41 protein-coding genes and 1 pseudogene are annotated in these 41126 nt (G+C 45.7%); 19 read left to right on the top strand and 23 right to left on the bottom strand.

Going from position 1 to position 41126, the window contains the following annotated elements; translation table 11 throughout:
- Positions 1–126 precede the first annotated feature (126 nt).
- The 3 genes from JGK36_RS13560 to JGK36_RS13550 all read right to left on the bottom strand — a co-directional run bounded on the left by JGK36_RS13560 (position 127) and on the right by JGK36_RS13550 (position 3414).
- A complete protein-coding gene (locus tag JGK36_RS13560) occupies positions 127–528 on the bottom strand; it encodes a hypothetical protein (protein WP_293197135.1) in 402 nt (133 codons plus the stop codon).
- A gap of 178 nt (positions 529–706) precedes the next feature.
- Complete coding sequence (locus JGK36_RS13555) at positions 707–2323, bottom strand: serine hydrolase (protein WP_293197136.1); 1617 nt, start codon at positions 2321–2323, stop codon at positions 707–709.
- Positions 2324–2538: 215 nt separating this feature from the next.
- Positions 2539–3414: an RNA methyltransferase gene (locus JGK36_RS13550; protein WP_293197151.1), complete on the bottom strand. Its 876-nt coding sequence runs from the start codon at positions 3412–3414 to the stop codon at positions 2539–2541.
- A 248-nt stretch (positions 3415–3662) separates the two neighbouring features.
- Between JGK36_RS13550 and JGK36_RS13545 the strand changes: the two genes are divergently transcribed.
- Together JGK36_RS13545 and JGK36_RS13540 are read left to right on the top strand one after the other, a co-directional pair.
- Entirely contained in the window at positions 3663–3818 is a 156-nt protein-coding gene (locus JGK36_RS13545; RefSeq protein WP_265237541.1) for a DUF2256 domain-containing protein, read from the top strand.
- Positions 3819–3882: 64 nt separating this feature from the next.
- Positions 3883–4818, top strand: coding sequence for an isoaspartyl peptidase/L-asparaginase (locus tag JGK36_RS13540; RefSeq protein ID WP_293191278.1), 936 nt, complete (start codon positions 3883–3885; stop codon positions 4816–4818).
- Positions 4819–4971: 153 nt separating this feature from the next.
- On the opposite strand, the gene JGK36_RS13535 is transcribed toward JGK36_RS13540, so the two are convergent.
- From JGK36_RS13535 to JGK36_RS13520, 4 genes are all read right to left on the bottom strand, one after another.
- Positions 4972–5337 (bottom strand): aspartyl protease, encoded by a 366-nt coding sequence (locus JGK36_RS13535; protein ID WP_293191276.1) that lies wholly within the window; start codon positions 5335–5337, stop codon positions 4972–4974.
- Positions 5334–5657, bottom strand: coding sequence for a hypothetical protein (locus tag JGK36_RS13530; protein ID WP_293191274.1), 324 nt, complete (start codon positions 5655–5657; stop codon positions 5334–5336). Before JGK36_RS13530 ends, JGK36_RS13535 begins: the two co-directional genes overlap by 4 nt.
- Positions 5658–5885: 228 nt before the next feature.
- Positions 5886–6098, bottom strand: a complete 213-nt coding sequence (locus JGK36_RS13525; RefSeq protein ID WP_293191272.1) for a type II toxin-antitoxin system ParD family antitoxin — start codon at positions 6096–6098, stop codon at positions 5886–5888.
- A 75-nt stretch (positions 6099–6173) separates the two neighbouring features.
- Positions 6174–7424 carry a WD40 repeat domain-containing protein gene (locus JGK36_RS13520; protein ID WP_293197137.1) on the bottom strand — a complete coding sequence of 417 codons (1251 nt, stop codon included), beginning with the start codon at positions 7422–7424 and terminating at the stop codon, positions 6174–6176.
- 197 nt (positions 7425–7621) lie between these two features.
- Between JGK36_RS13520 and JGK36_RS13515 the strand changes: the two genes are divergently transcribed.
- The 9 genes from JGK36_RS13515 (at position 7622) to JGK36_RS13475 (ending at position 14397) form a co-directional block, all read left to right on the top strand.
- A complete protein-coding gene (locus JGK36_RS13515; protein ID WP_293197138.1) occupies positions 7622–7999 on the top strand; it encodes a hypothetical protein in 378 nt (125 codons plus the stop codon).
- 115 nt (positions 8000–8114) lie between these two features.
- The gene (locus JGK36_RS13510; RefSeq protein ID WP_293197139.1) at positions 8115–8759 is read left to right on the top strand and encodes a tetratricopeptide repeat protein; all 645 of its coding nucleotides are present in this window, start codon (positions 8115–8117) and stop codon (positions 8757–8759) included.
- A gap of 41 nt (positions 8760–8800) precedes the next feature.
- Positions 8801–9559 carry a hypothetical protein gene (locus JGK36_RS13505; RefSeq protein ID WP_293197140.1) on the top strand — a complete coding sequence of 253 codons (759 nt, stop codon included), beginning with the start codon at positions 8801–8803 and terminating at the stop codon, positions 9557–9559.
- 22 nt (positions 9560–9581) lie between these two features.
- Entirely contained in the window at positions 9582–9842 is a 261-nt protein-coding gene (locus tag JGK36_RS13500) for a tetratricopeptide repeat protein (protein WP_293181339.1), read from the top strand.
- A 74-nt stretch (positions 9843–9916) separates the two neighbouring features.
- On the top strand, positions 9917–10420 hold the full coding sequence (locus JGK36_RS13495) for a hypothetical protein (RefSeq protein WP_293191262.1): 504 nt from the start codon (positions 9917–9919) through the stop codon (positions 10418–10420).
- 73 nt (positions 10421–10493) lie between these two features.
- Positions 10494–10994 (top strand): hypothetical protein, encoded by a 501-nt coding sequence (locus JGK36_RS13490; RefSeq protein WP_293181345.1) that lies wholly within the window; start codon positions 10494–10496, stop codon positions 10992–10994.
- A 479-nt stretch (positions 10995–11473) separates the two neighbouring features.
- A complete protein-coding gene (locus JGK36_RS13485; RefSeq protein ID WP_293181348.1) occupies positions 11474–12265 on the top strand; it encodes a hypothetical protein in 792 nt (263 codons plus the stop codon).
- An 83-nt stretch (positions 12266–12348) separates the two neighbouring features.
- Positions 12349–13170, top strand: a complete 822-nt coding sequence (locus tag JGK36_RS13480) for a hypothetical protein (protein ID WP_293181351.1) — start codon at positions 12349–12351, stop codon at positions 13168–13170.
- Between the two features lie 516 nt (positions 13171–13686).
- The gene (locus tag JGK36_RS13475; protein WP_293197141.1) at positions 13687–14397 is read left to right on the top strand and encodes a hypothetical protein; all 711 of its coding nucleotides are present in this window, start codon (positions 13687–13689) and stop codon (positions 14395–14397) included.
- Positions 14398–14491: 94 nt separating this feature from the next.
- On the opposite strand, the gene glmU is transcribed toward JGK36_RS13475, so the two are convergent.
- From glmU to JGK36_RS13460, 3 genes are all read right to left on the bottom strand, one after another.
- A complete protein-coding gene (glmU, locus tag JGK36_RS13470; RefSeq protein WP_293197142.1) occupies positions 14492–15877 on the bottom strand; it encodes a bifunctional UDP-N-acetylglucosamine diphosphorylase/glucosamine-1-phosphate N-acetyltransferase GlmU in 1386 nt (461 codons plus the stop codon).
- Complete coding sequence (locus JGK36_RS13465) at positions 15874–16098, bottom strand: hypothetical protein (protein WP_293181360.1); 225 nt, start codon at positions 16096–16098, stop codon at positions 15874–15876. The genes glmU and JGK36_RS13465 overlap by 4 nt, the downstream gene beginning before the upstream one ends.
- Positions 16099–16225: 127 nt before the next feature.
- A complete protein-coding gene (locus tag JGK36_RS13460; RefSeq protein ID WP_293197143.1) occupies positions 16226–16351 on the bottom strand; it encodes a hypothetical protein in 126 nt (41 codons plus the stop codon).
- 16 nt (positions 16352–16367) lie between these two features.
- Between JGK36_RS13460 and JGK36_RS13455 the strand changes: the two genes are divergently transcribed.
- Both JGK36_RS13455 and JGK36_RS13450 read left to right on the top strand, forming a co-directional pair.
- Positions 16368–17363, top strand: coding sequence for a hypothetical protein (locus JGK36_RS13455; RefSeq protein WP_293197144.1), 996 nt, complete (start codon positions 16368–16370; stop codon positions 17361–17363).
- A gap of 369 nt (positions 17364–17732) precedes the next feature.
- Positions 17733–18557 carry a sulfurtransferase gene (locus JGK36_RS13450; RefSeq protein WP_293181369.1) on the top strand — a complete coding sequence of 275 codons (825 nt, stop codon included), beginning with the start codon at positions 17733–17735 and terminating at the stop codon, positions 18555–18557.
- Positions 18558–18649: 92 nt separating this feature from the next.
- Here JGK36_RS13450 and JGK36_RS13445 read toward each other — a convergent pair whose 3' ends face one another.
- From JGK36_RS13445 to JGK36_RS13430, 4 genes are all read right to left on the bottom strand, one after another.
- Positions 18650–20122 carry an MBOAT family protein gene (locus JGK36_RS13445; protein WP_293191254.1) on the bottom strand — a complete coding sequence of 491 codons (1473 nt, stop codon included), beginning with the start codon at positions 20120–20122 and terminating at the stop codon, positions 18650–18652.
- Between the two features lie 569 nt (positions 20123–20691).
- Entirely contained in the window at positions 20692–22251 is a 1560-nt protein-coding gene (locus tag JGK36_RS13440) for an ATP-binding protein (protein WP_293181375.1), read from the bottom strand.
- Positions 22252–22333: 82 nt separating this feature from the next.
- Positions 22334–23353, bottom strand: a complete 1020-nt coding sequence (locus JGK36_RS13435; protein ID WP_293181378.1) for an ATP-binding SpoIIE family protein phosphatase — start codon at positions 23351–23353, stop codon at positions 22334–22336.
- Positions 23354–23760: 407 nt separating this feature from the next.
- Positions 23761–24159 (bottom strand): anti-sigma regulatory factor, encoded by a 399-nt coding sequence (locus tag JGK36_RS13430; protein ID WP_293191250.1) that lies wholly within the window; start codon positions 24157–24159, stop codon positions 23761–23763.
- Positions 24160–24254: 95 nt separating this feature from the next.
- Here JGK36_RS13430 and JGK36_RS13425 point away from each other — a divergent pair, with 95 nt between their 5' ends.
- Positions 24255–24422, top strand: a complete 168-nt coding sequence (locus tag JGK36_RS13425; protein WP_293197146.1) for a hypothetical protein — start codon at positions 24255–24257, stop codon at positions 24420–24422.
- 194 nt (positions 24423–24616) lie between these two features.
- On the opposite strand, the gene JGK36_RS13420 is transcribed toward JGK36_RS13425, so the two are convergent.
- The 3 genes from JGK36_RS13420 to JGK36_RS13410 form a co-directional block, all read right to left on the bottom strand.
- The gene (locus JGK36_RS13420) at positions 24617–24991 is read right to left on the bottom strand and encodes an STAS domain-containing protein (protein ID WP_293146581.1); all 375 of its coding nucleotides are present in this window, start codon (positions 24989–24991) and stop codon (positions 24617–24619) included.
- 224 nt (positions 24992–25215) lie between these two features.
- On the bottom strand, positions 25216–26085 hold the full coding sequence (locus tag JGK36_RS13415) for an STAS domain-containing protein (protein WP_293181387.1): 870 nt from the start codon (positions 26083–26085) through the stop codon (positions 25216–25218).
- Between the two features lie 116 nt (positions 26086–26201).
- Positions 26202–26696, bottom strand: a complete 495-nt coding sequence (locus JGK36_RS13410; protein ID WP_293181456.1) for an adenylyltransferase/cytidyltransferase family protein — start codon at positions 26694–26696, stop codon at positions 26202–26204.
- Positions 26697–27432: 736 nt separating this feature from the next.
- Here JGK36_RS13410 and JGK36_RS13405 point away from each other — a divergent pair.
- From JGK36_RS13405 to JGK36_RS13395, 3 genes and pseudogenes are all read left to right on the top strand, one after another.
- Positions 27433–28359 (top strand): annotated as a pseudogene (locus JGK36_RS13405) (RNA-guided endonuclease InsQ/TnpB family protein); the annotation flags it as partial.
- A gap of 444 nt (positions 28360–28803) precedes the next feature.
- Positions 28804–29634, top strand: a complete 831-nt coding sequence (locus JGK36_RS13400; RefSeq protein WP_293146585.1) for an HpsJ family protein — start codon at positions 28804–28806, stop codon at positions 29632–29634.
- 410 nt (positions 29635–30044) lie between these two features.
- Positions 30045–30962 carry a glycosyltransferase family 2 protein gene (locus JGK36_RS13395; protein ID WP_293181390.1) on the top strand — a complete coding sequence of 306 codons (918 nt, stop codon included), beginning with the start codon at positions 30045–30047 and terminating at the stop codon, positions 30960–30962.
- Positions 30963–31595: 633 nt separating this feature from the next.
- On the opposite strand, the gene glgB is transcribed toward JGK36_RS13395, so the two are convergent.
- The 3 genes from glgB to JGK36_RS13380 form a co-directional block, all read right to left on the bottom strand.
- Positions 31596–33890 (bottom strand): 1,4-alpha-glucan branching enzyme, encoded by a 2295-nt coding sequence (gene glgB, locus JGK36_RS13390; RefSeq protein WP_293181393.1) that lies wholly within the window; start codon positions 33888–33890, stop codon positions 31596–31598.
- 385 nt (positions 33891–34275) lie between these two features.
- Complete coding sequence (locus JGK36_RS13385) at positions 34276–34947, bottom strand: glutathione S-transferase family protein (protein WP_293181396.1); 672 nt, start codon at positions 34945–34947, stop codon at positions 34276–34278.
- 119 nt (positions 34948–35066) lie between these two features.
- Positions 35067–35330 carry a serine protease gene (locus JGK36_RS13380; protein ID WP_293181399.1) on the bottom strand — a complete coding sequence of 88 codons (264 nt, stop codon included), beginning with the start codon at positions 35328–35330 and terminating at the stop codon, positions 35067–35069.
- Between the two features lie 709 nt (positions 35331–36039).
- Between JGK36_RS13380 and JGK36_RS13375 the strand changes: the two genes are divergently transcribed.
- Positions 36040–36624 carry a hypothetical protein gene (locus tag JGK36_RS13375; RefSeq protein ID WP_293181402.1) on the top strand — a complete coding sequence of 195 codons (585 nt, stop codon included), beginning with the start codon at positions 36040–36042 and terminating at the stop codon, positions 36622–36624.
- A 429-nt stretch (positions 36625–37053) separates the two neighbouring features.
- On the top strand, positions 37054–38961 hold the full coding sequence (locus tag JGK36_RS13370; RefSeq protein ID WP_293197147.1) for a penicillin-binding protein 2: 1908 nt from the start codon (positions 37054–37056) through the stop codon (positions 38959–38961).
- 544 nt (positions 38962–39505) lie between these two features.
- Here JGK36_RS13370 and JGK36_RS13365 read toward each other — a convergent pair.
- From JGK36_RS13365 to JGK36_RS33855, 3 genes are all read right to left on the bottom strand, one after another.
- The gene (locus JGK36_RS13365) at positions 39506–40138 is read right to left on the bottom strand and encodes a type II secretion system protein (protein WP_293200962.1); all 633 of its coding nucleotides are present in this window, start codon (positions 40136–40138) and stop codon (positions 39506–39508) included.
- A 222-nt stretch (positions 40139–40360) separates the two neighbouring features.
- A complete protein-coding gene (locus tag JGK36_RS33860) occupies positions 40361–40555 on the bottom strand; it encodes a hypothetical protein (RefSeq protein ID WP_366035324.1) in 195 nt (64 codons plus the stop codon).
- A gap of 66 nt (positions 40556–40621) precedes the next feature.
- Positions 40622–40999, bottom strand: a complete 378-nt coding sequence (locus JGK36_RS33855; RefSeq protein ID WP_366035323.1) for a hypothetical protein — start codon at positions 40997–40999, stop codon at positions 40622–40624.
- Positions 41000–41126 lie beyond the last annotated feature (127 nt).

The raw sequence follows: 41126 nt of genomic DNA, 5'->3' as shown, positions 1-41126 counted from the left end.
GAGCGCTAAAGCGCAACAACATACCTCAAATCAAAAAGGTACGTTGTTGCGCTTCAGCGCTCTTTCTTATATTAGGATGAAAGAGCGCTAAAGCGCAACTACATACCTAGAAGAGTCCTGGTGTTTCTAAAATCGGCTTGAGCTACGAATGCGTCCGTTGTAATTAACTGTGATTCTGCCATGTTGGGAAACAGTCACAACTGTCTCTACCGTATAGACAGACGAACCGGGTTTGTAACCTTGAAAAGTAAATGTCCAAGTACCATCACCATTGTCAACAAAAGGCGATTCGGCTGATGCGCCGTGCATCGATGCTTCGGCTCGATATTCGCCCAAACCGCCGTTAGCATTCTCTGCTGCTTGACGGGCTAAATTTTTGGCTCGATTCAGTTCAATGTTATTGGAAATAACTGTAATATCCGTGAATTCACTTTGAGAAGAGCGAAGGGGATTGCTGAAGGCGGGGGAGACTCCCACGGCTAAGGTTGAGAGTGCTAGCAAACAAGCAAGTCGGGTGGTTAGTTTCATAATACAAACTCATTTATAGTTTGTAAACTCTACGGGACTTGCGCTAACTGGCCCGGAATAGAGAAGACGGCGAATTCCATTCGCCCGATTTTCTTCAACCCGCGGAGGCGGGTTTTGTTTGTGTAGACGCGAATGACCTTCGCCCGGTTTTCCTTAAACATATTTTAGGGTGAATCAATTAATTTTTAATTTTCACTTTGGACTCGGCGGGTGTTTCCCCGTCGTTTAAATAGCGGTAACTCATCTTAGAAATATCCCGAATCAATGTTTGAGCTGGCTTCTCGGTTTCCGGCGGATGCTTCACCATCACCGCTACTAAATAACGCTTGCCGTTTGGCAAATCTACCATCCCCGCATCGGCTAGCATTGTATTAATGTTGCCGGTTTTGTGAGCAATCACTGCTCCTTCGCCCAAGCCTCTCGGTAGCAAAGAATCGTTTTTAGTTTGCCGCATGATTTGCAAAATACGATCGCGCGATTTGACAGAAACCAAATTTCCGCGATCGACTTGAGCTATAATATTTATCAAATCCTTCGGGCTGCTAGTATTCGTTCCCTCCAAATCTGGCAACTTATTGTGCAGCACCGTCGCCCTCAATCCCCAGTTGGCAAATTGCTGATTTAAAACCTCCGCACCTCCCAGCAACTCAACCATCATATTTGTCGCGGTATTGTCGCTGACAACAATCATCTTTTTCGCAACTTCCAAAGCCGAATATTTTTCACCCGGTGCGTCGTCTTGCATATCCCCAGAACCGCCGACAATGTGTTCCGGTTTCAGCGTCAGCACTTGATCTAACTGGATTTTGCCTTCATCTACTGCTTGGAAAAAAGCTACTAAAATTGGCACTTTTATCGTGCTCGCTGAAGCAAAAGGAGCATCGCCGTTAAAATTTACATAGCTTCCTGTATCTAAATCAACTAGAAATATTCCCGCTGTCAAAGTGGCATTTTCCGTTGCTATCACCTGAACTTCTGTTTTCAAAGCTGCTATTTCTTGATTCAATTGCAATGCTTCTGGGGTGGCTGGTGCAGCAACTGCGCTATCGGCTGGGTTTTTCTGGCCTGCGGGGGTTTCCTGTGTCGTTACGCCCGATCGACTCACAGCATTCACCACTGACAGCAGCGTACCGCAAATCACCGCCATCCCAACTCCCAAAATCAGCAACCGAGTAGCATATACCAACGGTGGCACGTTCCCAGTTGCAGAGCGTTTGCCCGGTCTCTGATTCGCTTGCGGGCGCGGTTTCGGCACGGGGGCTTTTTTGACCTTGGGGGCTGTTACCGGGTCTGGAATGCTCTCTGGTGGTGCGCTGGCTCGACTTTTACGGGCTGGGGGGGGAGTTGTCGTTTCGGGTTCGCTGATGGGATTGCTGGCCCGAGTGCTGACAGGGGAATTTGGTTCGGGAAAAGCGAACATATCGACAGCAGCGAGGCCTTTTTTGCGAGGTTGGCGGCTCTTCGCCTCCCCAATTTTGGTGGTTTTAGCGGTTTTGGGTTTTCTGGGATTAATTGCTGATTGGGGATTGGACAAAAAGTCCTGCGCGCTCAATTCTTCGGAGGTAGGTGCGGGAGAATTGGCTCTACTTCTGCTGCGGCTTGTTTGCGGTGGGAAAGTCGCAGTTTCTGATGTGGGAATTTCCCCATTGCTGTTTTGCGGTTGGGGAGGGCGGCGACGGCTGGATTTGCCAGACTCGGTTGAAGCGCCGGATTGAGGCGGCTGCGGGCCGGAGTTGGCAGAGGCTATCGAGGACATCACTGATAATATCGATCGTTTGGGAAACCGCTCTGCCACGTCTTACTCCTTCTGCACTGTAAATTTCAAGTTTAAGATTTTTTAGCTTAACAGCCAATCGATTTTAGATTTTAGATTTTAGATTTTAGATTTTAGATTTACTCCACACGCACCCCTGCACCCAATTGTCACCCAAGAAACCGGGTTTCTTGACTAAAAACCTACGCTTTAAGGTAATTTCCCGGCAAGAAACCCGGTTTCTAATACCACGACACCTAGCTATCCGTTGGATTTTCCGGCAACGCCCCATCCAGAGTATCAGAAACTGGCGATCGCGGATAACTTTTCAATCCCCATTCTGTTTGACGAATCGCGCCCCGCAGCATGGCGACTTCATCCACTGTCGGATAAGCCCTGTTGTACAAACGCCGAAATTTTTCCATCCGACTTGCTGCTGTGTGCGGCTGCAAATATCCAATTTTCAGCAGCAGCCCTTCTAGTTGCTGGTAGTATCCCTCCAACTGTTCCAACGGAACACTGTTGGGGAGAGGGGGAGATTGGGAAAATATTCCCTCTTCCTTATTCCTTGTATCCGTTACATCCGTTACAGAATCTGTTGCCGAACTTCCCTCTTCCTTCTTCCCTCTTCCTTCTTCCTTCTTCCTTCGGAAATCTTCTTCCCGATACAATTCATAGCAGCAAATAGCTACGGCTTGAGCGAGATTTAAGGAAGTGTAAGCATCGCTGCTGGGAATCCGAATCAAGCGCTGGGCGCGGTTTAATTCGGCGTTAGTCAATCCACAATCTTCTCGACCAAAAATTAGGGCGCTGGGGGCTTCTAGCAACCAAGGTAAAGCATCTGCTGGTGATTCTAGCGGCATTGGGTGCGATCGACCATCATCTCCTGTCGTTGCGATCGCCCTGACACATCCTACCAAAGCAGCCGGCAAACTCTCAACTACTTTAGCCGTTTCCAGTATGTCGGCGGCGCGCACAGCCATCAACCGGGCTTCTTCCCCTAAATAATCGCACTGGGGATTCACCAAAATTAATTGGTGCAAACCCATATTTTTCATCACGCGGGCTACAGATCCCACATTTAAGGGCCCTGCGGGTTCGACTAAGACGATTCGGATGTTGGCATGGGGCATTGGTAATTGGTAATTGGTAATTGGTAATTGGTAATTGGTAATTGGTAATTGGTAATTGGTAATTGGTAATTGGTAATTGGGCATTGGCTATTAGAAAAATCACTAACAAGTAACAAGTAACCAGTAACCATTCCCGATTCCCGATTCCCGATTCCCGATTCCCGATTCCCGATTCCCGATTCCCGATTCCCCATTCCCTCAAATAATTAAGAAAGACTATAGTTAATTTACCTACTGTCAAAATTAGCATGGCAAAGCAACGATTGAAGTCCGATTTACCGACTAAGATGTGTCCGGTGTGCGATCGACCTTTTACTTGGCGCAAAAAATGGGCCGACTGCTGGGATGAGGTGAAATACTGCTCGGATCGCTGTCGCCGCCGCCGTAATAGCACAGAAAATTAAGAATGTCTTGCCATTTGCCAAACTGAGGCTAAGATTGCAAAGGAAAAATTTCACGGTTAGAAGTATGGCATCGCAACAGGTGCAACCAAAGCTAGTTATTCACGGCGGTGCCGGTAGTTGTCTGCAAAGCAAGGGCGGAATTGAAGCGGTGCGGAAGTCGCTTTACGATGTTTTGGAGGCAGTGTATCCGCTGCTGAAAAATGGCGCAAGTGCCGTAGATGCAGTAGTGCAGGGCTGTCGGTTGTTGGAAGATGACCCGCGATTTAATGCGGGTACGGGTTCTGTGGTACAGTCGGACGGGCAAATTCGGATGAGTGCTTCGCTGATGGACGGTTTGGCGCAGCGTTTCAGCGGCACAATTAATGTGGCTCGGGTTCAAAATCCGATCGAACTTGCTCAATTTTTGCAGACTTCGGACGATCGCGTATTATCTGATTACGGTGCGGCGGAATTGCTGCGAGAACTTCACTTACCGATTTACGATCCGATGACGGATTTGCGGTTGCACGAGTGGATGCAGGAACGCCAAGGCAATTTTAACAGAGCAATGGCTAATGTGGTCGCGGAACCTGCGGGTGTTGGCACCATCGGCGTTGTAGCTTTGGATACTCAGGGACGCTTGGCTGCTGGAACTTCGACTGGCGGCAAGGGTTTTGAGCGCATCGGGCGGGTTAGCGACTCCGCAATGCCTGCGGGAAATTATGCGACGGGCAATGCGGCGGTTAGCTGTACGGGTATCGGCGAGCACATCATGGATGAGTGTTTGGCGGCGCGAATTGTGATTCGGGTAACGGATGGTTTGAGTTTGAAAGCTGCTTTTGAGCGTTCTTTTGCGGAAGCTGACGATCGCAAACGGGATTTTGGTGCGATCGGGATTGATGCTAATGGTGCGATCGCGATCGGCAAAACTAGCGAGATCATTCTCGGTGCTTTTCACAACGGTACGGAAATGGGCGATACTTTGGAAACAAACAAGGGAACGTTAGTTTTTGTTGCTTAAATTTGCATAGAAGCGGTGGTTTAGATTCCCGACTTCGCAGGAGTTGTCGGGAATCTCGATCGGCGTTAGTTTAATATCATGTCCGGTAGCCTCGTTCCGATTCGGACTTGATATTAAAACGAACGGTAGCTATCCCGTAACGAGCCAAAAACTTCACCCCAAAGTCAGGATTCCCGCCGCCAAATCTACCACTAACCGTTTAGTTTTCAGCCATTCCATCCCGATGATAATTTCTGGTATCTCATCTCCTGCTACCACAGGAATATTAAATTCTTGACCGTCAATTTGCACAGTGCCGATATAAATATTAAAAGTACCTTCTCCTCGTGCAGTCTTCATGGGGTATTCATCATCTACAAGCAGCCAATTAAAATCTAAATCTTGGCTGTTTATCGCCAACCAACCGCTGAATCCCGTATCTAGAAGCGCATCCGCAAATATGACTTCCCCATCAGCCGCTACCAAACTTATTTCAAAAAATAGTTGATTTGTCTCTTCATCAAACTTTCCTTGAATCATAAAATACTGCCACAAACTCCGGTCTCATTCAAGCGCCGAACAACCATTAGTTTTTGGGGAGAATTTGTTAACAGCTTCCCAAAAGCGACGAGTTGATCTTTCTCAACAAAATATTCGCCACTATCAGGATCGATAACAACGTACCAATTGTAGTGAGTCGCCATGAGTTCGTCGCGGACTCGTTCAAAAATCGGGCGACAGCGCTGCCACCGCACTTGGCTTTCAGCTTTTTGTTTTGCTTTCTCTTCGGGAGAAATCGGAGTTTTTTTGTATTTGTCAGAGATGTGGCGGGGTTTCCATCCGGCAGGTGCTGTTATCATAGTTTTTGTATTAGCTCTGAATCTAGTTTAGCAAAGATCGCCGACTCATTCCGGCTCCAGACTCAGAAATTAAGCGAATTTTTTCCTGCAATCTGGCAAAAACTACTGGGAGCATCTCAGTTTTGCAAGAAGCATTTTTTCTTCACAGTGCTGTCCCCGCACAGCAAAGCGTATAAAAGCACGCGAGCGGGGACAGCACTGTAAATGCAAAACTGAGATGCTCCCAAACTACTTCACCGTCACTTTTCCTTGAGCAATTTGCTCAGTACCGCTAGCAATTTTTTGTCTGAGTGCTGCCAGACGCTGCTGTTTCAATGCGCGATTTCTTTCTTCTAGCAGTGGTAATGCTTCGCTAATTAGTTCTTGAACGCTGTCATAGTTGCCAGCTTGTAATTGCGATCGCACGTAATTTTCTTGTTCGGGTTTTAGGGTAACGTTCATTGTCTGGGCCCCTCTAAAAAACCTTAAATCAATTATACTATAATAATTTAATCATCACCATTCACCTCAACGATCTTAAATTCGCAACTGCCAAACTTTAACTGTACCATTATCGCTACCGCTAACCAGAGTGTCGCCCAACTGCCCGATCGCCACCGCCGACACCGGGCCCGAATGTCCTTCCAAAGCGTGCAGCAATTGGCCGCGCAAATTCCAAAGCCTAACAGTACCGTCAAAACAGCCCACAGCAAAATATTTCCCGTCGGGGCTAATGGCGGCGGCGGAAGTGATGCGAATTCCGGTTTGCACCGAATGCAATAATTCGCCTGTTTCCAAATTCCACAGGGCGATCGTTTTGTTGGAATGACAGACTAGAATTTGGCTGTCTGGAGTAATTGCTACATAATTTTCGCTACCAAATGTTCGCCGCACTTCTCCCCCCGGTAATTCCCACAAAGTGACGGTAGCGCGACAGAAACCGCTGGTTGCATTCAGCCCGCTGGCTATTAACATTTTGCCGTTGGGACTCAGGGCGATCGCACTTATGTCATCTCCTTGATAGCCTTTCAAAACTTGCAGCAGTTGGCCGCTGTTGAGGTGTTGCAGCTTGACAGTGCCACAGGTGGTGCCGATCGCCAAAATTTGCCAGTCGGGACTCACAGCGACAGATTCGTGGCGGTGTACGTCTGCTAAACGCTTCATCTGTTCTCCATTTTGCAGGTTCCACAGTTTGACTGTACCCGCGCGCGATCGCGTCAGCAGCGTTTTGCTAGCGGGGCTGAAAGCAACTAGCAACACGGCGGTTGAATGTCCGCAAATAGTCCGCAGCAGTTCCCCGCTGTGCAAACTCCAAACTTTCACTGTACTGTCGTGAGAACCGGTTGCTAGTAATTGTCCGTCGGGACTGATCGCAGCCGAGAGAATGCTGTCTGAATGGTGGAGAGTGGCTTTTAAGACTGCGCCGGATGAGGTTTTTGGTTGTTTTTTATACCCGGCTATTACCAGCCAGTCGATCGCATCCCTCCAATTTTTGAGCGCATTTCGGGGTCGATTTGTCAATATTTCTATGTATCGGTACAAGGTTTTGGATAAGTCAACCTCTACACCCTTGATTTGTTTGTTAAGAAGTACCGCCATCTCGGCGGGGCTGTAACCGCACAGCAAGCCGCACAAGTGCCTTTTTTCCACGGGTGTCAGCCCTCTTCGGGTGTGGGGGGCGAATTCTAGTTTGGCATTGGCTAAGTCGCTGTAGAGCTTTTCGATGTCCCAGTCGTAAATTGCCCGTACAAACGGTTCTTCGGGTCGATCGAGGTTTGAGGGTGTCATTTGTGGCAGTCGCGATCGAGTTCCTAGTCAAATTCCTAACCAAAATCCTAACATTCGCTGTGCGCGATCGGACTGGATTCACCACTAATCTATTTTTAACACAGCAAACAGCCAAAAGAGTTTCGGGTTGAAAATGCGTTTCAATCCTTACCTTTACAGTTTGCAAAACAACTATACATCAAGCGGAGAAATATAAAATGTCTGGAATTGCGATCGGCTTATTTTTTGCTCTAGGTTTAGTTTTAAGTTTAGTTGGTTCTATCTGGGGATTGGTTCAAGCTTTCCAAGAGGAGGTTGTTTGGGGTGTGCTTTACCTGGTTGTCCCATTTGCTGGATTCGTTTTTTATGCCAAAAAATGGGGTAATCTCAAAATTAGAAAAACTTTTTTAATTCAATGTGCTGGATGGTTCATGATTGTATTGGGAAGCATTACTACAGCAATTTTTGCACCCGCACCCTCACCTAATGTAGATCGGGGTTCTAACGAGCAATCGCCCTCTGCTTTTCCTTCGGATTCCAATACTTCTCCATCACCTAAGCTATCGCCTGCTCCCAAACCCAAACCATCTCCTTAAGTTTCCGCAGCACCTAGCGCCGAGCCTAATTCTGTGCTTGTTGCTGCTCAACCATCTGACTTACTTGAAGCAATCGATTTGGAAAACAACTATACATCAAAAGGAGAAATAGAAAATGTCTGAAATTGCGATCGCCTTATTTTTTAGTCTGGGTTTTATTTTAGCTACTGTTGGCTATATCTGGGGATTAGTTCAAGCTTTCCAAGAAGAAGTAGTTTGGGGATTACTTTACTGGTTTATTCCATTTGCTTCCTTAATTTTTTATATTAAGAAATGGAGCAATAAAAAAATCAGAAAAACACTTTTGATTCAACTAGCTGCATGGCCAATGTTTTTATTAGGAGGCATTATTACTGTGGTAAGTTATGGCGCAGAGTTTACAAAATTGGCTCAGTCGGGAACCATAACCGTAAACCAAGGATCTAGCGAGCAATCGCCCTCTTCTTTTCCTTCAGATTTCAGCACTTCTTCATCGCCAAGTCAAGAGCAATCTCCTGCTTCCGAGAAATCTCCTAGTTCCGAGTCATCCCCTCAACTTTCGCCAGCACCTATTCCTGAGCCTAGCTTTGGTACCGTTGGCGGTCAACAATATGACTTCAAACAATCGATGAAGCTCGGTTATGCCTACTACGGACAGGGAGACTATCAAACAGCTTTAATCAACTTTAACAGAGCTTTGCAGGTACGCCCGGGCAATACTTATGCTGTCAATGCTGTTGACAATACCAAAAACGCGATCGCCCAATCAAATAGCAAATAATCCACATCAACATTCACTTAACATTAACTCAACACAAAATCATGAAACAAACATCAGACAAACTAGAATTCGTAGAAATGTTCGCATTTTGGATGCAGCTATTTGTTGGGGGAAGTTTTTTATTAGTAGGCGTATTTGGAGGTTTGTCTTCTGGCAGTTTTTTCCTTTATTTATTTGCTGTCGTTGGTTTGCTATTGGTGATATTTGTCGAGATAGAAACCATTGCCTTTGATAAAAGTCTCGGTCATCTGACTATCAAGCGGCATAAACCACTGATTGCCAAAACGAAACTTATCAAACACCTGCTTCAAGATATTTCAGGCGTGGAAATACAGGAGATGTCGAGCAGTGAGAGCAATACCTATCGTGTATGTCTGGTGTTGAACTCAGGTAAGAGACGTGTTCCTCTAACTTCTAGTTTCAGCACTGGTTTAGGAAGCAAGCACAAAACAGCCGAAGTCATTGCGACATTCTTGAATATTAGAAATTATGGTCTTGACGGCTTTCCCACAGATAACTCTAACGAACTCAAATGGGACACTATAGAAGAGGAAATTGCCCACTGGAAAACAGCAATTAAAAGTGATCCTAATGATGCTGATGCTCACATGAAATTAGGATTAGCTTTGATGGTTCAAGATGCAACCAACAATAAAGAACAAGCAATGGGCTATCTCAAACAGGCCGAGGCTTTGTTCAAAGCTCAAGGCTATGACGAGGAAGCTATGCAGGCGGCTCAACTTTACGGTGTGGCTTATTGGGGAATGATGGGAAAGCGAGGTTCAGATTATCAAGATTGATGCACTTAGACTCAACAAACCGATGTTTCCCCACCCACCAGCAACTCAAGAATCATCTCCGGGTACTCAGCCATCTCCTCGACTTGATGCAGCATCTGTACCCGGTAACAAAGATGAATTTAAAAAATTAATAAAACTTGGCTATGTCTGCTACGCGCAAAGAGACTATCAAACGGCTTTAATCAATTTTAACAGAGCTTTGCAGGTGCTTCCGGGCGATGCTTATGCTGTCAAGGCTGTTGGCAATACCAAGATGGCGCTCGTCGGCCGCCGGACTAAATAATCCGTGCATAACAAATTGCGTACAGCAGAGAAATCAGTAATTTAGATCGTTCTCAAAAATAACAGGATAAGCTTATGAAAGTTCTCAAGCAAACACCAACTAAACTAATAATTCAAAACTCTAGCATCTGGGACGGTTTAGTCTTAATTTCTCCCTTCATTATAATTGGATTATTGCAGATCATCTTGGCATCCAACTGGATCGGTGGAGGCATATTTCTGTTATTCTCCCTGTGTTTGTTGGATGGCGCGATATCTGAAATTTATATCTTTGATAAAACTTTGGGGAAAATGACCGTTAAACGACGGGGTTTGTCGCTTAATCATGTTACTGAACGCTCAATTCGCGATATTTGTGCGGTGGAATTAGCCGAAATAGAAGATGGCGAGGGAAATTATAGCTACTATGTTGAGTTATTGATGTTGGGGTGCGATCGCATTTGTTTGAGAAGCAATTCAGTAACAGAACAATGCCAAATGGCTGACTTAATCCGCAGCTATGTCTCGACGTGCGATCGCAGTCATAGCACTGAAGCAATATCTTTGCCAAGCAAGTGCACCCGAGGCATTGTCAAATAATTTGTGCATGATAAAATGGACACAATAGAGAAAATACCTATTCAAGCTTTTGTGTCATCAAAAAAATGAACTCATGAAAAAACTCAAGGGAACGCCTTTTAATGAACTAAAAATTACAAGATCTAACATCTGGCTGGACTTGTTATCTAGCTTGCCCTTCATTCTCATTGGATTGTGGCTGGCTTTTAATGCAACAAATACAACTCTAAGTTGCCAACGCATAGAATCTAAACAAGGCAATTGTAAACTCACAGGATGGAGCTTTTTGGGTTCAAATATTCAAGAAATATCTCTGGATAATTTAGTGGGAGGCAAAGTTACCACAGGTAGGAAGCGTAGCACCAGAGTTGAACTGTTAACCAAATCGGGGGAAATTCCGTTTACGGATGGCTACACTGCTTGGGGGGATAAAAATGATATTGCTAATAAAATCAATGATTTTGTTGCAAATCCCGATCGCAAATCGTTGAATGTAAGTCAAGACGATCGTTGGTTTCTATGGACATTAGGGAGCATATGTGTGGTGACGGGGGTATTAGAATATGTTTGGAAGCGCGAAAAATTAAATCTATAGCTTTGATAAAACTTTCGGTAAAATGACTGTTGAACAACGGGGTTGGTGGGTGAATAATTTTACCGGATACTTCTATTGCGAGATTTATGAGTAGAAGTAGGTACTGGAAAATATAAAAATTAACGTATTCGCTACTATAGCCTTTATCAAAAAAGTGAGGTATACCCTGTTTGGCCTGTTTGCCCAATGCCCTATTTGGCCTGTTTGGCCAATGCCCATGAGTACCTCATCTTTCTGAGAAAGGCTATATTTCGTAATTTCGTAGAAAAACCCGTTTCTAGGCTGAATTTTCAAGAATACAATTATGACTTTTATGAAGTTAATCAATGACATTTATGAATTGACCTGAAAAGAAAACTGTTGCATAATTGTAGTTAAGAGCTTTGCTATAGAAATCATATAATAACGAAAGTTCTTAGTCCCTAGTCTGGTAATTTTTGTAACCCCGTCAATCACTTACATTGGAGATTATACCTAACATGAAAGTTATTAAAAAAAACGAACATCTTCTAATGCTTAATAATTTATGGGAAATGATTTATAGTGCGATATCTCCTACCATATGGGTGACGGGATTTTCAGGAATACCTTTATTTATGATGTTCTTGATTATGGCATCTACTGGAGTGGAAAGACTTTCCTGCAAAAAGATTGAGCCAAAAAGCGCAAATTGCGAACTCAGTAGGTCAACTTTTATGGGATTAAATAAAGGCGAAGTAACCTCGATAGATCAAGTTCAGGGAGCTAGATTCGAGACAAGCAAGACCACCGATAGTGATGGCAAACCCATGACTGTGAACCATGTATTTTTGGTAACTAAGGAATGGGAGTTTTTGTTGACAAATCAAAATGCCAAGGATGCAACTTCGTTTAATAAATATATACAAACCTCGACCGGAGTGTTGGTGATAGAAACAGACAATCGGTTATTTAGTTTTGGAATAATGCTTTTTCCCAGTTTGTTTTTAGTTATTGGTTTTAGGGTATTTTCTGGTGTATTGCGTTATTTTATTGTTGAAAGTTACATTTTTGATAAAGATGCAAGTACCTTAACTCTTAAGAAAAGAGGAATATGGGTGAAGGAAGTTGCCGAACGATCGCTCAGCGAAATTTCGGAGGTTAAATTAGAAACAATATACGGCGAAAACAGTATGTTATGGGAGGTTTGTTTGCTAATGAATGAGGGCGATCGCCTATCTTTAGGCAGTAGCTCAAATCAGAAAGAGCAACAAAAAATGGCTGATTCGATTCGCAGCCACCTCAATGGTTGATCCCTCTGAATATATACATAGACTTCAAGAGCAATCTGGAAAATTTTGCAGACTATCAATTAATTAAACGGGAGTGGATACCGATGATGAAAATAATTGAAAAAACCGAACATCTTCTCAAGCTTAAAAATGGATTAAGTTTGTCTGGTTTGCTATTTCCTACTGTATGGGTTACAGGATTTTCAGGAATACCCTTGTTAATGATATTTATCACGATGTCCTCTTCTGGAGTGGAAAGACTTTCGTGCACAAAAATTGAGCCAAAAATCGTAAGTTGCGAAATGAGTACATCAAGTTTTATGGGATTAGTTAAAGGGGAATTAGAGTCCATCCAACAAGTCAAGGAGGCTAGAGTTGACAAAATAGAGACTACTGATAGCGATGGGAATTCAACTTTCAAACAGAATGTATTTCTGGCAACTAACCAAGGAGATGTTTATCTACCGTACCAAACTGTTAAGGATGCAGAGTTGTTCAATAAATATATACAAACCTCTGTCAGTAAATTAGTAATAGAAAAAGATAATCGGCTAGCAAATTTCGGCTCGATACTTTTTCAGGGCAGCTTTGTCGTTATTGGTTTCGCTGCAATATATTTTGTGTTCCATAATTTATTCAGTGTTGAAACTTATATTTTTGATAAAAATGCAAGTATCCTAACTATTAAAAAAAGGGGGATAAGGGTGAATGAAGTGACCGAAAAATCGCTCAGTGAAATTTCTGAAGTCGAATTAAAAACAGTTCACGTACACAAAACAGAACATATGGACAGCTATACCTGGTACGATGTGCATTTGCTAATGAATGTGGGAGATAGCCTATGTTTAAGCGGTGGCTTGAATCGGGAAGAGCAACAAAAAATGGCTGACTTGATTTGCAGCTATTTGGACAAGCGATCGCACTAAATGAATGCACCTGCGACTTTAAGTACGCGCGGCGCAGCTATCCCTCTAGGCTAATCGCCCAAATCAATAATTAACGATACTTAGGTAGGCGCCAATAAACTTTACATTCTGTTACATTATAAAGTTTTCTTCATTTTTGTTTGCCATTACTTCCTGTACGATCGCGCTAGAAAGCTAACGTTTCACTCCCAATGAGATAATTAATATTTTTTAATATTCCTGTCCTTAAATCACGGAAAGGTCTCTCAAACGCAGCCGCAGGTGAACTCGCGACATTTGTTGTCGGTTAGACATTTTAGTGCTAGCCTATTAGCAAGATAAAAAGGGTTATCCTATAGGATCGCTTCCAATAATATATAAGTTAACAATTTGACGTAGCCTGGTCGGGAAGTCGATCTGTAACATCAGTTTTGGATTTAAAAGGTGAAGTAAATGAAAATAATCAAGTACACAGCAACGGAACTAATAATTCAGACTAAAAGCATATTAGATTTTTGGTTCCCTAGTTGTTTATTAATGACATTTGGACTGATCGGGCTGACTTTTGACTATCATGCAGCAACTTTGAGCTGCCAGCGATCGCACGAAAAACAAGGAAATTGTCAGTTGGTGCGATCGCACTTACTGGGATCGAACATCCAAGAAATTCAGCTTGCTGCTTTGCAGGGAGCTAAAGTAGAAAGATTTGGCTCCAAAAGCAGAGTTGTACTTGTGACGAATGTTGGCGATGTTCCTTTTAGTGCTAACTCGACTAACTGGGGGAATAAAGACGCTGCTGCTTCGGACATCAATTTTTATCTTAAAAATGCAAAATCTCGCTTGCTGCGCTTAAGCCAAGACGATCGCTGGTTGGGATGGACAGGAGGCATATTTTTGCTCGCAGGAGTCGGAGTCATCGCCTTGGGAAATAAAGAAACCTACAGCTTCGATGGAACTTCCAACACCTTGACTGTTAAACGGCGGGGTTTGTTGGCCCGTAAAGTAATTAAACGCTCTCTGTTCGAGATTTATGGGGTGGAAGTCGATCGCACAAAAGATCGGGATCATGATGTTTGGTACCAAGTTAGACTGTTAGTTTCTGGAGGAGATCGCATATCCCTTCCCCACACTATGAACCCTTACAAGCAAGTAGAAATCGCCAAAGCGATTAACAACTACCTCCACGCGCGATCGCACGAAAGTATTTGTAGTGATGATTGCAGTCAGAGTGAAAATTCTGCGGACTAAAGTCTTCACTACAAACCTAGTTCTTTTTGCGGACTAAAGTCTTCACTACAAACCTAGTTCTTTTTGCGGACTAAAGTCCTCACTACAAACCTAGTTATTTGTTTCCATCTTTCAATTTCCAACCTGGTTTGACAACTTGGCGGGAACGGGCAATTACTAAACAGTCATTGGGAACATCTTCTGTTACTATAGAACCAGCCGCGACATTAACATCTTCTCCCAAAGTTATCGGTGCCACCAACACACTGTTGGAACCTGTTTTGCTCCGATCGCCTATTTGAGTTTTGTGCTTATTTTTGCCATCGTAATTGGCGGTAATTGTCCCAGCGCCGATGTTGACTTTTTCTCCCAAAGTCGCGTCGCCTAAATAAGACAAGTGAGCGACATTAGTTCGATCGCCAATTTGAGTATTTTTCAATTCTACAAAATTGCCCACGCGACAGTTGGCGCCTATTTGCGCGTGTCCCCGCAGGTGTGCGTAGGGGCCAATTCGCGCATTTTCTGCCACAATACTGTCAGAAATTACTGAATAAAGCACAGTCACGTTTTCCTTAATTTGACTGTTTTCAATCAAACTACCGGGCCCGATGCGACTCCCAGAGGCGATCGAAGTTTTACCCCGCAAGTGAGTTTGCGGTTCAATTACGACATCCGACTGCAACTCTACGGTATCGTCGATCGTGATGCTGTTGGCATCGATCAGCGTCACGCCCGCTTTCATCCACTTATCCTTTACCCGCGCTTGCAAAATATCGGAAGCTGTGGCTAAATGTTTGCGATCGTTAATTCCCAAGATTTCTTGATAATCTTCAACATCCACCGCCATCACGGGAGAGAGAATACTTACCGTATCAGTTAGGTAATATTCTTTTTGGTCATTGTCTGCTTTCAAATCTGGCAAAATTTTCTCTAAATGCGGCCAGTGAAAACAATAAACACCTGCATTGATTCGCTGGTTTTGCTTTTGAGTTGTTGTACAATCGCGGTCTTCGACAATTTGCTGGACTAAGTTTTGACTGTCAGTAAATACTCGCCCATATCCTTGAGGATTCGGCAAATTAGCTGTCAATATAGTAGCAGAGTTTTGGTGCTGTTGGTGAATTGCCATCAATTGTTTGATAGTTTCTGCCCTCAGCAAAGGTACATCCCCATTTAATACCAGCAAATCTCCTGGAAATCCCTTTAAGTGAGGCAGCAATTGCTGGATGGCGTGACCGGTTCCCAATTGTTCGGTTTGTTCGACAAATTCTAGGGGAGGAAATTGAGAATTGTCCGATTTTTCATGAGCTTCCATCAGAGATTGTTTAACGAGTTCACCTCGATAACCGACTATAACAAGTCGCCGGGAAATTTCTATTTCTTGACAACTTTGGAGGACTCGCTCAACTAGCGATCGACCACCCAATTCGTGGAGAACTTTGGGCAAGTCAGATTTCATGCGCGTGCCGCGTCCAGCAGCTAAAATTGCTATTGCTATCATTGTGCGATCGAGCTATTTGCTATAAAAAATTGACTAAATGATGATATCACTCGCTGTCCGTCGATGGCACTGCGATCGCACAATTTTTTAATCTCCAATCTCGAATCCGGGCGCGGCAAGTCTTTTTGCAGCCTGATGTCGGTTTGAGGGGCGATGCTTGCGGTATCTTGGAGTTGCGCGCCCGAGATCGAATTTCTGAGGGCTGAAGTCCGAACGATCAAACCTGAGTTCGTTTCGTAGTAAGGACTTCAGTCCTTCCCCAAGAGATGCGAGGGGGAGCGAGGGTGATAATTTGCATCTTTGAGCTTGAATTTACCGAGATAGATTATACTATTCGTTGAATTTCAGTTATGGTGTTTTTAACTCAAAAAAACTATTAGTTGCTTCTTCCTCCTTCCTTCTTCCTTCTTCCGACTTTCTTCTTCCTTCTTCCTTCTTCCTTCTTCCTTCTTCCTTCTTCCTTCCTTTCTGCATTATCAGGTGTCCAGCTATGACAGAGCTTAATTTTCAGGAACTTGCCAAGCAGGGAAATCCACAGGCGATCGCATCTTGGCTCAACAGCCAGTTGCCATCTGAAGGGATCGCAGCCTCCGCGAATCTCGACGGCGACTGTTTGGATGTAATTCTGGAGGCAGAGCAACTACCGATAGAAGATACATTAGTTGATTTTGTCCGTGAAAAACTGACGGATTTGCAGCCGAATTCGATTCGCAAAGTGAAGGTTGAGGGGCGAGAAAGCGGTGAGATTGGGGCTGCTTGGAGTCAAGAGTTTAATTTGGAGAGCAGCATTTTGGAACCACAAAGCTTTGCGGGAGAATCTGTCCCTAATATTGCGGTTGCTAATGTTGCTAATATGGACGATCGCACAGAAAGAGAGAGTACAGATATGGATGAGGAGAAATCGCCGGAATTGGCTGCATTTGAGAACCGATTGCGATCGACTTTCATTGTCGTCGGGCTGGTAACGGGTTTGTTGGCGATCGCCGTGGTGGCATTTGTCAGTAAGATGTTAAACGAGCCGCCAGCAACTGCTCTGAAGAATCCAGATGAAACTGCCAATGTAGCAAGAGTACCGGATACCTTTCGAGAAGCCGTTAACAGCGCCCTCAAAGCAGCAGAGTTAGGGCGATCGGCAAAAACGAAGGAAGATTGGACGATCGTTGTCGATCGCTGGCAAGAAGCGGTATCGTTGATGAGAAGAGTACCCGTGTCCAGCGCCAACCATGAACTAGCTCAGACAAAAGTAATCGAGTATCAAAAATATCTGCTTTACGCTCAAGAATCAGCAGTAAATCCACCTCCCCTAGAGCCAACTCCCGCAACAGCCGAAAAAGCAACTTCTAAGAAAGCCAATTCCGAAAAAGCCGAACCGGAGAAAGCAACTTCTAAGAAAGCCAATCCCGAAAAAGAAAGCTCCGAAAAACCTAATCCTAAGAAAGCTAATTCCGAAAAAGCCGAACCGGAGAAAGCAAATCCTTCTCGATAAATTAGGTACGTTGTTGCGCTTGGGCGCTCTTTCTTATATATATGTAAGAGCGCTGAAGCGCAACTACATACCTAAGAATTAGCCTAGATCAAGCGCTCTTTCCTCGCTCTTTCCTATATATCTCAAAGAGCGCTGAAGCGCAACTACATACCTAAGAATTAGCCTAGATTAAGCGCTCTTTCCTATATATCTCAAAGAGCGCTAAAGCGCAACTACATACCTAAGAATTAGCCTAGTTCAAGCGCTATTTCCTATATATCTCAAAGAGCGCTAAAGCGCAACTACATACCTAAGAATTAGCCGAGATATTCTGCTTTCTTGGGTATTTATGAATTACCGAGAGATGTCCTAGCACAAATTTGAATAGTTATGAATGACAATAATTTAATCGTTTCCCCTGAATGGTTGGCCGCCAATACCGAAAATCCGCAAGTGGTAATTGTAGACTGTCGGTTTGCTCTCGCCGATCGAAAATTGGGACAAAAACAATATCAAGAAAGTCACATTCCCGGATCTTTCTATTTAGATTTAAACGAAGATCTGGCGAGTGTAGTTGGCACCCACGGCGGCAGACACCCGCTGCCCAATATTGCAGAATTAGCTAATAAATTCAGCGCTATCGGCATTAATTCATCAGAAACTTTAGTCGTGGCTTATGACGATTCGCGACTAGCTTTTGCGTCTCGCTTGTGGTGGCTGATGCGATACATGGGACACAGCAAAGTCGCTTTGTTAGACGGCGGTTTCAGTGCTTGGAAAGCGGCGGGATATCCGGTAACAGATACTTGGACAGAAACCCGCGATGGTAAATTTGTAGTGCAATTGCAGCCGAATATGGCGGTTGATATCGAGGCTGTAAAAGAGCGAAAAGACTTGCCGGAGACAGTTTTGGTTGATTCGCGAGAAAGTGAGAGATACGAGGGCTTGCGGGAGCCGATCGACCCTATTGCAGGCCACATTCCGGGTGCTGTCAACTACCCTTGGCAAGGAGTGACCGAGGAAACTGGAAAAGTGCGATCGATCTCCGAACAAAAACAGCGGTGGACGGAATTAGAAAAAGCGGAAGAAATCATCGTTTACTGCGGTTCCGGCGTGACAGCTTGCGTTAATTTACTGTCCTTAGAAATCGCCGGAATTCCCGATGCTAAACTCTATGTCGGTAGCTGGAGTGACTGGTGTTCCTATCAGCTATAACCCGGCGGTTAAAACCTTGTTTGTACAACATTTTCTTCAACCCACGGAGGTGGGTTTTGTATGTATAGACGCGGTTTCAACCGCCACGTTTCCTAAAAATCGAAATAAATATAAGGTAAACCGCCTTCCGGCGCCAACACCCAAACCGCATACAAACAAAGCGGCACTAATACCAATTTCACCGGCCAATTTAACTCCAACTTCAAACCCCGACTCAAAATATAATTCCCCAGCATAGCAGCAGCCACAGCAGCCAACATCCAAGTTAAATGTATTCTTTCCAAGCCCAAAGCTTCCACATAAACTTTATGCGAAAACTGCACATCAGCAGGATGTCCCCACAAATGCGAAATCGCCCATCCCGAATTCTTTAAATCGGGAAGCCGGAAAAATATCCAACTACCAAAAACCATTGTTTGAGTTAACAGCCAACCCATTGCCATTCCGATCGGATTTTCCCACAAAAAGTCGATCCGCAACTTCTTAAAAGTCACATCCGTCACCCGGTGCACCGCCAAAGCCAAACCGTGCAAACCCCCCCACACTATAAATCCCCAAGCTGCACCGTGCCAAATTCCCGCAATTAACATGACAAGAGACAAATTGAAACAAGTGCGCCACAAACCAACGCGCGAACCTCCCAAGGGAAAATACAAATAATTCCGCAGCCAATCCCCCAAAGTCATGTGCCAGCGCCGCCAAAAATCAGCGATGCTCGTACTAAAATAAGGAAAATCAAAATTTGGTGGCAAATACCAACCCAACAGCAAAGCAGTACCGCGCGCCATGTCAACGTAGCCGCTAAAATCGAGATAAAGTTGCAGCCCGTAAGCAAAAATCGCCAGCCACAAATCCTCGCTACCCGCGCGCTGCAAGTTGGTAAAACTTAAATCGACATAAATTCCCAAGTTGTCGGCGAAAAGACCTTTTTTTACTGCACCAAAGGCGATCGTCCAAAGGGCCTCAGAAATGCGATCGGGCGTCGGAAATTTCTGGGATTTCAGTTGATATATCAAGTTATGATAGCGAGTAATCGGCCCGGAAATCAGTTTCGCAAAAAACAACTTGTAAGCAGCAAAGTGCAGCAGCGAAGTAGCAGCCGGCGCGCCTCGGTACACATCAATCAAATAAGCAATGCACTCAAAGCAAAAGAAACTCAATCCCAGGGGTGCGATGACGTGAGTTTTCACCCAGTTAGCGCTGTCTAAAGCAACAGGCCAATTTAACAAAGTGCCGATCGAATTCAAGAAAAAAGGTACATACTTAAAACCCAGCAGCAGCAAAACATTCAGCCCTATTCCCAGCCACAGTACCAACAAGCGCCGGCGATTCCAAGATTCATTAGCAATCCGCCAATCCAAAGGTTCCCCGATCGCCATCGCCAAGCAGTAATTAAACACAACACCGATTAACAGCAGAGGAATATACCAAATTTGCAGCGAAGCATAAAAAATCAGACTTCCCGCCAGCATGACAAACAGCCGCCACCACCGCAGGGGAACCAACCAGTAAGCCACGAACAAAACTAATAGAAACAGGGCATATTGAAGGGAAATGAAAGTCATGCGATTTTAGATTTTGGATTTGGGATTTTAGAATTGGGAAGGGCTGATTATGTGTGGGTTGGGAGCGCGGGGCTACTGTTTCATTGTTTTTTAAATCGAGACTAAAGCTAATACTAACTATTAAAAATCATGCCAAAGTATTCGTAGGGTGCGTCGCCACCGACAAGCCCTTGCATCAAGAGCGACAATCTCACAGCGACGCACCTTATATTATTTCAAAAAAGTTTGGCTACAATATAATTATTGGGTTTGTTTACACTCGGCGAGGGATGGCACTGGTGCGTCGCTATGAAATTGTCGATTTTTTTTAGGGATTGTGAATGGCGACGCACCCTACGGTTACTACTGAGAACGCATACATTTTACAGCACAAGGGTTAAATGCTGTTGCAAATTAAAGAAACTTCGTTTTTGTAAACGCGGTTTCCTATCGTGTCGGCTCGATTAACCGCACTACAAACGGTTCGCAGTAAGGACTTCAGTCCGCTCTCCTGCTGCGGAATGGGAGGCGCACTACAAACCATTTTGGTTATGGTAATCGATCGAACACGATATCCATACCTCGGAACTTCACCATCGTTGGCGGCGCACGTCGCAGTACAATGGATTTCTGCCCGCAAGTCTTTCACCAAATAGCGAAAAACTCTTTTGCTCTTTCACGATCGCAACTTTTGGTGCCCGATCGCGCGCAGCCGATCGCAAATTCTCGATCGCCCGCCCTGTTTCCTCTGGTTGAGATTCCGAGATTTCCGCAGATACTTCTGAATCTCCAGCATAGGCGATCGGCAAATTCACCAAAAAAGTCGAACCCACCCCGGGCGAACTTTCTATTTTAATACTCCCCCCCAGAAATTCAGCCATTTTTCTACACAGAGACAATCCCAATCCTGTGCCTTTCACCCCCTTCTGCAAGTGATTTTCCACTTGAACAAATTCTTCAAAAATCCGCGTTTGGTCGGCGGTTGGAATTCCAATACCCGTATCAGCCACTGAAAAAGTAACCATTCCCCCCTTTCCCATTTCGGCCGCAACTCTGACTTCTCCCGCTTCGGTAAATTTCAGCGCATTAGAAATCAGATTACGCAAAATCTGAGAAACTTTTCCCTCATCAGTGGTAAGAGTTGGTAGTTCCAAAGGCACTTCAAAAATTAGACTGACGGGCGAGTTTTGTGGTAGCAGGGGGCGCATCATTCCGCGCAGCGCGCTGAACAAATCTTCGACTTCAAAATCAGCCACGCGAACCGTTACTTTTCCGGCTTCCACCTTGGCTAAATCTAAGGAATCGTTAACAAGTTCTGCGAGAGATTCGGCAGATTTGCGAATAAAATTTAACTGCTTGTCTTGTTCGGGCGAAAGTTCTCCGTCGATGCGATTTAACAAGATTTCGGAAATACTGAGAATTGTCGTTAGCGGAGTGCGAAACTCGTGGCTCATGTTGGAGAGAAAGCTGGTTTTGAGTTCGCCCTCTCGCTGGAGAGATTCGGCTTTATCGTTCAATTCGGCATAAAGTGCGACGACTCCGCGATTCGTATCTTCTAGTTCTTGATTTAATTGTACGAGTTCTTCTTGACGCTGGCGGAGTTCGTCTAAAGTACGCAGCAATTCTTGATTTTGCTGCTGAATTTCCGCATAGGGATCTTCAGGAATTTGGCGCGCTAGTTTATCAAGTAATTTGTTTAGATCGATCGCACTTAGCGCAGGCATCTGCTTAGAAAACTGCTTGATTAATTGTACAGCCGTCCCGCGATCGCGCGCCGAATCGATTTGCACCTCATCCATCAACCGCTTTGCTGCTGCTAAACCGAGGCCCGCACCAGTTTGCGATCGAAAATTGGGGCCTAAAACCTGCGCTAAATCAGCAATTCCCGGCCCGCTATCAGAAATCCGAGTCCGAAAAACCTGTGGCGATTCCCCTTCCACAAAAAATTCTACTTTACCACCACCTGCATATTTAAAAGCATTGCGAGCAATTTCGGAAACGGCTGTCGCGATGCGCGTTTGTGTTTGGGAATCGAATCCCAACAATGCGCCTATTTGGCGAGCTCTTTGGCGTACTTGTACGATGTCTTGTTCAAAGCGGACTTCCGTTGTCAGAATTGGGTAAATCATGCCATTTTCGCATTGAAGCATTGGGGATTGTCGATCGGGAAATCACTCATGACGATCGTGATTTATAGTTCGCCTACAGTTTCATGCTTGTTAGGAAATATTCTCAAGCTGCTTGTCTTACCTTGGCTACTACAACTGTCATGTCATCGCGAGTGCGTTTAAAGTCTCGGTAGAGTACGGCTGCAATTAAAGCCGGATGTCTCGCAGCCAAACCCGGGTAGCGGTTTAAATCCCACTGTGCCGCCAAACCATCGGAGTGCATAATTAACAAGGAATGGGACGACCAAGGATAGACAAATTCTGCTACTTTTCGCATCATATGTCCAACAGTGCCGTTGTGGGAAACCATGCTGCGGGTTTGGTTATCTGTGAACACTACACCAGTAATGTTGCCAACTCCGGCAAAACAGATGGTTTTTTGAGTACGATCGATCAGGGCGATCGCAGCAGCCGCTCCTCTGGTATTTTTTAAAGCAGCGTGAGCCTTCTCTAAAATAGCTTTCGGCCCGAGTTTAGCATTTTCCCCAAAAACTCGCACAGCTTCCTGCGACGCTTCCTGGGCCAAAACCCCGTAGCCAAGCCCATCAGCGACTAAAATCAGATTTTTGTTCAGATGATTTTGCGTCGCCCAGGAATCGCCACAAATCTGCTCTCCTACTTTCGGCAAGCGAACAACCCCAAATTCCAAGTAATTGCCGTTTTCCGAGGCTTCCACGCGATTCTGGGTAGGGGAGAGTCGCATTAACAAAGCAGTCCCCAGTTTCGGCACAGAATGAATATCAAAAAAACTAGAAAGGCGTTGAATCGCGCCGAGTCCGGTTCCCAGAGTTCCCGCAGTCGAAAAACCATCCCGCAAACACTGACCGACATTTGCCATACCCGGCCCCCGGTCTAGCGCTACTATTTGAATGCTATATCCTGCCGCTGTTTGTACGGTTTGCAGCAAAATTTCTCCTTCGCGGGCGTGTTTGACAACGTTTTTTGCTGCTTCGGCGATCGCAATTGCAACTTTACCGCGATCGGTCTCATTAAATCCAACTTCCGCCGCGAGGGCGACTGCAATTCGTCGCGCTTCTCCGACTTGACTTTCTTCTGTTACGGGTAAGGCTATGACATTTATCATTATTTGTGTAGTTCTAATCTTAAGCTGTCGCGCCAAAAAGTCAGTTGACAGTGGACAGTTGACAGTGGACAGTTGACAGTTATCATGAGTGATCTCAGAAACCGGGTTTCTTAGAAAATTTATCGCCACTCAATGCAAAATTCGTATAAACCCGGTTTCTCGCCCTCATCAGTCAGCAGTAATCAGTGATTAGTGACACCTCAGAAACCTGGTTTCTTAGAAGATTTATCGCCACTCAATACAAAACTCGTAGAAACCCGGTTTCTCGCCCCTCATCAATCGTTTTATAAACCGAATTTCTTCCTATATTTCTAGTTACCAAACACAAAACTCCTAGAAACCCGCTTTGTCCCCCCATCTCCCCATCTTCCCCTCTCCCCATCTCCCCCTCTCCCCATCTCCCCTTCTCATTTCCAACGGACGATCGCAATTTTAGTACCCTTACCCACCTTAGAAACAATCTCAAATTCGTGCATCAACCGCTTAGAACCGCTGAGCCCCAAACCCAAACCACGATCGGAAGTATAACCATCAGTCATCGCCAATTCAATATCTGGAATTCCCGGGCCCTTGTCTTCAAATATCAGCCGCAGCCCTTTGCGAGTACCTAATTGGAGCGTTTCTAGAGTTACAGTTCCCCCCTTGCCGTAGTCTACAGTATTGCGGGCAAGTTCGCTGGCTGCGGTAACAATTTTCGTTTGGTCTACCAAGCCGAATCCCATTGCTACAGCCAAGTTTCGCACTTGCTGCCGGACGTGGACTATATCGGAGGACGATCGAATTTCTAGTGTCTCACGTTTTGACATGGCGGCTACTCTAGTAAAATAGAACTTCTCCACAAAACATAGAAGTTGCACTCCTCACCCTAGTTCCTTTTCAGTTGACAGTTGACAGTTGACAATTGACAGTTGTTACGAAGGAAGAAGGAAGAAGAAGGAAGAAGGAAGAAGGAAGAGTTGACAGTTTACAGTTGACAATCAAAAATCTTAAATCCCCAATCCCCAATCCAAAATCCAAAATCCAAAATCCAAAATCCAAAATCCAAAATCCAAAATCGTTTGACAGTTGACCGCACGAGTAGCACTTGACAATCATAAGGAAGAGGATTGGAGTCATGAATAGTCTTCTTTTAATTTCTCGCAATCGGGGATCCGGCTTTCAACCCATTCTTTCTGGCAATAAATCTTCACTGTCTCAAAAACGTATTTACAAACAAACCTGTTTTTTAATTCTCTCTCTCTTACCGGACAATTCATCGATTATTTACACCTCTGAATCAGACAAGCCCAAGGATTTTCGCAATAAATTCATCCCCTTCTCAACGCTTAAAGCTGTCCGAACTCCTGTCAAAGAAAGCCCCAATTCAACCAGCGTAATCGCCACCGCCGGCTGCATCCCGACCACAACTGTTTCAGCATCTAAAAATCGCGACATGGTAGCGATATTGTTGAGAATGCGGCCGATAAAAGAATCTACGATTTCCAGGGAAGAGATTTCTATTAAAACTCCTTTGACTCCAGTTTTTACTATGCGGTTTGTCAGGTCGTCTTGCAACGTCATTGCCAAGCGATCGTGCATATCTACTTGGATTGTTACTAGCAGAAATTCTCCCATTTGCAGGATAGGAATCCGTTCCATAAATTCACCTCTATTTGAGTTTTGAATTAAATGAATTTTTAGCAGCAATAAACACAACAGAGCGGTTTTCAATGTAAATAACAGAGGAATTACCAATTACCAATTACAATTACCAATTACCAATTACCAATTACCAATTACCAATTACCAATTACCAATTACCAATTACCAATTACCAATTACCCATTACCAATTACCAATTACCAATTACCCATTACTATATTTTATCTTTCCTCTTTAATATTTTTGATAGTTAAACCTTGGCGTTGCAAAGCTACTTTAAAAGCATCTGCCAAAGTCGCTTTAGTCAGAATATCCTGCAAGTCAACTCCCAAATGAACGATGGTTTGAGCGATTTGCGGGCGAATGCCGCTAATGATGCACTCAGTACCCATCAAACGGGCGGCGGCTACAGTTTTCAATAAATGTTGAGCGACTAAAGTATCAACAGTAGGCACCCCTGTAATATCTAAAATCGCAAATTCTGATCCTGTTTCCATGATTTCCTGCAACAGAGTTTCCATGACTATTTGAGTGCGGGCGCTGTCAAGAGTTCCAATCATTGGTAAAGCGAGAATACCTTGCCAAAGTTTGACTACAGGTGTTGACAATTCGAGCATTTCTTGCTGCTGGCGTTCGATGACTTCTTCGCGAGCTTTGAGAAAGATTTCTGTCACCCAAAGACCGAGCTGGTCTAATAAGCTGGTGGAAAGCCAAAGTTGTTCGACAAGTGCGTCGCGGTTTTGTGTCAATTCGCGACAAAGCCGATCGAACAATGGCTTTTTGAAGCATAATATAAAACTGGCTATCTCTGATGGGGTAAAGCCCCTCTGAACGCGCGATCGCGAAACTTCGGCCAGCAGCAGCCGCATATTTTCCCACTCTGGTGTCTGGATGTCGCTCAAGTTACCGTGTCCCACAGCTATTTGGAGCAATTGCAGGAACTCTTGACACTCCGATCGCAATTCTTTGGCTCTCATCAAGTCGTCCCGCCGCAGCCCGGTGTTTTGCAGTTCTTTGAGCCAGTCTGCTAGTAACTCAGCTTTGTTTTTTTCGAGGATTTCCGCGATCGTGTTATTGCTTGTGAGTTCCATTAAAATTATCTCCTGCTTAGCAATTTGGATAAAATTGTACGAGCGATCGCACTCTTGGTATTTTGGATGGGGTAACTTCTGAGTTTAGCTCACTGTTTGCTGTTTGCGATCGGGGGTTAAACGCCTAACTGCAAAATGCGTTTGACGATCGCACTGGTAGAACTCGGAACTTCTATTTCGATCAAGGAAATCTTGCCACCTCCGGCGATAACTGCCGGTGCTTCCGGCAAACTTTCGAGTTGATAGTCACCTCCTTTAACGTATATCTCAGGCTTCAGGATACTTATCAGTTTAGTAGCTGTAATTTCGGAAAAAATTACTACGCCGTCCACTGGTTTGAGAGCAGCCAGCACTTCCGCTCGCTGAATTTCCGGTACGATCGGGCGGGGTGGCAATCCCGGCTGCTGCGGTTTGATAGTTTGCACGCTAACATCGCTATTCAAGCCCACCACGAGCGATCGCCCCAAAGCTTTTGCCGCCTGCAAATAGCGGACGTGCCCCGCGTGCAGGATATCGAAGCAGCCATTAGTAAACACCATCGGACGCCACTTTTGAGGATCGGAGGCGATCGATCTTTCAAGTTCTCCCAACGTGTAAACACCCGAAATCATTACAGTCATAACTAAAAAAATGCACGGCGATGAATCATCCTAGCAAAAAATGTGAGATAAGAGCGCGTTTGCCATTGAACGAGCCAGCGATCGAGCTGCCAATAATTAGTAATTGGTAATTAGTAATTGGTAATTAGTAATTGATCGCTCTTAAGGAGAAAGCAACAAACAAGAATGCCCTTCTGCTGCGCTTTCCGGCAAACAGAACGAAAAAGGGGAAAATAGCTACTCCTGTATCTCTCCTCCCACCAAAAAAACCGATACTTGCTTTCCCACAGCCGCCAGCAGCCCCAAATTTGAGACTAAGAGTTCAAACTCCCAGATTCATCTATCGAGTAATAAAAATTTCGATTTTCAAGAGCGCGGTAGGCGATGAGGAATGACTTATTCTGTATGGGTTCGATCGCGATCCGAAAGTTGCATTGTTTTTGTCAATAGGTACAAATCCTACAATCGAAAACGGAAAATCTCAAATCGATCGAGTGACTGCCGTGTTGTGCAGTTGGTAATTGGAGGTTCAAAAGATTGGGAAACAATTATTTGTTTCAGATCTCTGTGAGATCAATTACTATAAGACAGGGGATGAAAGTGCCACGCCATCTGGCAAGCGAGAAATATAGCGGTGAAACACACCTAAATCTTACCAAAAATTTGGGTCTAAAGCCCCATCCTTTTAGGACAGCTTTAATTCTGCCAGAACTGTGTTAGAGTTTTTATATCCGGTTCGGTAACGTAAATGTTAGTATTTGAAGCCAAGCTAGAAGGAAAAAGCGAGCAGTACGAACGGCTAGACGAAGCCATTCGTACTGCTCGCTTCATTCGTAATAGCTGCATCAGATACTGGATGGATACGAAAGGGGTGGGTCGCTACGACTTAAGCGCTTATTGCGTAGTTCTTGCCAAGGAATTTCCTTGGGCCACCAAGCTTAATTCAATGGCTAGGCAGGCTTCCGCAGAAAGAGCTTGGTCATCAATTGCGCGGTTCTTCGACAACTGCAAAAAGGCAAAACCAGGAAAGAAAGGTTTTCCGCGCTTCAAAAAGCACTCGTCGCACGGTTCTGTAGAATACAAGACTTGTGGGTGGAAACTTTCTGAAGACAGAAGAAGCATCAACTTCAGTGATGGCTTCAAAGCAGGTTGTTTCAAGTTATGGGGAAGTCGCGACTTGCACGAATATCAGCTAAATCAAATTAAACGGGTGCGCGTAGTTTGTCGGGCAGACGGCTACTATGTGCAATTTTGTATTGACGCTGAACGCAACGAAAAGCGTGAACCGACCAGGAAAACTATCGGTTTGGATGTAGGGCTAACTCATTTCTACACGGACTCTGACGGTAATACCGTCGAGAACCCGCGTCATCTAAGAAAATCAGAGAAGTCGCTAAAACGACTTAATCGGAGACTCTCCAGAACCAAAAAGGGTTCCAAAAACAGAGATAAGGCGAGAAATCGCTTGAACAAAAAACACCTTAAGGTAAGTAGGCGACGTAAAGACTTTGCTGTGAAATTGGCAAGGTGCGTAGTCCAGTCTAACGACTTGGTAGCCTATGAAGACTTGCAGGTGAAGAACATGGTCAAAAACAAAAAGCTATCCAAGTCGATATCTGATGCGGCTTGGACAACTTTTAGAAATTGGATTGAATATTTTGGCAAAGTGTTTGGGGTAAGCTGTTCGACATTCAAACTGCACTATTTGTGTGCCAGACCCCATACTGTAAGGGGTTGAGGCAATAAATTTAAATGACTAACAGCTTAGCAACTGGTGGGAGGAAATTTGAGGCGATTACCCGATCGAGCTATTTTGGTGGAAAATAATCTGAAGTACCAACCTGTGCAAGCATCTTGTTGGGACTTCCCAAATCATCAAATGGGGGACGGTTTGATTCGTCTTTCGCGTGCGGACTTTCCCGTCTCAGCAGCCCTTTTCAGATTCAGGACTCCTGTTTGCACAGATTCGGGACTTAACCTCTGCGATGGTGTGGCACCGGCCGCGCGATCTCCCCAAACGAAGCAATCAGTGAGGAAGAGCAATTGAACCCTCTCATCAGTCAACTCATTAAACAAAATTTCGTTTAATCTAACAGTGTAGAATTATCTAACAGCAATTATGAAAGCAACTAACAGCCGTCAATTTTCTTCAGTAGCTGCTCGCACTCTCAAAGTAGTCGGGATTATCTTGATTCTCTCTGCCTTGCTTAACAGCATTGTTCTATCGCTGCCGGGAGAAATCTCGGACATGAGCAATCGAGGCTGGCAGTTGGCCGCAGCAACTCAGATAGTTGACCGGGGCATTATTCCTTTGATGGGTATCGCCCTGCTGATGACGGGCTTTTGGGTGGACAGCAGCAGTGGAGTCTCTATTGACCGGCGCAATGTTTGGGTTGATTTGCGATTTTGGGCACTATTGATTTCCAGCTTGTTAGGGCTAATTTACCTATTGCTGGTTCCCGTTCATCTCAACAATACTCGCCTGGAACTCAAAGATGCTCTGGTTCTACTCGATAAGGAAGCCGGACAAGCAGAAGCTAAACTAGATGCCCAAATTAAAAGCGAGCAGTATAAATCTGAGTTAGAACAGCGTAAAAGCCTTCTCCGGAACCAGATAGGCGCGCTACTGCAAGACGACGGGAAGCTGCAACAAGAACTCAAGAATCCAAATCTTCCCAAGGAATTGAAAGCCGTGCTTCAGGAGTCGAAAAATGACCCGAAAGCCCTCGATAAGTTCTTGGAACAGCAAGCCCAAGAACTGCCAAATCAAGCTCGCAAAGAGATTGGTACCCAGAAGCAACAAAAAGAGAAAGAGTTGAGAACTCGATCGAGAAATTCGAGTTTGCAGACTGGAATCAACAGTTTGCTGTTGGCGATCGGCTACATTACTGTTGGTTGGAGTGGACTCAGAAGTATGGGAATTCTGCGGTTCGGTCACCGCAAAAATTGATCGGCCCGACTGCTCGGAACGCGCAAGTCGAGATATCCCTAAGAAATACTTGATCTGCTGAATATAGCAACTGCACCTAGTAGTTAGGACGCTGTTAATTGCTGAAACCATCGTTCTTCTTGCATTTTCACATCTTCCTTCTTCCTTCTTCCTTCTTCCTTCTTGCTTCTTGCTTCTTCCTTCTTGCTTCTTGCTTCTTGCTTCTTGCTTCTTGCTTCTTCCTTCTTCCTTCTTCCTTCTTCCTTCTTCCTTCTTGCTTCTTGCTTCTTCCTTCTTGCTTCTTGCTTCTTGCTTCTTCCTTCTTGCTTCTTGCTTCTTGCTTCTTCCTTCTTGCTTCTTCCTTCTTCCTTCTTCCTTCTTCCTTCTTCCTTCTTCCTTCTGCTATAGTTTGCCCTTACTGAAAGCTGGGAATGTTCTCAATTTATATTCTGACTTACAACGAAGAGATTGATATCGCCGCTTGCATTGAATCGGCACTGCTTTGTGACGATATCATTGTAGTTGATTCTTTCAGCAGCGATCGCACCCTTGAGATTGTTCAAAACTATCCCGTGCAAACAGTGCAGCATCGCTTTGAAACTCACGGACGCCAGCGGACTTGGATGCTCCGAGAAGTAGAATGCAAGTACGAATGGGTTTACATCCTCGAAGCTGACGAGCGGATGACGCCTGCACTGTTTGCTGAATGCTTAAAGGCGATCGAAAGTCAAGAATATATAGGTTATTACGTAGCTGAAAAAGTAATATTTATGGAGCGCTGGATTCGTCGCAGCACTCAATATCCGCGCTATCAAATGCGCCTGTTTCGCAAAGACCAAGTATGGTTTACTGACTACGGTCACACTGAACGGGAAGTCTGCAACGGGCCCACTCACTTTTTGAAGGAAACCTACCCTCACTATACTTGCAGCAAAGGTCTTTCTCGCTGGATTGAAAAGCACAACCGCTACTCGACTGACGAGGCGGCTGAAACTCTCCGCCAATTAGCAGCGGGTCAAGTAAATTGGTGGGATTTATTGTTTGGCGCGTCGGAGGTGGAAAGGCGCCGCGCTTTGAAAGATTTTTCTTTGCGTTTGCCTTTGCGGCCTGTGGTGCGCTTTTTCTATATGTATATTTTACTCGGCGGATTTCTTGACGGTCAAGCTGGATTGGCTTGGTGCACGCTACAAGCTTTTTATGAATATTTAATATTGCTCAAAGTGTGGGAAATGAAGCATATGCCGCTGCCCAATTTAGATGCAGGGTCGGAACAGTCTATTTCGGAAGTAATAACAGTTGAGCAGTCTAAAGTTTCTTACAATCTTGGCGCTTCCGATACTCGCAGTTGAAAATTGGGAATTGGGAATTGGTAATTGGGAATTGGGAATTGGACACTGATTGAGTTGCTAGGGTGCTAGAAAACCCAGCCCTGTCAGGCGTGGTGAATTTGAACCAGAGAAAAAGTATAAAACCGCTATTTCAGCTCAAATCCGTTAGCATCGGAATGATAATTTTCTCTCGTCTTTCTCTGATTCTTCTGTGGTTGAATAATTCCGCAGTTACCGGATTTGAGCTGAATAGTTTTTATTCGGTCGCGTAATTGTGTACGTTCGTACACGAAAAAACTAGCGAAATTCATTAAGGTTTTTTTTTGCCGAAGATGAACGGCCGATAACTCGCGATCGACTAAAACAAGTCCGCCGCCAGATGCCGTCGCTGCAACACCGAGTTTTTCTGGGATCTCGAATCCGGTAGCATGGGAATGATAAATTTCTCTCCTCTTTCTCTGCTTCTTCTGTGGTTGAATAATTCCGCAGTTACCCGATTTGAAATCGCGAGCCGATTTTTCTCTCCTTCAAACAAGAAACTTTGCTATATGGAGTTACAGAAAAAACCCGGTTTCTTGAAGAACCGGGTTTCTGAATAACCTCAAAGTTTGATGCTTAATCAAGTTTTGATTGTTAACTCAAAACTCTCACAACTTAAAACTCTTGAGATTTTGCTCCTGTTTTTTCCCGATCGATCTTTAAGATCAACACACCCAAAGGCGGCAAACACAAGTCGATCGAATAAGCGCTGTTGTGGAACCACCACTCATCAGTCCACTTACCTCCCAAATTCCCCATATTGCTGCCGCCGTACTCCCGCGCGTCGCTGTTAAACAACTCCGTATAGAAACCCGGTTCCGGCACTCCGACGCGATAGTGAGAGTGTGGCTGTGGCGTAAAATTGCACACAGTAATCACAAACTGATCGCCATCCTTCTCGCGGCGCACAAAGGCCACCACGCTGTGTCTGTTGTCGCTGCAATCAATCCACTCAAACCCATCCTCAGCAAAATCTTGACTGTAAAGTGCCGTTTCGCTGCGGTACAAATTGTTCAAATCCTTGAAAAATAGCTTCAACTTTTGGTGTGGCTCAAATTGCAGCAACTGCCACTCCAAATCGCCCCAAACGTTCCACTCTTGCCACTGGCCGAACTCCATCCCCATAAACATGGTTTTCTTTCCGGGATGGGCAAACATAAAGGTAAACAAACACCGCACGTTTGCAAACTTTTGCCATTCGTCCCCTGGCATTTTCCCGATGATGTGGGCCTTGCCGTGGACAACTTCATCGTGGGACAAAGCCAACATAAAATTCTCGCTGTGGTTGTACCACATACTAAAAGTTATGTTGTTCTGGTGGAACTGCCGGAACCACGGATCCATGTGGTAGTAGTCGAGCATATCGTGCATCCAACCCATGTTCCATTTCAGGTTGAAGCCCAAACCGCCTACATAAGTCGGCCAAGATACCATCGGCCAAGAGGTAGATTCTTCGGCGATCGACAATGCGCCTGGGAAATAGCTAAAAATGACGTGATTTGTCTGGCGCAGAAAATCTGCCGCCTCGATATTTTCGCGTCCACCGTACTGGTTGGTCAGCCATTCTCCGGGTTCGCGGCAGTAATCTAAGTACAACATCGAGGCTACTGCGTCTACGCGAATGCCGTCGATGTGATACTTGTCAAACCAGAACAGAGCATTTGATACTAGGAAATTCCGCACTTCGTTGCGGCCGTAGTTAAATACTAGGGTTCCCCACTCTTTGTGCTCGCCCTTGCGGGGATCGGCGTGTTCGTACAAGTGAGTTCCGTCAAAGAAGGCTAAACCGTGACCGTCTTTGGGGAAATGTCCCGGCACCCAATCTACCAGTACGCCTATCCCTGCGGCGTGGCACTGGTCAACAAAATACATGAAATCTTCTGGTGTGCCGTAGCGGGATGTTGGGGCGAAATAGCCTGTTACTTGATAGCCCCAGGAACCGTCGAAGGGATGTTCGGCAATGGGCAACATTTCGATGTGGGTGAATCCTAAGTCTTTGACGTAGGGAATTAGCCGATCGGCCAATTCGCGGTAAGTCAAAAAGCGCGCGCCCGGATTCAGTTCCGAAACCGGCACTGCTGGTTGTATTTCTCCGTTTGGCAGTACCGCAGGTTCGGCTGTACCTGCGTGCAGCCAAGAACCGATGTGGCATTCGTAAACCGAAACTGGCTGCGTCAGTTGGTCTGTGTGCCGCCGCTGTTCGATCCAAGCGCTATCGTGCCAAGTGTAGGTATCTAAGTCGGTGACTATTGAGGCTGTTTTGGGCCGTACCTCTTGCTGGAAACCGTAGGGGTCGGACTTTTCGTAGGGATGTCCGTCTTGGTTTTTCACTTCGTATTTGTAGTGAGTTCCGTAGGATAGTCCCGGAATGAATAATTCCCAGATGCCGTTTTGGGATTTCCGCATTTGATGTTTGCGGCCGTCCCACAGGTTGAAATCTCCTAAGACTGAGACGTTACGGGCATTTGGAGCCCAAACTGCAAAATATACTCCTGTAATGCCGTCTACTTCGGTGAAGTGGGCTCCTAGTTTTTCGTAAATCCGGTGGTGGTTGCCTTCTGAGAATAGGTGAAGGTCAAATTCTGTGAGTTTGGGCGATCGAAAGGCGTAGGGGTCGTAGATAAAGCGTTCGTGTTCCCCTTCTTTGACTCGCAGTTGATAGTTTGCTAGTTCTGGGGTGTCGATCGTACATTCAAAAAAGTGATGGTGATGCTCTGATTTCATCGGGTATTCGGCCCTCGCTTCAGGCAAAACTACCGATACTGCTTCGGCATTCGGCAGATAAGCTCGGACGACCCAGACTTTTTTGCCATTTTCTTCGATCGCGTGGGGGCCTAGCACTTCAAATGGATCGTGGTGCTGATTCCAAACAATCCGGTCTATCTGTTCAAAGGGGACGGTCGCGGGCATAAAACTACTTACCTCAATCTTTTGACTAAATGGCGGCTTTCAAAACCTAGAGCGGAGCTGCACTTTACATTTGGATACATTTTTGATCGCTAATGCTACCACGCTTACTGCAACCCTTGCGCGCGCTCTTGCCTTGCTGGCGACCAAGCTGTGCTTTTACTGCTAAGGGCTAACATCTAAGTATAGAAATATTAAAACAAATTGAAAAATTTATATTTTTTAGATAATATCCTTGACTTTTTTTAACCTGTGTGATATAAAATTTTGGCAAATTATGGTTAATGTGCCAAACCAAGGTGGTCAAGGTGGGTGAGTTTGGCCGAGAACTCAATGTTGATTAATTAGTGGAATTTTCAGGCTGGGGCGATCGCCCGACAGGTATCTTTTAAAATCCCGGAGGCAGGGTTTCGCCGCAAACTTGGTGAATGTTGGCAATGCGCTCCAACAGCCAAGGATGCTCAATCCGGTATTGAGGAATCAAAGCTAAAGGACTCAGCAGCGCGGCAGCAGTAATATCTGCCACGCTCAAGGAGTCGCCTACCAAATAGGAACCATCTTGCCAGCGACGCTGCAACAGGCCTAAAGCAGCGCTCAGGCGCAACTCGGCGAGTTTTGCCGAAGCGTGGTTAATGCCGAACTGGCGGCGCGCCAACTGAATCACTAACTGGCTCAACACAGACGGGTCGATTTCCTTGCCCGCACCGGCGCGAAACTCGTAGTAAACAAATCGAGTGGCAATGCCGATGCTTTCATCGAGCCAGTCTTCCAGCATCCAAGCCTCTGCTTGCAAACTCTCGCCTGCCGGCAACAGCGGCGTTGAAGGAAAACTAGACTCGATCCAGTGGAAAATTTGCGTCGAGTCTGCGATCGCCCCTGGTTGACCTTCAAGTTGAGGCAGCAGTACCGGCACTGTCCTCAAACCCCCCGTGAGAGGCTTGAGTTTCAAAACGTGCAGGCCCGGAGTCAAATTTTCTACTTGAAAGGGGATGCCCTTGTAACCCAGCGCTAGGCGGACTTTGCGGCAGTAAGGGGAGGTACTGAACTGTAGTAAAAGCATCTGACAAAAAATAACACCCAACTTGAGGCCTAGACTGATGAGATTGAAAAATGCGAAGAGCGAACCATTTTTCACCCTTGAGGCTAGGCCCGTTGGGGTTTTACTCCGCGATCGCCTAGTTAGGGCTTTTTAGGAGAGGGAGAAGCACCGCCTGCTGGAGGCTTGTCTGCCCCAGGAGACTTTTCAGCCCCAGGAGACTTTTCAGCGCCAGGAGTAGCCTTTGGACTTTCCTTTGGTGTTGCTGGAGCAGAAACAGGAGGAGGAGTAGTACCGCCACCAGGAGTGGGGCTAGCGCCACCGCCACTGCCGGCATCACCGCCGCAAGCGCCGAGGGCTGCTGCAATGCCAATTACCAAAGTCAAACGAATTAATCCCTTGTTCATAAACACTCCTTAACATTCAAAACCCATCGCAAGGAAGGGAATAGTGTACTTGAGAAACAATGCTGGCACGAATAGATCGACGATTCGCTCGTTGATTACAATACTGCATTTATTAATAAATTTCACATTGATTCTGGCGAACCGGCAAAAAATTCATTTTTTTGGCAAATCTAGAAGTCAAAGAGACCAGTGGTAGGATGGGTTGGTTGGTTTGTGAGGTATCTTTGGTAAGGATAACCGAGATTTCCAGAAATTGGCGATCGGCAACCGCAAAAACTCCTAACCTCACTCAAGCTGAAGCTGCCCTCTATACGTATTGGTGAACTCTGTCAGTAACCCAGCCCTAAACGGACTGAGCTTGTAAGAGAAATCGAGCAAGCTGTACTGACCAGCCTAAGTCTTAACTGACTACGTTATTTGGGTCACGACACCGGAGAATGCGACGCTAGTTTTCCGCTCTGTCGTTGGTAGTTAAACAGTCTTAAGGTCACTGAGACAGTATTGCCAGCCTAACAAGCCCTTATAACATTGACCGACAAGCGAACATTACCCGGAAGGGATTAGGAGACAACCAGATCTCCACGGAGGGGCAACCATACCCCTCCAACCCCGAAAGGGGCAGATAAAGATTCAAGGCGATTGAAACCGCTCTTGGAGTTTTCCTCTCAGATCTAAAGATACTGAGTTTCCCACTTACCGAGTGTTTTTTATGACCGCTGCTATCAGATCCCCGGATTCTCCCCGCCGCTCCCGATCGACCGGCAAGCCCACCACAGACGCCGCCAAAAGCAAAGTTACTTCTATTGCCCGAGCTAGACGGGCAAAAACTGGGCCCCAATTGCCTAACTACTCCCCAGCGGACGAACAGGCCAAACCTCGCGCGCAAGGATCGGTGCTGAAAGTGATGCCCGATCGCCAGTCGCATCCGATGTGGCTGCGATCGCTCCTGCGGGTGGAGCGCGCCTCCTGGGCCGCATTGGTGCTGCTGTTGGGCGGCGCTCTGACTCTCTACGGTTTGACTGTTTACGGCGAGCAGCGCTGGAGTCAAGAGTATCAAAAGCTGGAAACTCTGCGCCGGGGCGAACAGCAGTTGAGTGCTGCTAGCGAAGTCTTGAAACACCAACTTGCTAAAGAAGCTGAAAATCCAGAAACCGGTTTGGCTGCACAGAAGCCTGCGGACACGATTTTCTTGCGCCCGGCCCCGGAAAACCGATCGCCCGGTGCGGCGGCACCAAATTCCGAAGAACCTGCTCTCAAGAAGCGATCGGGTGGGGAAACGCCGCTGGGCTATTGAGGCAATGTCGATTTGAGATTTGAGATTTGAGATTTTAGATTGACTCGCAGCGCCGTGAATCTGGAGGCTTGAATCTTGAGTCTAAAATTTGGGGATGCACAAACATTGTCTGTCGGGGCTGCGGTACCCGTTTTTGGGCAATGTCAACGCGGAGAGGGCCCTCTTGGGGATGTGTCCGAGGGTCTTGCTTCGGGTTTGATTTTTGTGAAAGTGCCGATCGATTTTGGCCCTACCTACCCTCGGTTAAAGTTTTCAAATATTATTTGAAAATAATAAAGAGAAGTTCAAAAAAATAATGCTACAGTAAGCAGCAAATCCCAATTTAATATTTATAAATTATTCGCAATTCTTCAATTATTCAATTCATAAATCTAAAATCTAAAATCTAAAATCTAAAATGGTAGAACTTGTCGGTAAATTTAGAATGCTATGAGCTACGATCCCCGTTTTGACCGCTACAGATCGCCGAATTTTAAACGTCCAAAAGCGTCGAGCGATTCCCTACGGGATAGCTACGCTTCACGCACTTGGTGGGGCAAACCAGTCAAACCCAGAGTTGCGGCTACGGCTAGCAGCCCGCCTAGGCCACCCCTGGAGCGTTTAAAACGCAACAAGTTCCGCTTGTGGGTTGTGTGGGTGGTGTTGATGCTCGGGGGGCTGGGGCTAGCTGTAAATTTGTTTTATTTGCAGGTGACGCGAGCTCCGGCGCTACGCAAACAGGCTCTTCAGCAGCAAACTCTCAAAACGAAGCCGTTTGTGCCGAGACGCCCGATCGTCGATCGCGCGGGGAATGTGTTGGCGATCGACAGACAGGTGTACACTCTCTACGCTCACCCGAAGTTGTTCAAGCACTCGAAGGCGGAGATTGCTGCTAAATTGGCTCCGATGCTGCCGATTGAAGTAGCCCCTGGCAATACGGCGGAAACTGAACTGCTGCGAAGGTTTAATCTGGCAGAAAGTGGTATTACGATTGCTAGTTCTTTGGCTCAAGAGGTGGCGGATCGCGTGGGGCAGATGCAAATTAAAGATAGTCCCGTGGATGGGCTGGAGTTGGTGCGGCAGCAGCAGCGTTTTTACCCGCAGCAGGAGTTGGCGGCGGATGTTCTGGGTTATGTGGATGGGGAACGGAAGGGACAGGCGGGGGTGGAATACAGCCAGCAGAATTTGCTGGAACGATCGATGCCGTCGATTCAATTTAGTAAGTCGATCGACGGGCGTTGGCTTCCCGATCGACTGACGGCGGGTTTTGTGCAGCTTGATGACTTGAAATTGCAATTGACGATCGACAGTCGCTTGCAGCGGGCGGCCCGGATTGCTCTGAAGGAGAAAATGCTGAAACACGAGGCGAAGCGCGGCGCGGTGATTGTGATGGATGCCCGCAACGGGGAGTTGCTGTCGGTGGTGGCTGAACCTTCCTACGATCCGAATCAATATTTTAATTTCGATTTGTCGCGCTATAAAAATTGGGCTGTAACTGATGTTTATGAGCCTGGTTCGACTTTTAAACCGATTAATGTGGCGATCGCCCTGGAAGCCGGTGCGGTCAAACCTAACACTGTGTTTAACGACGAAGGTCGGATTTATATGGATATCTGGACTATCCAAAATTCCGATTACAAACAAGCAGGCGCCCGCGGCCCTTCGACTGTTACGCAGATTTTGAAACATTCTAGTAATGTGGGGATGGTTCACGTAATGAACACGATGAAATCTTCTCTTTACTATCAAGCTTTAGAAAAATTGGGACTGGGACAAACTTCGGGTACAGATTTGCCTTTTGAAGTAACGAGTCAGCTTAAAAATCGAGAGCAATTTATCAATTCTCCGGTGGAAGTTGCCACTACTGCTTTTGGTCAGGGTTTTTCGATGACTCCGATGCAGTTGGTGCAGCTTAATGGGGCTTTGGCTAACGGTGGCAAGTTGGTAACTCCTCATGTTGTGCGGGGACTTTTCGATCGCGAAGGTCAACCTTTTTGGAAGCTGCCGAGGGCTGTTCCGAAGCAGGTTTTTTCGCCACAAACTACCAAGAAGGTTTTGGAAATGATGGAAACTGTGGTGGATGGTGGTACGGGGAAAGCTGCACAAATTCCTGGGTATCGGATTGCTGGGAAAACGGGGACGGCTCAAAAAGCTAGTGCTGGTAGGGGTTATTCTGATAAGGCGATTATTACTAGCTTTGTGGGGATCATGCCTGTGGAGGCTCCTCGGTATGTGGTGCTGGCGGTGATTGATGAGCCTAAGGGTGGTGGTACGGGGGGAGTTGTGGCGGCGCCGATTGTGGAGTCGGTGATGGAGGCGCTGATTAATATTGAGAAGATTGCGCCGAGTAAGAAATAGGAAGCAGAAATCTTGGCGGTTGGAAACCGCGTCTACACAAACGATGTCCGCCTCCGCGGACTAAGAAATATGGAATTTGAGAAATCTTGGCGGTTGGAAACCGCGTCTACACAAACGATGTCCGCCTCCGCGGACTAAGAAATATGATGGAATTTGAGAAATCCCGGCGGTTGGAAACCGCGTCTACACAAACGATGTCCGCCTCCGCGGACTAAGAAATATGATGGAATTTGAGTTGAAATTCCCGGCGGTTGGAAACCGCGTCTACACAAACCATGTCCGCCTCCGCGGACGAAGAAATATGGAATTTGAGAAATCCCGGCGGACGAAGAAATATGGAATTTGAGAAATCCCGGCGGTTGGAAACCGCGCCTACACAAACGATGTCCGCCTCCGCGGACGAAGAAATATGGAATTTGAGAGAAATGTGCGATTGACTCTTCAACCCGCGGAGGCGGGTTTTGTTTGTGTAGACGCGGTTTCAACCGCCGGGATTTTGGGTTGATCGGTGATATATCGATCGCCGAATTCGATGTAACTGAATTCAGTAACAGAATCTATTTTTGTTATTGTCTGGATTGGGTTTTCTTTGTCTTTCGGAGGTGCGTGTATGTCCTAAAAGTGTGGAGATGATGACGCATCGATCGCCTTTTGGAAGATTTGGATGAGATAGTGTGAGGTTTCCTTTTGCTAGAATGCTTGTGAGGCCGCATTCGTCAGTTTTGTTATACACTGGGCAACCTTGGTAATTGAACATGGCTCGCCAGACTGTTCCATTTTCTTTTACTTCATTTGTGTTCTCATTGACCTTCCGCAATGTTGTGTCATTTTGATTTATCCTAATCTGATATTCTAGATTTTTCCATTGGTTGGCTGGTACTTGGGCTGGTGTAATCTCGGCTTTGTGGACTGCTACTTGTAGGTTTTCTCCTACTTGCTTGAAGCTGGATTGCCATGCAATTTTGTCGCGTTTGGCGTTGCTTTGGGCAAGTTCCATTGCCCAATAAGCCCGATCGACTGATACCTTCAAACGCTGGTTGTTGATGAACATTAGCCAAGAGGGGCTGGCGATCGCACAAAATATCCCCAGTATTGCGATAATTATCAATGTCTCAAGCATTGTAAAACCGGCGTTAGGTGCTGTGGATCTGCGTTTGGGGGTTTTATTTGTTGACACGTAAGTACACTCAGTGATTTTTTGTTTAAAAAAAATAGCTGGAAGGCTCTATTTTTGTTGGGAGTATTTTAACTTTGAGCGTGGTTACTGTATAGGTCGCTTAAATAAAATTTACATAAAAAATTAGGATCTGGTAGGGGCGGTGTGGATGAGGATCGCCCTTTGGGACAAATTGCGGGTATTGATGCGATCGCCCGCTGTGGATGAGAGCGTGCGGGGCTGCTAAATTTGCGATCGTACTAATGCTCGAAAGGCTTTCATGGCGACGTTTCTGCCGGATGTTTTGCTTTCTTCGATATACTGGGGGATGAGATGGGCGATCGGGAAGCTGGGAAATTGGAAACTGCGATCGGCCTTTACATATTTTCCATCTTGCAATACGCTAATTTCCAGCTTGCGGCCGTTGTAGCGCCACAATTCGGGAACTCCTAATGCTTCGTAGTTGTTGAGCTGAGTGCGCGATGTGAGGTCAATTTCGATCGCTTAATCGGGAGGTGGAGCTGTTGCTAAGTCGATGCGATTTTTGCCTCTGACTGCGGCTTCGTTTTGGATGTAGAAACTGTTGTCGGCTTCTACTCCTTGAGCTATTTTTGCATTTTTAAATGTGGTTGAACCCAGCGGCCAAAATTCTCTATCTAGTTCTTCGAGCAGAATTTTTACTAAGTCGCCAATCAGGACTTTGTTAACTTCGTGTTCCATGCACGGAACCATGATTTTTAATGTTCCGTTGCTGTATGAAAGTCGGGATGAGCGGCTTTCTCCCAGTTCTGCTAAGATTGTTTCAAACATCTGCCAGGTTATGTCTTTTAGCTGTAATTGATTTCCTGGTTGGACTGATATTTGTTTTAGTTCTAGCTGCATAGTTTGTATGTTTTAATTAGATTATAAATGTGCGATTCGTTTAGCCGAAACTGAGTAACAATACTTGGGGGATGACTAGGATGACTATAAAGTCATAATAACTGGATACACATCTGGGTGCGGGTCA

Origin of the sequence: Microcoleus sp. PH2017_35_SFW_U_B (genome assembly GCF_020737865.1) — a bacterium.
Lineage (GTDB): Bacteria > Cyanobacteriota > Cyanobacteriia > Cyanobacteriales > Microcoleaceae > Microcoleus.
Note: the sequence above shows the minus strand (reverse complement) of the source record. Positions and strands in the feature narration are given on the sequence as shown.

What these genes read in the sequence shown, in the direction of transcription:
- JGK36_RS13560 (WP_293197135.1), bottom strand. Translation starts at nt 528, where the DNA reads ATGAAACTAACCACCCGACTTGCTTGTTTGCTAGCACTCTCAACCTTA.
- JGK36_RS13550 (WP_293197151.1), bottom strand. Translation starts at nt 3,414, where the DNA reads ATGCCCCATGCCAACATCCGAATCGTCTTAGTCGAACCCGCAGGGCCC.
- JGK36_RS13545 (WP_265237541.1), top strand. Translation starts at nt 3,663, where the DNA reads ATGGCAAAGCAACGATTGAAGTCCGATTTACCGACTAAGATGTGTCCG.
- JGK36_RS13540 (WP_293191278.1), top strand. Translation starts at nt 3,883, where the DNA reads ATGGCATCGCAACAGGTGCAACCAAAGCTAGTTATTCACGGCGGTGCC.
- JGK36_RS13535 (WP_293191276.1), bottom strand. Translation starts at nt 5,337, where the DNA reads ATGATTCAAGGAAAGTTTGATGAAGAGACAAATCAACTATTTTTTGAA.
- JGK36_RS13530 (WP_293191274.1), bottom strand. Translation starts at nt 5,657, where the DNA reads ATGATAACAGCACCTGCCGGATGGAAACCCCGCCACATCTCTGACAAA.
- JGK36_RS13525 (WP_293191272.1), bottom strand. Translation starts at nt 6,098, where the DNA reads ATGAACGTTACCCTAAAACCCGAACAAGAAAATTACGTGCGATCGCAA.
- JGK36_RS13520 (WP_293197137.1), bottom strand. Translation starts at nt 7,424, where the DNA reads ATGACACCCTCAAACCTCGATCGACCCGAAGAACCGTTTGTACGGGCA.
- JGK36_RS13515 (WP_293197138.1), top strand. Translation starts at nt 7,622, where the DNA reads ATGTCTGGAATTGCGATCGGCTTATTTTTTGCTCTAGGTTTAGTTTTA.
- JGK36_RS13510 (WP_293197139.1), top strand. Translation starts at nt 8,115, where the DNA reads ATGTCTGAAATTGCGATCGCCTTATTTTTTAGTCTGGGTTTTATTTTA.
- JGK36_RS13505 (WP_293197140.1), top strand. Translation starts at nt 8,801, where the DNA reads ATGAAACAAACATCAGACAAACTAGAATTCGTAGAAATGTTCGCATTT.
- JGK36_RS13500 (WP_293181339.1), top strand. Translation starts at nt 9,582, where the DNA reads ATGTTTCCCCACCCACCAGCAACTCAAGAATCATCTCCGGGTACTCAG.
- JGK36_RS13495 (WP_293191262.1), top strand. Translation starts at nt 9,917, where the DNA reads ATGAAAGTTCTCAAGCAAACACCAACTAAACTAATAATTCAAAACTCT.
- JGK36_RS13490 (WP_293181345.1), top strand. Translation starts at nt 10,494, where the DNA reads ATGAAAAAACTCAAGGGAACGCCTTTTAATGAACTAAAAATTACAAGA.
- JGK36_RS13485 (WP_293181348.1), top strand. Translation starts at nt 11,474, where the DNA reads ATGAAAGTTATTAAAAAAAACGAACATCTTCTAATGCTTAATAATTTA.
- JGK36_RS13480 (WP_293181351.1), top strand. Translation starts at nt 12,349, where the DNA reads ATGATGAAAATAATTGAAAAAACCGAACATCTTCTCAAGCTTAAAAAT.
- JGK36_RS13475 (WP_293197141.1), top strand. Translation starts at nt 13,687, where the DNA reads ATGACATTTGGACTGATCGGGCTGACTTTTGACTATCATGCAGCAACT.
- glmU (WP_293197142.1), bottom strand. Translation starts at nt 15,877, where the DNA reads ATGATAGCAATAGCAATTTTAGCTGCTGGACGCGGCACGCGCATGAAA.
- JGK36_RS13460 (WP_293197143.1), bottom strand. Translation starts at nt 16,351, where the DNA reads ATGCAGAAAGGAAGGAAGAAGGAAGAAGGAAGAAGGAAGAAGGAAGAA.
- JGK36_RS13455 (WP_293197144.1), top strand. Translation starts at nt 16,368, where the DNA reads ATGACAGAGCTTAATTTTCAGGAACTTGCCAAGCAGGGAAATCCACAG.
- JGK36_RS13450 (WP_293181369.1), top strand. Translation starts at nt 17,733, where the DNA reads ATGAATGACAATAATTTAATCGTTTCCCCTGAATGGTTGGCCGCCAAT.
- JGK36_RS13445 (WP_293191254.1), bottom strand. Translation starts at nt 20,122, where the DNA reads ATGACTTTCATTTCCCTTCAATATGCCCTGTTTCTATTAGTTTTGTTC.
- JGK36_RS13440 (WP_293181375.1), bottom strand. Translation starts at nt 22,251, where the DNA reads ATGCTTCAATGCGAAAATGGCATGATTTACCCAATTCTGACAACGGAA.
- JGK36_RS13435 (WP_293181378.1), bottom strand. Translation starts at nt 23,353, where the DNA reads ATGATAAATGTCATAGCCTTACCCGTAACAGAAGAAAGTCAAGTCGGA.
- JGK36_RS13430 (WP_293191250.1), bottom strand. Translation starts at nt 24,159, where the DNA reads ATGTCAAAACGTGAGACACTAGAAATTCGATCGTCCTCCGATATAGTC.
- JGK36_RS13420 (WP_293146581.1), bottom strand. Translation starts at nt 24,991, where the DNA reads ATGGAACGGATTCCTATCCTGCAAATGGGAGAATTTCTGCTAGTAACA.
- JGK36_RS13415 (WP_293181387.1), bottom strand. Translation starts at nt 26,085, where the DNA reads ATGGAACTCACAAGCAATAACACGATCGCGGAAATCCTCGAAAAAAAC.
- JGK36_RS13410 (WP_293181456.1), bottom strand. Translation starts at nt 26,696, where the DNA reads ATGATTTCGGGTGTTTACACGTTGGGAGAACTTGAAAGATCGATCGCC.
- JGK36_RS13400 (WP_293146585.1), top strand. Translation starts at nt 28,804, where the DNA reads ATGAAAGCAACTAACAGCCGTCAATTTTCTTCAGTAGCTGCTCGCACT.
- JGK36_RS13395 (WP_293181390.1), top strand. Translation starts at nt 30,045, where the DNA reads ATGTTCTCAATTTATATTCTGACTTACAACGAAGAGATTGATATCGCC.
- glgB (WP_293181393.1), bottom strand. Translation starts at nt 33,890, where the DNA reads ATGCCCGCGACCGTCCCCTTTGAACAGATAGACCGGATTGTTTGGAAT.
- JGK36_RS13385 (WP_293181396.1), bottom strand. Translation starts at nt 34,947, where the DNA reads ATGCTTTTACTACAGTTCAGTACCTCCCCTTACTGCCGCAAAGTCCGC.
- JGK36_RS13380 (WP_293181399.1), bottom strand. Translation starts at nt 35,330, where the DNA reads ATGAACAAGGGATTAATTCGTTTGACTTTGGTAATTGGCATTGCAGCA.
- JGK36_RS13375 (WP_293181402.1), top strand. Translation starts at nt 36,040, where the DNA reads ATGACCGCTGCTATCAGATCCCCGGATTCTCCCCGCCGCTCCCGATCG.
- JGK36_RS13370 (WP_293197147.1), top strand. Translation starts at nt 37,054, where the DNA reads ATGAGCTACGATCCCCGTTTTGACCGCTACAGATCGCCGAATTTTAAA.
- JGK36_RS33855 (WP_366035323.1), bottom strand. Translation starts at nt 40,999, where the DNA reads ATGCAGCTAGAACTAAAACAAATATCAGTCCAACCAGGAAATCAATTA.